The organism is Brevibacillus sp. HB1.4B (genome assembly GCF_013284285.1).
GTDB classification, from domain to species: Bacteria; Bacillota; Bacilli; order Brevibacillales; family Brevibacillaceae; genus Brevibacillus; species Brevibacillus porteri.
The window spans coordinates 115,343-173,013 of record NZ_JABSUT010000004.1 but is presented as its reverse complement, the minus strand read 5'-3'; the positions used below and the strand labels follow the sequence as shown (position 1 = coordinate 173,013).

Genomic DNA, 57,671 nt, shown 5'->3' with positions numbered 1-57,671 from the left:
TTGATCACCGCGAGCAATCTTTTCATCGGTTAACCTTCCTGCTCGCTCTGACTTCGGTACTCTTTAGCGGACATGCCTGCATACTTGCGAAAGCTGAAACTAAAGTAATTAGGATCGGTATATCCTACTTTCTCCGCGACTTCAAAGGACTTCAAATCGGTCGTCCGCAAAAGCTCCTTGGCTTTTTCCATGCGCAATGACAGGAGATAGGACACAAAGGTGGTTTTCGTCTCTTTCTTGAAAATACCGCTAAAATAACCGAGGCTGATGTGCAGATGATCGCACACCTTGTGGATGGATATGTCGGGAGAATGATAGTGCGTGTGGGTGTAGTCCAATGCCTGGGTGATCAATCTTCTGTACGTCGTTTGCCGTCCGCTTGCGATACTCGCCATGATGCGCTCACAAATTTCTGTAATCTGTACGCGTGCGTCCTCCATACCGGTAAAAGTCGTCATGACCTGCAACAGGTGGTATTGACCACCAAACAACTGGTCCATATCGACCTCGGCTCGATGGGCCGTCTTCAAAATCGTCGTCATAATCTCCAACAAAAAAATTCGATAATCGTCAATCGATATGGGTACACCCATCATTTGATCAAACATTTCATCGATTACGATCCGAAGCTCCGCACTCGTCCCCATTTTGATACACCGAACAAATTCATGCTCCCTTCTCTCATCGAGTCGTATCTGCTCACTCGCTTGCTTTTCCACGTCATTGATCACAATCATCCTGTTGCAGCCAAGGATGCTTTTGTAGTCGAGTGCCTGCCTGGCGTCCTCATACGAGTAAGGGAGTGCTGCTACATCTGTCACGACGTTGCCGATTCCGATGGTTACCGTGATGCTCATATATTTTTCAATCGTTCGCCTGATTTCATCTGCGATGTTTTGTGTTCGCACTTCAATTCGCTGCGTGTCGTCTGCCATTGTTTGCATGAGCAGCACGACCTGATCTTCATGGAGAAAAACGATACCTTCCTGCTTGCCTGCGTTCAGCTGCTCTTCTGCAATATTTTTCACAGCAAAAAGAAACAGCTGCTGCTCCTCCTGCTTGGGCTGGTCGACACAGATGATAGCCACGAGATATTCGGGACTCCTGAGCTCTATCCCGTATTCGCAGGCTTTTGAAAAAACATCGTGCTGGACTAGCTGACGACTCAGCAAAGATGATAAAAAAACCTCCCGCAAAACCGGCAAGCTTTTTCGATAACTATCGCGCAAAAGCTGAACGTTTTCCCGATGTGCCGCCTCTTCGTCCATCCGTCGCTTGACCTTGTCCAGCACTTCCATCAGCTCACTCGCAGAAAACGGCTTGAGCACATATTCATCAATTTGCAGCTTCACGGCCTTTTGTGCATACTCGAACTCATCAAACCCAGTCAGGATAATGATGCGAATGGCAGGATACTCGCGCCCGATGGACTCCGCCAGCTGAAGTCCGTTCATAAAGGGCATCTTGATGTCGGTTACGACGACGTCCGGTCGCAGCTTCTCAACCAGCTCCAATGCCTCTCTGCCGTTCTCTGCTTTGGCAACCACCTCGTATCCGTGGCTATGCCAGTCAATTTCTTGGCTAACCCCTTCTCTCACATCTTCTTCGTCATCTACCAATATCAGCTTATACATAGGCACCTCCCGCTGTTGTATTTGTACAACGGGAGGCGACTGTTTTCCTGCCAATGGAAGGTTATGGCGCTACCACGTCATATTCAGATCATCTGCATAGAACAGAATCGCTTTATGATAGGCCAAAATCGTAGGATCGCTTGAGGTTTCTGCGAGGTTTTTCAGGAGGAGATTCATGGCTTCGTGGTGCTTCCCGAGATTGTAATAGGCCATGGAAAGAAAAATCGGAAAGGAACGGTCCTCGGGAAACTGTTGCATCCCCTTCGCGAGCGTAGCTGCTGCCTGCTCGTATAGTCCCAGCACGCGATACGTACTGCCCAGACCCAGTAATGCCCCTTGCAGGTCGTCATCGACAGACAGTCCAAGCTCAATTGCTTTTTCGTAAAAGGGAACGGCTTCCTTCTCCAATCCGGCTGCGTCGTGGCACCACGCACATTGATAATGGGCGACAGGATCAGTCGGGGATTGGCTGACGAGCTGAAGGGCAAGCTGGATCGCTTCGTCCAGATGCCCTTCTTTTCGCAGTTGAATGATATTTTGGATCATCGGGTTCATGTGAGCACTTCCTTTGCCTGAGTATCTCTCTTCCCCCTAGCGTAACAGGGCAACTTGGCAAGGTGAAGACGTAATTTATGTGCCCTGCAAAGATTTTGCCCGCTCTCTTTCGCTTCTCCGTTGTCGGTACGCTCTCATCCACGACCAGCCCAAAATGAGAAACGGAACCAGAACCAACAGGATCAACAGAATGCCGTCCCAAAACTCCCACGAGTGAAGCGGAGCGTTCTTCATGTCGTCGCCGATGATCCAGATAAAATCGACCGCCATGCGCAGTTGATACTGGACAAAGAACCAGATTCCCCACACCGATCCAATCAAGTAGACCCAGCTATACCAGCGGATAACTCTTTTCTCATGGTCGGCTACGTACTCCCATTCCTCCTGCTCATCCTGCCTCAAGGAACGGAATTTCCCTTTTAGAAACAGACGTGTATTCACCATCAAATTGGAGCAATGGAACTTGGTTGCCAGCACGTAATACAAATCCGTCTGCATGAAAACCATGAACTGAAAGGCCAAAGCCATGAGCAGGATCACATTCAGCATACGAATGAATGCTTCCATGAAAGGCACAAGCGTCAGCCAGCCTTGATCATTGGCAAACAACAGAATGACACCGATTCCCATAAACATCGCATCCCAGGACATTCCCGCCAAAAACGCCCTGTATCTGCGCTGTGGCTCCACGAGAACAATATTGGACATATTCGTCTCTGCTACAGCAAAAACAAGTCGATGCCCCAGACCAATACGACTGCCGATTCCCAATGATCGGGCCGCCATTAAGTGGGCCATCTCATGGAAAAAGAGAAAAACCCAAGTGGCCACGAAAGAAACCACAACCGAAACCGTCACGGAAGAAGAAACAAAAATATCGGAATAGACCGGAATATACTTGCCCGTAAACACACAAATCAAAAGACCTGTGACAAATAAGAGACCGTATAATCCAAAGGCAACACGATTAAAGAAAAACTGACCCGTCTCCTGCTTGATCCAAGAGAAATGATCTACTACCGGTACTGGCTCGTTGACAACTTCTCCATCTGCCATGTACACAAATTGATAGGAAGCAATTAAATCCTGCGCAAAGTCAAGCACATCCACCGGTTCGCCCAACTGTTCTTCCATGATCGTCGCGACTTCATTGATGCTCTTCCCTTCATCCAGCATATCGATGATCTCGACACCAATGGCCGGAAGCACAATGAAATTGCTGATATCCGTTCGTCCAATGAGGATCTCTTCCTCGTTTTCCGCCCGACGCGCAAGCGGGTGCATCTTGAGAATGCTCTCTCCTGAGATGTTCACTTGACCGACACCTTCCTCTCTTACAGGAACGACTCCTTACTTTGCGAGCACTTCATTTCTCTTGATATGAAAAATCGGCTCCGTTCCGCTGCCGCCCCCGCAAGTTGGGCATTCGGCTTCATTTCGCTCCCACTCAAAAAACACGCTCTTTTCCAACGTGTTGAAATCAAAAATGATAAATTTGCCTGCCGATTGTACCGGAGCGATTCCTGTCAAATACCTGATTGCATCGGAAGCCATCATTCCCGTAATCATCATGGTGTTGGGGGCAATGGTGGCGGTAGGCAGAATAAAGTTGGTATCGAGCAGCCTTTGGATCAACTGCGGATAGTCCTCGATCTGTGTAGAACGATGCAAATGCATGCAGTCGATACAGCCTGTCTTGCCCGGTTCTACCATGAAGAACTGTCCTTCGATCAGGTTGAATCCCCCGGCAATGAACGGGATTTGCAGCTTGGTGCAGGCATGATTCACCCATCTCTGCAAAAAGAAAAAGGGCTGATCGGCTGCGAGCATCACGAGGTCACTTCCGGCAATAACCCGCTCCACGTCTTCGCCTGACTTGATTTGCAGCGTCTCCGTTTCAATCAATACCTCAGAATGAAGCCTTCCGATGAAATCACGTGCCGCTTCCACCTTCAGGCGACCAATATCATGCTCGTTAAAGACCATTTGTCTGTTCAAATTGCTGAGCTCTACTCTATCAAAATCCACGAGCTTGATATGCTGGATTCCCGCTCCTACCAGATTGACCAGTAGTGTAGAGCCAAAGGCACCCATTCCCAGGATCGTCACTTTTTTTCTACTTACTTGCTCCTGTAGCTCGCTTGGACTTTGATTGAGATCGGTAAACAAGGAGAAGTAGCGGATATTCGCTTTATATCTTTCCTTTTGTTCTGAAGTCAGAGCGGAAGCCTCTTCCTTCGCCTGATCCATCAGGAAGCCCAATCCACTCAGTGATTCCACTGCTTCCGATATTTCTTCATACGTAATTTCGGGGTAATCCACAACCAATAATGTATGTATTTCACCGATAGTACGAGTGCCATCCATCAGTCTGATCATCTTGCGGATGGACCCGTTCTCGTCTTCCAATTCGAAGGTATAGCCAGGAGCCTCTCCCAAGCGGATCATTTGCTCTGTCACTTCATAAACGGGATGTACTGGTTTAAATAAAGGACGACGTTCCATACAAAACACCTCCCAATAATGGGGTTCGCTAACCCGGCTCATTTTAGATAAAAAAAGGGAATAGCTCGTGTGCTATTCCCCCTCTTCTTAAGAGAATTAAGCTGCTACTGCAGTAGTGCGAACGCTTTCAACTTTTTTCGCTTGGATTTTCATGGATAGTTCCTCCTCTCTATGATCGAAAATTAAGACAAGTTCATTATATTTCATAAATTTACATAAATCTACAAATATTAGCAAAAAATTATATATTCTGGTAATATTCGACTATTTATTTCGTAAGCAATAGGATTTTCCTTCCATTTTCTATGAATATTCTCAGAATTCCTTCTTTCAGGGAAATATTTTTCATTCTTTTTGGAAAATACCCCTGATTTTGGGACGCTTTTATTTGGGGATTCGTAGTAATAGGATGTAATAGGGAAATGTAACCAAGGTCATTTTTGTTTGATCAAAAAAGGAGAAGCTGCGCAGCGAGCCTTTTTTGCTTAGGGGGAGCACAAATGGAGGAAGATCAAGTGATCATCGGGCGGGTCTTGAAAGGAAACAAAGACTCCTACTCCGAGATCATTTCCAGATACCACGGAAAAGTAAGTTCCATTCTTCGTAAAATGCTGGGACATACACCGGATGCACAAGATATCGTGCAGGAAATTTTCATCAAGACGTATTACCATTTACCAGAATATAAAACAAACTACGATTTTTCTGCATGGTTATACCGGATAGCAGCCAACCACTGTCTGGACGAGCTGCGCAAACGCAAGCGAAAGCAGCGGCTCACCGCAAGCGAAGAGATAGAACCAGTGGATAGCCATACGCCGGAGGTTGCCTTACTGAATAAGGAGGGTCAGCGCCTGTTGCGTCAAAGGATGATGTCCGTCGAAGAAAAGTATCGGATCGTCCTCGAAATGCGCTACTTCGAATCATTGAGTTGTGAGGAAATCAGCCATCGACTGTCCATTCCGTCGAGTACTGTGCGGACGCGCCTGTCTCGTGGGAAAGACAAGCTCAGGGAAGCAATCGGGCATACAGGGCAAGGGGGGGACTTTCATCTATGAAATGCTTAGATAAAGGACAGATTGCTTTGTATCTATACGACCTTCTGGAACCAGAAGAAGCCAAGGACATGTCCGCCCATTTGGAAGAATGCCGTCATTGCCAGCGTAAGTTGAAGCAGGAGCTGGATGAGCTGGAAGATCCGGAAGACTCACTGGCGACAGACGAGCCGTCCGAAGTTGTCATTCATGGCATCATGGCGAACCTTCCCCCTTACCCTATACACGTTCTGAAACGATCAGAGAGACAAAAATTACAAAATAAAATCAATTGGAAAAAAAGGAGTCTGGATATCGTGAAAAAAGCAACGATCGCCGTAGCAGGAATAGCAGCTGTCGTCTATTTTGGAACACTTACCTCCCCTTCTTTTGCAACTTATGTACATGGTTTGTATGCATCTACCATCAAACCTCAGCTGAAGCAGACGCAAGAGAGCAGCCTTTTTGAAACACTAACCTCCACAAACCTCCTCATCCAACGTGGCCTTCAAGAAGGCTATAACCAAAAAGTTGATCTGAAAGCTGTCGATAATGGAATGACCCTTGAAGTAAAAGAAGTCATGGCGGACTCAAGGGATGTCCGAATTCTTTTTACCATCAAGGATCAGAATGGAAAACCAATTAAGGATCTGTTCTCTCGTGTTTTGCAGGACGATGTTCCAACCTATGAATTGAAAATAACAGATAAGGATGGCAAGACGTATACAAATTACGATCAGGAATTTCAAAACGGGCATAATGATTTGATCTCAGTAAAAGGACAGAGCGAGCTCATTATGCTCAGCCGTCCCATCCAAACCTTTTTTAGTGATACGAGCGAGATTCCAGATGAATTGAACATCGAACTTGTGATCAAGGACGTCGAAGACCTTGACGGAAAATGGAAGGTTATCTTTCCAGTTGACATTTCCAAAGCGAAAAAAGACACAAAAATTGTTCCCATCCATAAACAATACACCGCTCCAAATGGCGAATTGATTGATCTCAAACAAGTCATGGTGACACCAGGCCAGATGGAACTCGTCATCGAGAGCACCTTGGCAGAGGATACCTCTCAGGATCTTACCTATGAAATAGTGGATGATACGGGAGCGGTGCTTGCGAAATGGAGCGAAATGGACAGAGGGAACAAGGAGAGGTACCCACAGCCATATTACAAAAATGTAGCCAGAAACTACGATGTCCGTATTGTCGATGACACACCTACAGGCAAAATCGTTAACTTTCTCACATTTCACTCCTTGCCAACGGATAAAGACCTGACCTTTAGAGTCGCAGCGACCTATCAAACAACTTCCGCAGACTTTGAGCAAAAGCTGTCCATTGATACTCTGAAAAACAAGTCTGTCACGACAGAGCATGATGGAAACGTGTTCACCTTCTCGAATTTTACTGTAAAAGAAGAAACGATTAGGAACGAGAAGAGAATGAGTGCAACGATGCAACTGGATGCAACCTTGGCACCAGGTGTTGCGGACGTAGATAAATTTGCAGCAGTAGATGAAAATGGCAATAAATACACTGGCTATTTCAAAGGCTCACTAACAAGAGATGCAAAAGGCAATATTGTCTTGAGCGGTCCACTCGATTTGGTGAAAGATCTGAAAGTGATCCCGAAAGAACTGACGATTGTCATTAAAGAACAATTGAAAGAAAACAAAGATGTCGACTGGAGCGCAACCCTTCCCTTGAAAAACTAAAGCAGACATGAAAAACCACCTCGCCCAATCATAAGTTGGGGAGGTGGTTTTTTAGTTGCTTGTTCTCTTAACGGCCTTCACAGTAGCTAATGCAGCAGCTAGATCGTCATAGATAACATTCCCTACGACAACCGTATCTGCAATCGCAGCCATTTCTGCCGCTTGCTCCGGGTTGCGAATCCCGCCACCATAAAAGAGGTGGGCTTCGCCCGCGCCTGCTTTGGTAGCCTTCACGATTGCCGGATCGCCGTATGTACCGCTGTACTCCATATAGACAATCGGCAAACGACATATGTTCGTCGCTACCTGTGCGTACGCTTTGGCCTGCGAGGCATCCGCAATCGGACGTGCTTTCGTCAGATGTGCTACGCCCGCGTCTGGATTGGCGATAATATATCCTTCTGTAATGATCTCATCCCAATGAATATAAGCGCCAAACGCTTGAAGCCCCGATACATGCGGAGCAAAAATCCAGTCTGGATCGCCAGCGTTCAGTACGAGCGGGATCAAGTACGAATCAAATCCCGGCACAACTGCATCCAGCGAGGAAATCTCCAAGACAGCCGGTACTGCGTAACGTCGCAATCGCGACATCAATTCGAGCGTATTGTCATAGGTCACACCGTACGTGCCGCCTACAATGATCGCATCTGTTCCGGACTCGCAAATCGCCTCCAAGGCCTCGTCATCGATTGTTTTATCCGGGTCTAGTTTAAATGTATGGCGCCAGCCACGATAGTCAATCAACGTTGCCTGCCTCCTAGCTATTTTCCGATCCGCTCAAGCGCCATCTGGTATCCGTCATTTCCATAGTTCAAACAGCGTTTGACACGGGAAATAGTCGCCGTACTTGCGCCGGTCTCTGCTTCAATCTGATTGTAAGTAAAGCCTTTGCGGAGCATTCTCGCTACTTCCAGGCGCTGTGCGAGCGACTGCATTTCGTTCACCGTGCACAAATCGTCAAAAAATTGATAGCACTCTTCCATCGTTTCCAGGGAAAGAACAGCTTCAAACAACTGTTCGAGCCCTTTTCCTTTTAATTTTTCCAATTGCATGTCTGTCACCTCTGTTATATAGTCCGTCTTTCGAACGGTTTCTCACTGTACAATTTTTAAGCACTAAAGCTTTAACAATTATCTTAGAAGAAACCGCCTTCATCCGCAAGCCCTAATCCTTACTGGAACTTGAGCGACTTCGACAGACCCGGTGAGGCCGACAATATCGCCACCCATGTATTTCCTGGCAAAAGCGGTGCCTCTTGCGTCAAAGCCGCGTCCTCATAGGCACGGATGACACCATTGCTGCGCTTCCATTTGACCTTGCGTGCTTTTCCTTGCTGGAATAAATAACCGTCCCCCGGCCCGATTACATCGACCGATAGACGCCCTTCTTTATCCAGCACGCGGTGTTTGGCGGAGATGACCAACAGATTGCTCGTGGACAACTGTTTCTTGTCGCTCAAGTCCAAATGCGGCTTGCCTGCCGTAAAGCGCATGTATTTCTTTTGCTCGGCATCATAGGTAAAAGCAGCTTTATTCAATGAGTGGAAGGTCAGATCTACCTGTGTTGCAGGCTCGCCTTCCTTGATCTCAGCGTCCTCCTTCAGGAAAGTGAAGTGAGGCACCTCTGCCGTTTGACGCATCCCTTTATCCTGCATCGCTTTTTCCAAGAGCTCTGGCTTGGTGTACAGGTTATGTGGCATTTTCCGGAATTTTTCTCGCCAAAAGTATTGACCGTTCGGAATTTCATCCAGATGGCTGTAGTCTTTTCTCGCCAAGGTTTCCAGCGCATCCGGACTGCCTCCTGCGTGCACGAGGACCGCATCAAAGCCGTTCCCGATCTGGATAAAATAAGGACGGATACTGCGGACAGGTCCAATTACTTCTGGTTTTTGGCTTTGGAATATCGCAAGAAAGCGGGTCATTTCCCCTTCTGACAATACCTCATAAATCATATCCGCTTTGTTGACGCCTGTTTGTGGACGGGCGGGCGGCGCGTTGTTGATCATTACCATGATCGGGCGTTTGCTTCCCAGGTTTTCGTGACTGCCAAGTCCTGTCATCGGTGCCTTATACGCATACTCGACGGGCTGATTCGTTTCCGGTGGCGTTTGCACAATCGGATCGGGTATCTGCGGACTAGGTTGGGTGTCCACCGGCTTTTGAGCGCAGGCCGTTGTTAAGAGCATGAAGGCTAGTACCATGAGAGACGATTTGACTGTTCGTTTCATATGAATCGCTCCTTTCCATCTCTCGTTGTCTTTTTTTCCCTGTTTCTTTTTCCAGAAGGATACAGGGGAATCCTGCTTCCACACGTTTTCCACGATTCTCATACGCCCGTGCCACACATCTTGTTTTTGGCTATGCTACAATAATGAAAAACAGATGCAAAGCGAGGCCACAATCTATGAATACCCCCTACCTCGTCTATCTGGTGGACGATGAAACAAACCTGTTGGAGTTGCTGCAATCGTATTTGCAAAGTGCCGGATTGCAGGTGAAAGCGTTTTCTAGTGGCAAGGACGTCTTGCCGTTACTTGATGAAGATACACAACCACATTTGTGGATATTGGACATCATGATGCCCGACATCGACGGCTATGAGCTCTTGCGTCTCATTCGTGAAAAATCAAATGTCCCGATCATCTTCATCTCCGCTCGCGATCAAGATGTCGATAAAATCATCGGACTGGAACTAGGCAGCGATGACTACTTGGCGAAGCCTTTTCTACCACGCGAACTGGTCATCCGTGCGAAAAAGCTGCTACAGCGCACCTATGAAAAGCCCGGTTCCACTGCTTCCTCTACCCAAACTTTCCAAGATTGGGTAACGGTTGATCCTTATATGATCTCAGAAAAAGGCAGACAAGTAAAAGAAGGAGACGAACTCATTGATTTAACCACAAAAGAATTCGAGCTCATCGTCTACCTTTTGCACAATCAAGGCTTGGCCTTGAATCGCGAGCAGATTCTGACCTCCATCTGGGGGGAAGACTACATCGGCTCAGACAGGGCTGTCGATGACTTGGTGAAGCGCATCCGCAAAAAAATGCCCAAGTTTCCATTGGAGACGGTCTATGGCTTCGGCTACCGAATGACACGTATATGAGCAAATTCCGACTGAAAAACCTGCCGATTTCCAGGCAAATCCTCATTTTGTTCATGATCCTGACAAGCGTCCTCGGGGTTGGCCTTGGCATCGGGTATCCACTGGCTGTCAAACAGTATCTGGTATCCAACACTTACACGCTCTTGGAAGAAGAGTTTTACACATTATCACAGCATATCTCCTTCAACGAGCATAATGAGCTGCTGCCTGTTCCGGCTGCGGCCCCTTACTTTTTACAGCTCTTGCTCCAACGTTATGAGTACTCATTTGATATGATCGTCTATGCTGAGAACGGACGAGAGCTGGGCAGCCGAAGCAATGGCCGCATTCCCTACGAGGATGCCAAGGAGTTGTTCCGACAAGCCGCCTCGTATCCAAGCAACAAGCTCCAGCATGGTTCGCTGGACCGTGGAGCCGAGAGCTATTTATTCGTCAGCAAAAAAATGGATTACCACGGCTTCCCCTACTACATGGTGCTGTTCTCCAAGGAGCAGGAGCTCAACCAGATCAACTCGATTTTGACACGTCAGTTTTTGTTCATATTTGGTCTGCTGCTGCTCGTAAGCTGGTTGTTGGCCGTGTGGTTTAGCGGGTATTTGAGCAGACCGCTGCGCACACTTGAAGAGCTGTGTAAAAAAATCGCTCGTCGTCAGTTCGATATCCCGCTTACGATGGATCGCGGAGATGAGATCGGACAGCTCGCCCGCTCATTCGATATGATGAAAAACCAACTGAAGGAATACGACGAGTCGCAGCAACATTTTGTCCAAAATATTTCCCATGAGCTCAAAACACCAATCATGGCGATTCAAGGATACACGCAAGGCCTCATCGAAGGCGTCTTCCAAGGCCCTCAGGCTGAAAAAGGGCTTTCCATCATCATGGAAGAGAGCAAGCGTCTCGAAAAGGTCGTCGGACAGCTCTTGTATATCACAAAGATCGAGTCTGTCTCTCAAATGATGCAAGTCGACCGCGTCGACCTGTCAGAGATGATGCACCTGTTGAAGCAGCGTCTTTCCGTGCTCAACCCGCAAATCGAGTGGGAGTTAAATCTGGCAGCCGACTTGATCGTGGAGGGAGACGGCGAGCAATTGAGCACTGCGTTCGTGAATATCATGGAAAATCAACTGCGTTACGCCAAAAGCCGACTTACCATCACAGGGAGACACGCAGGAAAAAGCGTCGTCGTCGCGATTTCCAATGATGGGCCACCCATTGAGGAGGCGCTGCTGCCGAATTTGTTCCAGCGTTTCCGCAAAGGAAAGTCGGGCAAGCATGGGCTTGGACTCGCGATTGCCCGTGCCGTCTTGGAAGCACATAAAGGGACGATCGATGCCCGCAACGATCCAGATGGACCTTGCTTTACGATGATCGTACCCGTTGAATTTAAAGGCCGATTGAACTGATAGGAGGGGACACTTGTCCTCTCTTTTTCTATTCTAAAGGAGAAATTCAATAAAAGCGTAGGAAGATACCGTGACAAAACCGAGCTTCTCATACACGTGTATCGCCGTGGGATTATCTGCAAAGACAACCAAATAGACATGATCAGACTTCTCCAAGCCAATCCGGGAAATATCTGAACTGATTTGCGTACCCAACCCCTTTTGCCGATGATGGACAGATGTGCCAATGTTCCCGATTTCGACGTAGGCTTCGTCATAGACATGAAAGCCGGCTACGGCCATTGGCTCTCCTCCTTCCGAAAAGAGCGCGATGTGTGGCATTTCTGATACTTCCTCCGCCCGAAAACTAATCATGCCAAGCTCTGCCGCCATATTCTCCACGATCTGTGCTTCAGATAACTCCAGTATTCGTGATTCTCCCACAGGTAAAAGCCGTTCTGGATCTGCTAGTTTCATCAACCGCATGGTACGTGTGGCGAGTATATTCGGAATCTGTACGCGCGTCAGACAAGGCTCTGCGAGTGCAATCACGCCCTTTTGTCCATCTGGCAGGCTGCCATCTAGCACTTCTTTCATATAGGAGAGCATCGGTTCCACCTCGTAATTTTCCTCCCCCTCGACCACATGGAGAGAAAATGCGTGAAACGGCATCCCTTTTAAGTAAGACCCGATGGCGGTTACTTCTCCTTGGACGCTGTCCGTTACGACGACGCTCCGAACCGTTCGCAAGTACATATTCCCGTATAAAATATACGAATCTTCTAACGAAATTTGTTCCAAAAGCTGGCGTTGTTCATGACCTGTTCGCAATTTTAGCAAAGAAATCACTCCTTCTACCGATTCCCTATTGACGTTGTCGTACTTCGCGGTTAACATGGTAAAAATTTCTCTATTAAAGAGGCAGTTCAAAAAATGGAAACCAACATCACCTAGGAGGAGAGAATCGTGGCTTATTATTACACAGAACCATCTCGGACGTTTAATGAGTTTTTGTTGTTGCCAAATCTCACCACAAAAGAATGCAATCCGAACAATGTGGACTTATCCACTCCGATTACCAAGTATAAAAAAGGTGAAAAGCCTGCCATCTCACTAAACATACCGTTCTCATCCGCAGTCATGCAAGCAGTTTCCGACCATCATATGGCGGTCGCATTGGCTAGATGTGGCGGTATTTCGTTTATTTTTGGCTCCCAGTCTATCGAGAGCCAGGCAACCATGGTTCGCAAAGCAAAAGGCTACAAGGCTGGTTTCGTCGTGAGCCGCTCCAACCTGACACCAAGCCATACGCTGAAAGACATTTTGGAATTGAAAGAGGCGTCAGGCCACTCCACCGTTGCCATCACGGAAGATGGTACGGCAAAAGGCAAGCTGCTCGGAATCGTAACGGGTCGCGATTATCGCATCAGCCGCGACTCTCAGGACAAGCTCGTCAGCGACATCATGACACCATTCTCGAAGCTGATCTATGGCAAATCTGGCATCTCGCTCTCCGAAGCCAACGACCTGATCTGGGAGCACAAGCTCAACTGCTTGCCAATCGTAGACGAAAATCAAAACCTCGACTTCCTCGTTTTCCGCAAGGACTACGATTCCCGCAAAAACAATCCGCTGTCCCTCTTGGACGCGAACAAGAGCTATATCGTAGGTGCCGGTATCAATACAAAGGACTACAAGGAGCGCGTCCCTGCATTGGTGGAAGCAGGCGTTGATATTCTGGTCATCGACTCCTCCGACGGCTTCAGCGAATGGCAGCGCGAGACGGTTCAATATGTAAAAGAAAACTTCAATGTTCCGATCGGTGCAGGTAACGTCGTCGATAAGGAAGGCTTCCGCTACCTCGTGGAATCGGGCGCAGATTTCATAAAAGTAGGAATTGGCGGCGGCTCCATCTGCATTACCCGCGAACAAAAAGGAATCGGACGCGGTCAAGCCTCCTCCCTGATTGAAGTGGCAGCAGCTCGCGACGAGTACTTCAAGGAAACAGGCATTTACGTTCCGCTCTGCTCCGACGGCGGAATCGTACATGACTACCACGTGACACTGGCTTTGGCTATGGGTGCAGACTTTGTCATGCTGGGACGTTACTTCGCTCGCTTCGACGAAAGCCCGACCAAAAAAGTGAAGATCGGCAACAACTTCGTGAAAGAATACTGGGGAGAAGGCTCCAACCGCGCTCGCAACTGGCAACGCTATGACACTGGCGGCAAAAGCAGTCTCGTCTTTGAGGAAGGCGTAGACTCCTATGTTCCATACGCGGGCACCCTGCGCGAAAACATAGACCGTACCTTGAGCAAAATCAAATCGACCATGTGCAATTGCGGGTCGCTCTCCATCTCAGAGCTTCAGCAAAAAGCACGAATCACCGTCATCTCGGCTACTAGCTTGGTAGAAGGCGGCGCACATGACGTTATCTTGAAAGAAAGCAGCATGGCTGCTGAGTAATACAATCGACGCGTAATCACAAAAAAACAGTCTGCGGCTCACAATGCTAGCAGACTGGTTTTTTTCTTAGGGCCCCCACACTCAGTAAGAGAACGGGCAAGAACAAACCGTACGTCAAGGAATAAGGCATCCAAATGTCCGAAACGAAAGAGTCAAAATACGGGCGGTTAGGCATCGTCGTCAATGCCAATACGATCATGATCATCCCCAGCGGAAGTGTCAAATGGCGGTAATCCCGCAGCCCCAGTGTATATGCGATTCCAATGTTCGTCGCATAATAGCAAATCGTAATTTTGACAAAGAGCGTAATAAACCAGATGACGGCCATCAACACTTCGATTCGCTCAAAAAAATTGCCGATACTGATTTTTTGCGCAAGTGTGTAGCTTGGGTAAGCGAGCAGTACGGTAATATCGGCACCCAAGACCAAGATAGCCACTGCGGTAATCATCGTCAGGAAGAAATTCGCAAAAAGGATGCCCAAGATATAAGCTTTGGCTGCACGCGCTGGCCGTTTGACCAAGGGAAACATCACGATCAGAATGACCGTTTCCAGCAAATAACCCACGTACCTGAAGTTCCCCCCGAAAACAGGAGCAAATCCATGCGCAAGCACAGGCTTCACATTTTCTATTTTGATCTGGGGGGAAATAAATGCGATCAAGATAAAAAAAAGCAACAGAAAATACGGAAACAACAGCTCACTCACTCGAGATAAGGCTTCTGCTCCACTGCGGACCCCCATGACGATGATCACCAGAAAAAGGACAAGAATAATTTCAATGGGGGTCTCCTGCATAATCTGCGTCGTGACAAAATCGCCAATCTCCATCAGCATGAGCGAAGCATCGATGAAAAAATAGCTGATGAACAACACAGCCACCGCTTTCCCCAGCCACTTCCCCAATATTTCCGCGCTGTACTGAAAGATCGACTTGTTCGGATACCGCATACTCAGCGAAACATACAGATAGGTTAAAAGAAAGCCTTCCCCCCACCCGATGAGGGCAGAGATCCAGGCATCTTGTTTGGCAGCGGTAGCAGTAAGGGATGGTACGTACAAAATCGCATCACCAATCCCAAAAAGCGCCACGAGTATCATGAATTGCCTTGCGCTAATATGGCCGTTGTCTAACAATTCCTCTCGCTCCCCCGCCTCGCTACTGGCTACTGCTTCATTCCACAGTTCCCAAAATGAAGTCGCTGAATGGTTTATAGACAAATGTGATCCAGTCCAACGGGTTCGGAATATTCGCCTCAAGCGATTCCGCTATGCCAAGCCCCGTCGCAACTACTAGCAATATGAAAAAAACCAGCATTTCCCTTTTCATCGCGTTCTTTCTCAGATAAGGCACCTCAAAGATGGCAATGAGTAGGCTGATCAGCAAAATCATCATGATGGTCCACATGCTGTGCAGTGCACCTACTTTTTTTGCAGGATTACTTTTACCATTTCCATGGATGGAAAAAGTTATGCTCTACTCCTTTTTCATGAAAGGAATAAACGAATTGCCCACTTTTCCTGTCCGCCTGAGCTTCACGTCTGTTTTGATTTTCACTTTCAGGTTGGAGAATTGTGAATCCCAATCTTCTTTCACCTTTTCCCACCCTTTGGGGTCATTTTGGTAGATCGACTGCCCAAATCCAAAAACATCTGATCGGTATTGTTTTTGTGCTTTATGGATGGCGCTTACGATTTTGTTTCTGATCTGCTTTTCTACGTCAGCTTCCAATTTGTATATGCTTTTGGAATCGGACAAATCGATACGGCACGCCACCTCGCCCACATTGCCTTCTGCGGAAATGCTCACCTCTACTTGTGGTTTTCCTTTTTCCACCTTGCCTTTCACAGTTGTTTTGTTTCGGATGATTTCAATGACAATTTTATTGTTTTTGGTACAAGGAATTTCTTCTACTGTACTGTCCACTCTGTCCGTGATGTAGCTGAATCCGATGCTTTCCTCTTCGTTAAACCACCCCAGTAGCTTGTCTTCTTTGAAGACACCGATTTCGTGATACCTTAGCAGCGTTGACTGGCTTTCTTTTTGGGAAGTACCACTAGAAGTCCCCGTATGTACCTTCCCTTTCAGATTAACGCCTACCAACACTGGCTCGATCCCTTCCCGTAGCAAATCCGCAATAAACTCATCCAATTGAATGGAGACAATTGATCCCCAAGCGCTCTCTGCCGTTTCCAAGCTTTTATAGAGCTTCGTCGCCGGGATTTTTTCCAGTGGATCGATCATGCTGAGAATCTGTAGTGCTGTAGCGTCCTTGGCCAGAATGACATAAAAATCGGGCCGGACCTCATGATCGCGAAATAACAAATCCAGCACTTCCTTTGTCCCTTCTTTTGCTATCTGCTCCCCCAAAACCAGCACCTGGATATGGGAAAAGTAAAGCCTTCTCGGCGTTACCGTTGTCATTTTCCGGATTCCCTCAAAAATGCTCGATGCCCGCATGCTGTAAGTCGCAACAGCTGATTGGCTCATCCCCCCGCTCTCCTTTGACGCTACCCCTCCCGGATTGACGATTTGGGTGGATATCACATACTCTCCATCAATATTATCGATACCCATTCCCATGACGATTGCCAAATCATTTAATTCCCTGCGGTTCCAGCAGCCTGTCAATAAAACGAGAAGAGCCAGGGCTAGAAGGAACACACCTTTTCGTTTCATGCCGTCTCCACCTCGGCTATCGATTTATCATCACATCGGCACGATACTTGCGCTATATTTTACTTTTTCGTTCTCTGACGCTGTTTTTCTGGCGCAAAAAATGGGGACGCGTATGCATCATCCAGATTGGCAGCCGAATCAGCGTATCCTTTTGATCGGATAGATTCACTGGTGCAAGCGGAGCCATATAGGGGACACCAAACGAACGCAGGGTGCACAGGTGAATGCACAAAGCAATCATCCCCACAAATACGCCGATCAGACCAAAGCTGGCGGCGAGTGCGATCACCCCGAACCGCAACAGCCGGATCGGAATGGACATAGAAAAGGAAGGGAAGACAAAGCTAGTGATCGCTGTAATGGAAACGACGATGACGGTAGCGGGTGAAACAAGCCCTGCCTGCACGGCAGCTTCCCCCAACACGAGTGCTCCCACGATGGAAATAGCTGACCCCACCGCCCTCGGCATTCGTACCCCCGCCTCTCGCAGCATTTCAAAGGTAAACTCCATCAACAGCGCCTCAATTGCTGCTGGGAAGGGCACGCCTTCACGTTGGGCTGCAATGCTCATGATCAGATTCGTCTGTAGCATTTCCTGATGGAAGGTCGTAACGGCGACATACAGGGATGGCGCGAGCAAAGCGATAAAGAAAGAGATAAGGCGCAAAATACGCAGAATCCCAAAATCCGCACGCATGTAGTAGTCCTCGGAGGACTGAAAGAATTGGACAAAGACAGCTGGGACCAACAAAACAATCGGTGTACCGTCCACCAGAATGGCGACACGCCCTTCCAACAGCCCGGCTGCCACCGAGTCGGGGCGCTCTGTATTGTAAATGGTCGGAAACGGCGTAAAGGTATGATCCTGAATCATTTCTTCGATGTTTCCGCTCTCCAAAATACCGTCAATCGTGATTTGCCCCAAGCGTTCTCGGACTTCTGTCACTACGCTTTCCTGCACGACTCCTTTTATATACATCATAGCGACTTTGGTCTGTGTCATGTCCCCGATCTGCATGGTCTCCAACCAAAGATTGCGATTATTGATCCGCCGGCGCACCAAAGCCGTATTGGTCCGGAGGTTTTCCGAAAACGCTTCTCTGGAACCCCGAACCACCGTTTGCACGGAAGTCTCCTGAACACCACGATCTTCCCACTGCTTCGTATTTGCGATAAATCCATACGAATACCCATCTACCAAAATAACGGTATCCCCCGTCAATATCGCATCATACAAATGGTCAAAGTCATAGACCTCTTCCACTCCACCGATCGTGAGCAAGAAGTCCTTCATCAGCATCAACGGATTGGCTTCTACGGGGAAGTCCTCTTTCCTGGCATGAAGCATGAGAGACTCCATGAAGCCGCTAATCATATTTTTGTCGACCAGACCCTCGGTGTATAAAATCCCCACCTGCATCTGATCGACAGCCTCCAAACGCACTTGGCGCGTCACAAGATCCGTGCTGTTGCCGAGCTCTCGCTTCACCTTTTCCAGATTTTCGTCCAACGAGTAAAGGAAGGGCGCAGCTTGTTTTTCTGTATGGATCATTTCAAATCACTCTTTTTCCAGTTCGGGATATGTTTACTATCCCTCATGGCTCTGGGGTCTATGCTGAACACAAAAAAGCCCCCTATTCTAGGAGGCTTCGGGACTGATCATATTATTCGACAACTGTCATCATTGTTACGGCAAACGATATACGGCAAATGGTTCCCCGTTTCGGTACGTGTCACTCAATCGGTCCAGCTCTGCCAAGGTCGCTGCATCCAGCGTCAAAGCTGCACTTTGCAAATTATCCGTTAGCTGTTCTACACGGGTCGCGCCCACGATCACCGAAGAGACAGCCGGCTTGTGCATGAGCCAAGCTAAGGACAGCACACTGGAGGATACACCAACCTCCGCCGCTACCTGACTGATTTTGCGTCCAAACTCCAGCTTGTCTTCACTCAGCAACCGCACGAATCGCGGCTCCTTGTCCGCCCGCGAACCAGCTGGGGCCTGTTCTGCGGAGGTATATTTGCCTGTTAAAATGCCGCCAGCAAGCGGGAAGTACGGAATGATCCCCACCCCCTGGTCCAGACAAAGCGGTACGAGTTCACGCTCCGGTGTCCGATCTGCCAGCGAGTAGCTGACCTGCGTCGATACGTAACGATTCAGCCCTTCCCGCTGACTGATGCCAATTGCCTTCATCAATTCCCAAGCCGCATAGTTGGAAGCCCCGATGTAACGCACTTTCCCAGATCGAACCATGTCATCTAGTGCGCGGAGTGTTTCTTCCAAAGGCGTCTCTGGATCAAACGTATGAATTTGATATAAGTCCACATAATCGGTGCGTAAACGCTTCAAGCTGTTCTCCAGCTCCAGCATCAGGTGGTAACGCGATGAGCCTCTCTGATTCGGTCCTTCGCCTTTTACCAGACCAGCCTTCGTCGCCAAAACGACCTCGTGCCGCTTTCCTTCTAGCGCCAGCCCGATGATTCGCTCCGATTCTGTTTGCGTGTAAATATTTGCCGTATCAATAAAAGTAATCCCGCTTTCGATTGCGGTATGAATGATGTTTACAGACGTTTGCTCATCCGCACGCCCTCCAAATGAGTTCGTGCCTAATCCCAATGCTGATACCTTCAATCCACTGCCACCGAGTCGGTAGTATTTCATATTGTGATCGACCTCTTTTCATAATAGGAGTGCTCTTCCATTATCTCCTATTTGGGTGGGGATTGAAAAATAAGATTAGGAAAGTTTATTTTTCGAAATATTCTGAATTTTTTTCATGGTTCTTGATACACACATTTGGGATACCTTTAAAAAATCTGCTGTTTGTGTCTGATTATAGCCTGCCATCCTTAATTGCAGGACTTGCCATTCTTTTGATGAGATTTGATTTTGCAGTTGCGCAAGCATTGCAGCAACATATAGCTTGTCCAACACATATTCTTCCACGTCTCGTCCTTCGTCCTTCAAGACATCCATAGCGGTGGCAGCTTCATTGCCCGAAGCGGATGCCTTCAGGTGTGGCTCCTGTAAATACTTCACAGGTCTCCCGACATCCAGCGCTTTTTTGATCTGTTCCACAGATTCCCCCAACAGTTCGGACAGTTCTTCCATTGTAGGGAGATATCCCAGGTCTGCTTCTATTTTACTTATCTGTTGGAGAATCGTTGTTGCCGTTCTAGTCGGCCGTACAATATGTCCGCTATCTCGAAAAAAGCAGTTGATCTCCCTCACAATTGTGATGACGGCAAAGGACGAAAACTTCACGCCTCTTGCTATATCAAATGCTTTGATGGCCTTGATGATTCCCATTCTCCCCAATTGCAAGATATCCGCTTTTTCCAAGCAATATTGCTTCACTAATGTCTCTGGCTTTCCGATATATTTGTGCACAGAATGCCAAATGAGATCTTCATTTGCGAGTATCACTTCACCCAGATACTCACTGTCTTCCTTGCAGCGGCGAATATTCTCCATGTTATACAAGGAGTATTGTTCTTTATCCTTGCCAACTCTTTGTTTTACGAACATGGCATGCTCACTCATAATACCTCCTCCCAGCCTATCTTCATGATTCTCTTAATAAGCCGTTCATTTTTTGGTAATGGGTCATGACTTTTGTATAGTAGCCATCGTGATAACGATTTCGGTCGACATTTCCCTCGCCTTGGTTATAGGCGATGATGCTTAAACGAAGGTTTCCATATTTCTTTTGCAAGAGATCCAAATACTTGATACCTGTTTGTAGATTGGTCACGGGATCAAACAAGTCATCAGGATGAACTCCCAGCCCGCTTCCTGTACGCGGCATGATTTGTAATAGTCCTCTAGCGCCCTTGCCAGAGATCGCGTCGTGCTGAAAACGGCTTTCCTGCCAGATCATCGCCATGATCAAAACCGGATCTATTTCGTATTGCTTGGATAATACAAAAATTGTTTCTGTATAAAGCTCGACTGTAGCAATATCCAGTCTCGGTGCAACCTGTGTGATTACGTTTGCAAGCTCCCTTTTTGTACGCAACTGCCTATCTGTGTCCCTGGCCATTTTCACCACAGGATGAATTTCCAACAGCCCCTTTTCCACGGCTGGCCCTACAACATTTGCGGGAATGAACACTGCGGCAACAATGCCGATTAGCTTTGTTAGCACGTAACTCGCTTTTTCAGATGTAGCTGATGGACTGCTTGCAGAATGTTTTTCTGCATACTTTCCACCCCGATTGCCGTATCCAGTGTATGTACCGATCGGCGCGAAGCATGGGCAAGGGAAAGATAGGCTTCCTGCACCTTTAGCAGCATGGCATTATTCGCATCTACTTCCGTTCGCAGAAAAAAGGTTGCATCGGGCCGCTTCGTCAAATCACTCATCGTGGCATACCAGGAAAGAGGAGTATCCTTCATATAGAAGTAGTAATAATTGGACAGTTCGTAATGATCAATGATGATGAAGTCGACGTTCTCCTTCGAAATCCGCGCCATCTCTCGTTGATAGTCCAGAAAATCCGCTTCAAATAGCTTTCCTACCGCTTTCTCATCCAGTTCAATTTCGCAGCGAAGCCACATGCCAATGACCGCTCCGATTGGGGTATCTAAACGCGGAAACGTTACTCTTTTCACTTTATATCCGAGGCCTCTCAAATTTTCTTCTAGCAACGCCGCTTGAGCTTCCTTCGCATTGGCGTCAATTCCTTCGAAAGCGACAATCATGGGCTGTCTCATGGCACTAGATCGTCTCCTCATTTGTCGAGATTTCCTCTGCTGCTTCACGAAGCTTTTTCTCTGCTTCAAGCTCAGCAGCCTGAGTAGCCAGATGGTCTGCTAGCATTTGCTCGAATTCTTCCTTTGTAATCTCATGTATCTCGGATTGGAGTAGGTTCACCGTGTATCCCATACCGTCGGTCAGTAAAAAGTTTGTGTAGGTCAATGGCTCCTCACGAAACTCCTGCTTTTCGTAATCGAAGGCAATGACTGCTTTTTCAATGCCCGCTACGCAACCGCCGAACCAAATATTGACCTCTTCTTCTCCACCCTCGGCTGTAGGTGTTGTATGCATATTGGTCGGAACGTGTACATATTTTCCAATGACCTGGTGGGAGAGCTCCTCTGTCAATTCCTCATTCATCTTTTTCAACAAAACTGCCATGCTGGATCATTCCTTTTCATCGATTATTTGTGTATGTCTACAGCTCACCGTACTGCTTCAAAATCGCCTTGATGATTTGACACACTCTTTCCTTGCTGATGTTGAATTTCTGACCAATTTCCTCATGGTAGTAGCCTTCACTTCTCATTTGGAGAATCAGCTTGTCTCGCGTGGACAGCTTCATATACTCCATGATGTCGATCATCATCTCTACTTCCTCATATCGAAACTCCTCACTCGGAGCAGCAATACGGCTGATCATCGTTTCCTCTTCATTCTCATCTCCACCAGAGACAAGAACTGCATTACTGTTTGTCAGGTTTTTTTGCGTGCCGGCTTTCCGCAAGCAGTCACGAATTTTATTGGTAATCACATGATCGACAAAGGTAGTCACTCTGGCTTTTTCCTGGTCGTAATCCTTCATCGTGCGATACACCTTTAAGAGAACCTCCTGAACGACATCATCATGGGTCATTCCAGCAAACGTCATCCCGGTCAGCTTGGCTTCACAGTTTTCTTTTGCCTTCTGCAAAAAATCATCGACTTTCCCTTCGAAAAATAACTCGTCCATTTGGTGAAGTTGATCTTTCATACTTCTCCCCTCCTCATGCTCCTATTCACAGTGGCTCTATCACACTAGGTAATTTGAGGAGGGTTTTAGCAACCAGTTTTCAAAATTTTTTTCGGACAAGTTTGCAAGGTACCAGCCGTGAATACTTTTCCATTCAAAATCTTCCATGAGGCGCACTGACGCTTGATGTACCATTGGCAATCGCGGCAAATGTCATGAACCACACAACGACAAGTCATCGGCACGACATCTTGTTCCTTTGCTGACATCACGATGTCATTGACTGTCATTTTCTTCTGGCAGACTTTTTCATAATCACATCCGTGACAGGCCATGCTACCCACCGATCCTGACGATCCCGATTCCTTTTAAGGACTCTGGGTTCACTTGAACATGCTCGCGAAAGAACTCTTCCAAAACGGCTATCGGGGTGTCTTGGGTCGACGTATATTTCATGACCTGCACCTGCTCTCCATCTGCCGAAAAACTAATCTGATATAACATGGTTTCTCCCCTCCTTTTGCCTCTTGTCGAATCTATACGAAGCGATTTGAGGTGAATTAAGCGGATTTTGAAAATAAAAAAAAACCAGCCGTTTATTCCAGCTGGTCCTCTACATATAATTCCTCTATCATTTCCTCTGTTATATTCATCTTTCCAAATTCCTGACAAACTTTTTGAAATCCAAACAGCAAGGAATCGTTTTCTGTGAAAACCTCGTTCAGATCCATTCCCACCATGCCAAACGCGTCACTAAGCTCCTCCCAGCCTTCGCGATCGATATCCTCTCCTAGCAGAAATTCAGCTAATGCAGAAATAATCACGACATACAATACAGCTTTTTTGGAATCTCTCATTCTTATCCCCTCACTTCTTTCTCGTTTGAGATAGAATAGACAGTTTCGAATGAGTTTTCTCTCTACAAAAAGAAAAAGCCCGCTTTTTTACGAGCTTACTTTACATCTGAGATTATTTTTTGAATCAAACTTTCATCAATCAAATGGCTGGCTACTGTCAATGCCTTTGCCATTCGTTCCTTATCTCCATCAAAAACCTCGTAAATGATTGTACGCACACTTTCTTCATTCAGTGTGTAGTTCTTGGCCATCGCCATAATCCCAACAACGGCTTCATGATCTTCGATCGCTTTCGTAGAAACTTTTTCCTTAGTCTGTTGAATGATGATTTGTATCCTATCACTTCGCAATGTTATGACCTCCTGGCTTTTTTACAACCGAATATGTATTCAAAGGGAGACATATTCCCCATCTGTCTAACCTATGAACGTAGAAGGAACCTATTTTGTTCCAAAAATTCTCAGCAAAAGGGGGTGAATCATTCATGGTTGTCGACCTCTATCATCATCTCTATGAATTACTTTCGACGGATAGCCAATTGCTCGCATTACTAGGAATTGCTCCAGATGACAAGGACTCCTTAACCAGGCAGATTATCAAACGAAGAAAGCTCGCCGCGCTATCTGATGTTGCGAAACCTCTCCTTTCCTTCTACGCAACTTCCGGAAAGCGCGACACCGTTAATCCCCTCCTTCTCACCAGCTTCTTCCGATTCGATGTGATCACGCCTGGTGATATCGAGCTGGCGCATCAAATCGCGAACCATCTTTTCCATCTCTTAGACGGCAAAAGCTTATCGATGAATGGAATAGAAGGTTTGGACACGTATGTCGTTTCCCAGCAGGAAACGGATTTGGGTCATTCCTCTGCGTACTGCTTCACACTGATCACGAAGTTTACTTTGCAAGTTTGTTAGACATTTCAAAACCCCGTCTATCCTATGACAAGCTGATCGAGGTTCCCTTTCCACACGATTCAGCAACAGCACCCAAATCCCCTATTTTGAAGGAGTGACTTTCATTGTCTAAAAAAATGATTATCAAAGGTGTCGGTCAATTTCTTGCCAAACGCGCTTCCAAGGATGGAAATGGCGTCGAAGTCATTACGCTTGGTAATATGCAGGACTTGAAAATTGACATGAATGTTGAAATGGAGGATATCTTCGGCGGCGATGGACTCTTCGCCATTGATACTCTCGTTAAATCGAAAAGCATTGAGATTACCGCAACGGATGCCAAATTTGATCTGGCCGCACTTGAGCTCATGATGGGCTCCAAGCTGCAAGAGCAAAAGAGCGACTATGTGTATGTGCTGGGTGAGCAGAAAGCAATCAAAGCTGGCAGCCTGGATCGATCTGCATCCACTGGCGACGCTGGTGTTTGTGAAGTTGACTTTGGCGGTACCCTCTTCAACGGCGGCGGATTTGCTGTTCGTCTGAAAAATAGCAATCGTCTTTTGAAACAAGTTAGCTTGAGCACGTCTGCTGCTCCAAAAGCTGACGAATTCATGGTGGATACTTTCAAAGATGGCAGTGAAGATAAAGCTCGTCTCATCTTCTCGCCTGCCCTGCTCAATGAAGATGTGGTCTTCAACTATCAGCGAACAGAAATCGTAGATGTAGTCGATATTTTGATGGATGAAGTGCCATTCCCTGTTCATGTCGTCCATCACGGCTCTTTCCTGCAAAAGGACGGAACCTATGCAGGTATTGAAACAGAGCTGTTCTCCTGCATGGCAAAAGGCAGCTTCTCGATCGATGCGGCACGCTCCACAGCCAGCACTTCCGCTATTTCCTTGTCCGTTATCGATCCAGAGCGAGCAGATGGCAAGCTAGGTAGTGTGAAACGCTTCGTATCTAACAAAAAAGTGTAAATCTTTCGAGGTTAAGCAGGCTGAGTGGAGAGCATCATGCTCTTCGCTCTTGCCTTGCTCTTTTAAAAAGGGAATAACTTACAACGAATCATAGCGAACGAAATCACATTCAGCAAGTGGATAAATTTTACTGATGATTTCTCGGATAGTACAAGGAGGGATTTTTCCATGCTAAACCACCAAGAAGATCTGGAAAAAAAACACGCAGAGATGATGAACCTGGAAGCTGTAGAGCGTATCAAAAAACAGCAGGAGGCTGATCTGGTAGAAGCTATTTTCTTTGAAGATGATAGTGAAATCATGCTGCGTGACGGCAAAACCTATCGGATTCCGCCTGTGACCTTAAAAGACGCCCGCATCCTGATGAAAAAGCTGGGAACCGTCCATATCGACGCGATTATCCTAAATTTTCTCCCCTATGAAAACAAGGAAGATGATTTATTCGATATCCTACTTCTAGGCTTTCGCAACTACCCTATGGTCACTCGCGAGTACTTGGATGAACATTGTGATTTGGAGACGGCCAAAAAGCTTATTAATATTCTCATTGGTCTAAACGGCTTAAAAAAGTAGAGAGTGGCGAGGGTGACAGTTCCGCGATTCGCGATATGGAATCTGGTGAGCCACTTGATTGGGGCGATCTATTTTTTCATCTCCATAAAGACTGTGGTTTGAAAAAATGGGATATTTGGGAGTACACCCTTCCCCAAGTAGCAGAGTTAATGAAGAGAGTGAATAAATACATTCAATTTGAGGTAGAGACACGCATGGGTTTTCCTTTCCTGAGAAGAAAGGGAACGAATTCTGCTGCCAGTTCTCCCCATGCATCTAGTTCGCAAGACTATCAGGAAATTTCCGAAGACGATATTGCCGTACTTGGCAAAGTGTTAGGTGGTCTATAACCCGTTTCTGTCTATTCTAAGACCAGAACGGGATTTTTCTTTTGAGGAAGGTGATATTCATGGAAACTCAACGCTTGACCGATGCCCTCCGCTCTATAACGAGTACTGCACGGGGTTCTGTAGAGCAGTCGGCATCTCCATTTCGTGCCCAACAAGCTACCCCATTTTTTCAAGCAATGCATCAACAACTGTATGAATTGCGCCAGATGATACGCGACATTGAGTCGAAGCCGCTCAGCTTTTCTCGTAAGTACGAGTCTCAGCCCGTTTCCCATGCTGCTCCTACTTCCCGGCTATCCGTAAGTACAGGAGAAGTCATTTCTCCGTTCCGCTTTGCTACTTTTCCTGATGCTCCTGTTAAAAGAACGGAAAAGTCCTACGGCACAAGAAGCACCCGCCATTCACAAGCATGGGAAGAAGCTGCCGTAGATATGTTACGAAACATGATGAGTAACGGCCTTCACACGCTGATCACCTCGATGGATATCGAAAATTGGGAGTCAGCGAAATCTTTGAACCGTATGATTAAGAAGGCAGAGCGTAATTTTTTGTTCAAAGACACAAACATGATGGATTTGGCGCAGGCACGTGTTTCTGGACGAACGACGGATCAAAAACAAGTGGAAGAAGAAGCACTTGGTTTGCGCGAATACTTGCGATCGGGAGTCAAACAAGACCTGCGGGATATCGCGCTAACACATGCCGTCAGCCTTGAAGAAGTAACCAGAGCTTACTATACGTCTTCTCGCCAATCCAATGACCCGCATGTAACTGTAGCTGATATTCGGGAGAAAGCAGCTCTATTACCAGATGACCCTCTTGCTCCCCAAACCCAGATGCAATCCATCTGGCAAGCAGCATCCCTTGAAGCATTCGATCTTTTTAAAAATCAGCCCGGTAGCTTTCCCACGCTTTTGGTCCACTTGCTTCAGCGCATGAGAGAAAGCCAGAGCCAATTATCGCTCGCTGTGCGCCTGTTGAAAAATGCTGCGGATCAATACGGAGGAAAAGCTGCCTACGTCAAAGCTCAGCGCAATCTTCATGAAGGAAGTGAGCAGCGAAGACAAGAGCGTGTTACCGCCCTGCTTGGTCAATCCTCTTCACCCTTTACGCAAGAAGCACTGGAGATCCAATCCTGGCAATTGCAAAATCTGTCTTCCTATCAGGCTAGCCGCACTCGATTGATTCGCAACAGGTTGGAACAGAAAAGGGTACAAGAGCTGTATCCGTACAATGACAAATTGTTAAAAGCACTGATTGCAGAAGAGAAAAAGCTGCTGAAACAGTTGCATCTGCTCTGGCTGAAGATGCGCGATGTAGAGCGTCAGGCACATTTGCTCACCAGCCGAACCCTTTTGGTCCAGCGCGCATTCGGTGGATTGCAAAGCACGATTACCGCCTTGATTCCTTCCGTCTCCTCGCTGGACGAGAGACTGCGTGCTCTATCTGATACGTCCGTTGCTACTGATGAGCAAATCCAGAACATGACCAGTGACTTAAAACAGCAGGAAAAACAGCTCCAGAAAACACGGGAAGCCTTGAAGGAATTGACAGAAGCACTGTCCACGGCTATACCCAAACCTCCGACTGCCGCAGCGGGTCCTCAGGCTGCTTCCTCAGCTCCAGCCGCCAGCAGTTCATCCTCCACGTCTAGCAAACTCGCCCCTGTTGCTGCTGCTCTCCTTTTTGAGGAGTTCTCAGGTGATCTCAAGACGAAGATACGGGAAAAGCTCAAAAAGAAGGAGGACAAGAAAGAATCGGACGATACGGCGGACGATAAGGATGAGTCAAGCTCCACGCCGGATATCCCAACGAGAGGGAGCGCAGACAGAGATCCAACGCCTCCCAATAATAATCCAGGCCCAAGCGAACCACTATGGCGAAAAGGATTAAAAAAAGCCGGGACATTGCTAAAAGGTTTTGCTCTCGCACGCGTTGCCATGACAGCGGCAGAATTTTTGGATGGTTTAAACACAGATTGGCTGCAACCTATGTTTATGTCCGATACCCAGCAACAAAGCAGAGTGTTGGAAAATCAAAAAAGCCTCGTGGGCAAAATCACGAATATTGACAAAATGCCTCCTGGTTTAAAGCATCTTTTTTTTGTAGATACCGCCATTACAGGTATTTCAGATGGTTTGATCAACTTAATGGGTGGCACTACTCCTTCATTTGGCGATTACTATAACGCTTTCGAAGCTGCTTATAAATACGATGGCAAAGACCTCAAAGAAGAGTTAAATAAAACCTTCCAGCCAGACAGCAAGGAATCTCAACTCGAATTCGATAAATATAAAGCTGCGTACAAAAATAAAGAAGAAAAAGACAAGAACTCAATGCTTATAGATATCGATGACAGCGGCTCCAAGCTGGACAATACCCCAATTACTTCATGGGAAGAGGTCAAAACACTCGACCTTGGCAAAGAAGTGGTTGGTCATCACCTGGAAAGCCTCTCTCTAGAGGAAGGCAAGTTAAGATCCGAATTAGAGAGAACGCAGGCTACTCTTAAAAATCAAGGTAAATCCGATGATTCTCCAGAAATGCTGAAAGCTTATGATGATTACTACAGTGGTATTAATACGAAACGGAATGAACACTTAGCCTTTTTCGAAGAGGTATTCGCTAAAATTCCTAAGGGTACAGCTGCCTCTGACGTAGTAGACTCAGTAATCGCTGATATAAAGGCTTCTATCGCACAAAATAACCTCGATAAAAACAACCATACCTCCGGCACAAAAATTAATTCCGTGAAGGACAAGCTGAGCTCTGAGCTGGAAAGTAAAGAACTTCAATATTCGATCGACAGAAACAAAGCAATCTTGGCAGGCCACAGCGCAAATTCTGAAGTAGTAAAGAAGCTTGATGAAGAATATTTACGCAGTATCAATGAGACTTTCGAAGCGACGAGTTCTGAATTGGATCGCCTTTTGTCCGGGAACCAAATGAATGAGACATTCAAGAAAGACATCGAGAACTTAAAAAAAGGCCTCGAAAAAGCCAAATACGACAATCTCGTATCTCTGCACATGTCCAAGCAGCCCACCAAAGGAACCTTCAACATGCCCGACGGCTTGCAGCCACTGACCTACTGGGGCATGCAAACGGCCAATGGAACACACAGCACCTACGACTTTACCTATGGCGGCGACAGCAATGTGAACATTACCATTGCCAACATGAGCGGAACGGAAGCTGACCTACAGCGCATCGGCTCGACCGTCAGCGAAGCCGTTCGCAGTACACAAGCAAGCCTTTCCACCGAATTAAGCCAACAAGTCCGCTCCGGCATCGCCACGAGCTACACGAGATTGTAAGGAGGTACAACGATGACCCAACAATACGCCTTTGGCACTGCTAATCAGCGCTACAAAAAAAAGCTGTTCCTTGATACTGGCTTTGAGTTTATCGAAGTAAACGCCCGACTCATCGAGCCCTATTCTCCGCCAAGCCCCCAGCCTTCTTTGCGCGAAATCAAAATCATTAACGCTCCCTCGCACATCCACCACTCCGGTTTTAGCAGCTACCAGTGTTCATTGACCTTACTTTTTCCAGACAAGGAATCGTATAACCAATACTTGAGCTACGCAGGCTGGACCCACAAATTTTACGATGAAAAGGGAAGCATTTTTCTCGGAAGCGCAGAATCTATTACCCCCCAAGTCCTTGAGGCAGGACGGCGCTACAGCGTAACCGTCGATCTGATCCTCATCAAAAAAGACTCGATCGAACGCGAATCACGTTTCCGGTTTCAAGATATTGAAGGGCATTGGGCGCAGAAAAACATCGAGGAAATGGCCGATCTTGGGCTCATCACGGTTATTACCCGAGATGGGAAGCCTGTCATTTACTTCCGCCCCAATGATTTTGTGACACGCGCCGAATTTATTGCCTTTTTAAATCGGACAAGGCGACTGGTAGAACGGATGATCCGGGAATAGCTGAGGCAGTTAAAACGTTTCTGTCTACTCTATATAGGAGGTGATGAAAATGATCAGCTGGGCTGATGTGAATGAAAAAGACTGGTTTTTTAATGAAGTAATGGAGGCCAGCAATTATTTGATGGCTGACGGAGAACCGTTCATTCAAGGGATTGCTTATGGCTCCTTTGAAAGCAACGCTCCTTACTTGTATGAGGAACAGAAGGGTTCCACTGGGCAAAAGGTATTTACACTCACTGCCAAATTGACACCGAGTGCAGATAACCCTCTCTTTGTCTATATTGACGGCACGCAAACCCTTTTCAAAGAAATTCGGCCGAATCAAACAGACCCGAACAAAACGGACATCGAGCTGTATTACGCTCCTTCTGCCAACTCGATTGTCGCTTTTTCCAGCTTCGGCAAGCCTGCCTTGGACCGTTTTGGCAAACCGATTCCCCCCAATTCCTCTTCCTTTGCTTACCCGAACAAACGCCTCGATAACGGAGACACCTATTTCTACAATCCGTTCAGTCGCCAATTCAATGAGTATTTGTACGCATATGGACGCTCCTTTAAGCGAATTGATGTGCCTGAAGAAGAATGGAAATCGACACCTGCCCAAGAGCTCGCCAAAAAATATATCGGACTCAAGCAAGACGTCTACATGGTTAGCCCTGCTCCCGGAGCCACGATTTATCTTCCCTACAATCTAAACGGCGTACAGTTGCGCTTCATCTACAACAGCTACGAAAACGGCGCTCTGTTTATGCGAGGCGGATATTTTTCGGTGAAAAGCCCTGGCGTTTGGAGAAATGATCGCTTCTTTCCCAACGCCTACATTAATCGGGCAGAGGCTTTTCTGCTCATTGACCGGCTTCGGCGCTCTTTTTACCAACGCTTTACGGATTCACAGCCCCCCACACAGCGGCTAGATGAATCCCACACGGCATACGAAGGGCAACGTGTTTTCCGCCTAAACGGTACCTATCCCGCGGGTAAAAAGCTGCTTGCCGTCAAAGTAGATGGAAAAGTGGTGAATAGTTCCGACTATCAAGAATTTGATGATCATACGGTACTGTTCAACATGCCGCTTGAGGCGGGCAAAAACGTTCATTTCCTCTATGTCAAAGAGACGAGCACCCGCTTTGAAGATGTCGGGCGCGAAAAGTATATGTACAACAGCAACACCGGGGAAAAAATTGCGCTAAACGGCGGGATGACGGGCAGCAATCCTTCATGGTGGGCACCATCCGTCCTTTCTATGGAAGACGAGCGATTTGGCAACGGTGATTACCTGGTCGAAGGCATTTCGATCAACAATTTCGCCGATGGAGCAGCTGTCGTTAACCATATGTACGAGGTATCGTCATCCAATGCGGAAGAGAAAGAAAAATGGTTCATGCCTTACTCGTTGCTCACCCGGGCACAGGCCGTCTCTTTTTTGAATCGCTTTCGAAAATGGTCCCTGGAACGGTTTAAATAGGAGGTGCTTTCATGCAAACGATGTCCAATGAGCTGCGCAGAATTCTCTCCGAAAGACTCAAACTAGGAGAATTATCGAAGCCCGCGTGCCGTGTCGAGATAGATCGACTCATCTTCGTGCCGGGCCGTACCGAAGAACTCGATTTCATTATGAGTGATCGGCGGGAAGAGAAAACATTGACCCGCACCATCATTCAAGATGGTTCAGGGGACGGGGGAACTGCTCTCTCCAAGATTCCCTTTGTCTTTCCTGTCGAGGGCAAAAGCATCCGAGATATTACCGCCTATATGGGCGACAATCGCAAGCACCAAGGGATCGATATTGCTTGTCCGGTCGGTACGCCTATCAAAGCTGCCTGGGCTGGCCAAGTAAAAAAAGTGACCGTGTCTGAAAAATATACGAGCTTTGGCTTTCGCGTAGAAATTCAGCATGCGGATGGCATGTGGACCCGTTACGCCCATATGAGCGAAATCCACGTCAAAACAGGGGATTATGTCACGCAAGGCACTATTATCGGAAAAAGCGGCAATACAGGAGACGTCCGCTCTGCAGGTGTTACGAACATGGGCACCTATGACGATCCCAATTCCCCCCGCTCCAAAGGAAGAGGAGCTCATCTGCACTTTGAAGTCTGGAACGGACAAGCCGTCATCGATCCGTTTCCTTATATGAATGGCTCGAAGCATCTGTTCGCTGCCTCTTCCAATAACGGCGCAGGAGTCACTACCGATGCCACCTATGTTGGAACGCCAGGAGCAACTCTTTTTGACGAACGGTTTACCAATAATACGTGGCACACAAAATCTGTCTACAAAGTAGACGAGCTGACCAAAAAACTATCCATGATCGAGAGAAGCTCGACTGAGCATAGCAACCTCACCTTTACCTTTGATCCCAAAGGGTACAAGACCGTCTTCCCATCCCCTACCGTTACGACAGGTATGAATCTCAAGCTGACCTCCGTTCACCCCGGCATTTTTAGCATGGGTTTCTCTACCAACTTCGGTGAAGGTGCCGGCGAGCTGCGCGTTTTTTTCAATGGAAAAATGCAAGTCAAGGTCATCAAATTCTCCGGGACAGAAAACGTAGAGATTCGTGATATCCCCTTTCCCAATGGCGAAATGGAAATCCGTATCGAGCTGTTCTGGAACGGGAAACAGGTCAATCGTTTTTCCCTCCAATACATTCAGATCAAGGAATTACAAGGGCGACCTGATCTGTACGGGAACAAAGACAAAGTGGACCCGACTGTGCAGCAGGAGTTTTTTGAGGAAAGGGAAATTACGAGCACCTTCATGCCTGGTCAGCCGCGAAAAGTATCGCTCCAGGTCGGAAAGTTCGTCTATATGGACACCCTTACCCTCGACAATATTAACCACATCGAAATGGACGACCAATATGAAATGGAATCATGTGAGGCACGCATCACAATCTCAAACCCTGGCGGCTACTACAGTCCGGACTATAATCCGTTTTACTTTCCCGAAACCTACAAGGAAACGCCTTGGTCTTATTTTGTGAATGGATTCCATGTCGGTGTTCTCTCCGAAAATACTCCTGTCCGGATCTACATGGGTTATGGTCTGAATTTGATGCGGGTATTTACGGGGCTGATCGACAAGCTCGATCTGAATGGCGAGGAATCGACCATGACCATTTACTGCCGCGATATGTACAAGAAGATTTTGAACAAGGTCATTACCGAAGACAAGCAGTATCCCTCAGACGTCGGGCATTCTGCCGCACATGATACTAACGTTTTTTCCTCAATGGCTCGCCGGGACAAAATCATCTCGATAGCCAAAAAGCAGGCCAAGCAGCAGGGCCCAGAGCTCGATTATAAATTTCTGCTAGCCATTGCAGAGCACGAAACCAAAATGGGGACGCTGGGGAAAGGTCTTCCTCCAGGAGACTTCATTCTCGGATATGGATGCTATACCGGAGAAAAATGTGACCCGCAATACCAAGGGCTCGAACGACAGCTCTATCGCGGAGCCGTCCGCTATCGGGAAGCCATGGCGAGCAAAGGCTGGCGCTTTCAATCTGTCGACGATGTCAAATATTTTTGGCAAGGAGGCGACAAGGGCGCTTATCAATGGGCGAGCGATACGAACTGGTATAACAGCGTGTGGCAAATCTATCAAAAATTCCGCTCAAGCACGGAGTTTGATGCGATTCCAGAGTGGGAGAGTACCGCACCTGTCCCAACCGAACCAACTGCCAAAGCTGCCTACCTCAAATCCGCCATCGTACAAGACTTGATCGCTTATGCAGGAATGTACGGCTGGCGCAGTAATCCGCAAGACATTTTCTACCCCTATGCCATTGTACAAGAGACGAGCTATACCCACGTGACGCAGGCGACAGGCAAAGTTTTCAAAGCTGTACCGGATAAAGAAGGCGAATTCGTTGAAGTCGATCCCGAATCCACTTTGACCCCAAAAGGTTGGAAAAATCCTTTTGTTGAGCCACCCGGACGCAAATTCGAATCGTATCAATACAAAGTCGGAGAAGCCATCGCGGAAATTATGAAAGAGACGCCTTTCCGTTCCTATTGCGACCGTTACGGTACGTATCGCCTGGAAGAGATTGATATGAATCGGCCGATTGTGGCTACTTTTACAGAGCATGACAATTTGATCACGATTCATAAGACCATCGATTTTTCACGTGGCAAAAGCCATCTTGTCATTTTGGATGAAGAAAATAAGGTTGGTCATTTCGTAGACACGGAAATTTTGATGGAGCTGAAGGGCGAGGTACGTACAGGCGTTAGATCCGTTCCTTTTGCCAAAACCGACGAGCTGAAGAGGCTAGCTGCCCAGCGAACGTTTTTTGATTTGAAACGCTTGTGCCGTACGCTGCAAATTTCCATTCCCGGCAACCCTGCCTTGGATGTCCTCGATCGCATTTACATTATCGACTCCAATACAACCACCCGCGAAGCGTATACCATCAAAGGAATCCGCACGATGTTTGATGCGCAGAACGGCTATATGCAAATCCTCGATTTATTTTGGAGCAACAACGAGGGGGCGATTGTGTAATGGCCGGGATTGCTAATGATTATTTAATTTACCCGATCCTCGATCTGATCCGTGATGAAGTGCACCGTACTACGACAGTCGCGGCAGACCCGTTCGCAGAGGAACCCTCTGTTCGTCTGATCCGGGAGCATCCTCTCGATCCGGAAAAGGTCACGGGCGCCAAGCTATTCTACGAGTCTGGCTACATGCTGGACATCTCCCTCACGTTTGGCTCTACCGACACTACCACCTTCCCCCTTGAAGTCGATCAGCTCCATCCAGACTGGGAGTACTATTCTCTTTGGCGCTTGACCTCAGTAACCACTGCGGGATACGCACCTGACGGAAAAACGGTAGGATCTTACCTGATCCGTCTACTCTATGATACGAGGGGCCTCTTAACTGGCACCGATGTCCTTCGTATAGAGAAAGAGAGGTGAGTACTAGTGGGCTTCTCCGTTGCTTATTCGGGCGGGGGCGTAATCGACAAGGTACGAGAGCTCCCCTACCCACACTTTTCCAAATTTACCGAGCCCTTCATTCGCGGACGCATGATTGATGTGACCGCGTCCAAGCAAGTCTTTTCCGATACCTATGCCCTTCCCTATCCGACAGAATTTTTATCTGTGGCGTTTGCTACCAATAATTATTGCGTCGGCGATTACTGGGAGCTGAGTCTGGACGGCGTGAAGGTCTGTGAAACGATTTATACCAAAGAGCTCCCGGAGTCCGTCTCGATGGGAAATAGCTTTGGGATCGTCTATCCGTTGAAGCCAAATGCGCAGATCCGCTTTGACTTCCACAACATTTCAGGTACGGAAAAGAAAGTTTGGTACAATGTGAAATTTTTACGCAAGAAACTGTAAAGGAGGCGTATGGATGCCTAGTAAACAAGTAGCTTGGATCGAGGGCGAGGTCACAGCCGATTTGCTCATCAACAAGCTGGCTGATGAAATCGTCAACGCCAAAATCCCGGATACGAAGAACCGATGGGAAAAGGTGTTTGAAGTCAATGAAGACAAGTGGGTTACGTATCAGAAGACGACTGTTGGGAATACGCAAGGGACGTACAAGCATACGGATGGGAAGACTTATCAGGTTTATGTGTTGCCGGATGTGCGGGAGTTACGAGGCAATGGAGGGACTCTGCTCGTTGATGACAATGGTTATATCTTTGAAACGATTAATACAGAAAATGTGAAATCAAGTAAAAAAATTCAGGTGAAAGAGTTTGTCTATAAAAATGATGCAGGGAACGATGTCACCCTTCCTGTTCCCGGTCTACTGGTGGTCAATGTCGATGATACCGACCCTGCCAACACTGTCGGTAAGAAATGCTATGTGGTACAACAGGGCAAGTATGAGCTGGATGGGGTAACTTTTACCCCTGGAAAAGAGTGGGATGAGTATAAACTCATTACACAAATGCCCTCTGATTGGAACGATCTTCTTTCAAAAGGGCAATGGTCGGTATTTTACTACTCTTGGGAATGGACCTATGTCCGTCCTACCCTCTACAAATTCGGAATGGTCAAATACATTGCCAACCCTGTCCATCACTACGACCGAACTGTCGTCCTAAAAGCCGTTCCTGACGTACCTTCAGGCCAAACCCCTAACGACTATTTTGTCATGCTAAAACATCCTATTAATCAATACAACTACTTGGATGTGTCCTACGGCAAAGGCTTCAAAGGTAAAAACCCAGTTGGCAAATCTGCCGATACCTACCTGCTAGCCTGCGATAATAGTAACGTTATTCCCGGTAAAGTACCTGTCGTCATCGATCAAAAACAGGCTGAACTCCAGTACAACAAATGGAATGATCCCGATGATACCGACAAATACACTCCACCTCACGAAGCATGGGCACTCGATTACGATGACAAAGTAGAAATCAAAAGCCCTTCCTCCCACTTTTTCTATGGTGCCGACTCTGTCGTCTCCTGGGTACCAAACAAGAAGCGTCGCCCAGACTACTGGGTCGAATACAATCTCTCCATCAGTAATGATCGTGTAGCAATCGTAATTGAGGGTGACCCTTCACCTGATATGGATGCCTACTACAGCAGCTTTGCTTATATCGGAAAAACCATTCCTTTTGCTGACTATGACCACAAAGGTAATTTTGGAATTACTGTCGGCATGGGTGATTTGACAAAGGAAAAATCAGGCTTCCTTCCAGCCGACATCAAGCAGGACACCAATCCTAACTATTCGGGCTGGGGACGCTATACCTCCAACGGCATGTACTCCTTCTCCATGCTGCAAACCCGAAGCTCCGTCTACTTCCAGGCGTACTACCCCGCCTTCATTACTCAGCTCCCCAAATACGATGGAGTGGGCACGCTCCCTCCTGAGCTGTCCAAGATGGTACTCGAAGCAAACGGCTTCCAAAGCTCGAAATGGACGAAGAAATATCATGCATCACCGATCTATCTGGTACACCAGTTCGAAGGCTATCGGGGCTACCTCGACAGTGTCGTAGCAATCGAGGACCATAATCTGATCAACAAGGACGAGCTCGTCGTAGATACAGAGGAACTAAAAGATCCGAAAAACCCCGCTGCCGGAACTTGGACAGAGGTATACAAGTTCTTCCGAATCAATACCCCTGTCAACTTCTTCAAGTACTCCCCCAACCCTACGGATTGCACCATCGCCATCTTAAAAGAAGTATATTAAAGGAGGAATTTCACATGGCCAATTTTAAATACATTGAAAAAATCACCACTTCTAAAGAGCTCCTGGATACGATTAAATCTGAATTCGAACAACTTACTAACTATACCTTTAACCCAGCTGCCGGAGAGACACAAGAAAAATCAACCTGGACAGTCATGACCGATCTCACCAAAAAAGATACCGCTTCTGGCAAAACCTCCGAGCTGGTCTTAAAGGGTAACTCCAACATCAACAACGTGTCCAAAGATTTTTATGTCAAATTCGTCAATCCAGGCTTCACCAACCCGAAGGAACACAGCTCCTTGACGGTTCAAGTATTGGCAGACTACAATTCCACAGCCAAAACCTTCGCGACAGAAGGACATCCAGTCAATTTTGAATGGGCTGACGAGAAATTCGTCGTGAATGGCAAACCGACAGATCGTACGATTGATAAACCTGTCTACCTGTACATGAACGTGATGAACAATCGCCTTTCACTCGTAGCTGTTGGTGATCCGGCTGTTCACTTTGAAGATTATCGTAAGAGCTTCCTGTACGTAGGCGCACTCAAGCCATTCAAGTACAACATGGATGACGTAGTTGGAAACATCATGCTGACAGCCGGAGCTGTCGCTACTGAGCCTGCTGCTCCGATCGCCCCACACGATTATGGTCAATACACTTCTTTTGGCAACAACACCTTGCAAATGCTGGCGACAAAATCGGGTATTCGCTTCCAAAAGCACTACCCTGCCTTCATTACCCAAGCTCCACAGCCGGGCAAGGCATATAAGGATGGTCCTCTAGGCGATACTGGATTGCTGCTGGAGCCTCAAGGCTTTAACGCATCTGCTTGGACACGCCGTTACCATTTGAGCCCGATTTATGTCGTGCACGGATATGATGGATACCGCGGCAGCTTGGATGCATGCATTGCTGTTTCGAAAAACAACATTCTCCACTTGGATGAATTGATCATCGATGTCGATCCGAGCGACACGACTAAGAAACACAAGCAGGAAGTATACCGCTATTTCGACCACAATACTGAGCAGAACTTCATGAACTACTCCGCCAACGTAAAAATGGGGGTCGCATTCCTGAAGGAAGTTCGCTACTAAAAGAAATCCCTCTAAAACCGTATAGCTAGCAAAAGGGGGAAACTAGAACGCATCTCTGGTGTTCCCCCTTCTTTTTGGGAGGTGAACCATTTGACCGGGATTTCTTCTCTAGCAGCCTATCAATTCAGACTTGCAGACCACTACGCTTCTATTCGCAACTATATAGGAAACGTAACTTTCACGACTTCGCCCTCCCGTAAGTATTCCTTCGTCTATATTCCCTACGGACAAAGTGCCAGTATGGTCATGCTGGATTATTTGCTCGCGAATCGGAAATCATTTGCTGCTGATCTTCAAGACTCTTTGCAGGATATGATCCGGAATGATACCAGCATGGCCAATCCCATGGAACTGGTCGTGGTATCCGATCGCTCGCCGCTTAAAGAAAGCTTGCTTCAGGACGATGCCTTGGATGCTGACCGGATCATCAAGCAGCCATTACAAGTTATTCGTCGCGTTCATTTATCAGATCGGATCAAAACAGCAGGAATGGCAAAGCTCAATCCAGCCCAAATGTCCGTGCGCGTAAATAAGGATGAGCTGTATATTGATTTGCCACCAGCTGGAGCGAACCGTACCTTTTCCGCAGAAGCTGATCTTATGAAAGATCATTACAAGGCAACACGGACTGAGCGATTCGCCGGGAAAAAGATAGATGAATGGTTCACGGGAGAGCGTACTTCCACGTTTGATTTATTCGTCAACACGGAAAGAAGCTTAGCTGAGCGGAAGTTTTGGGCGTTGCTCTTTTTGCAGTTAGAAAGAGAATACGCGACTAGATCGATTGCTCACAACCTCACTGTTGAAAACGCTATTCCCCTATCCATCCGCGACAATAAACATGCCATGTTTACGGATTGGTCCCGTTCCATTGGCGAGCGTCAATTTGCCTTCCAGATGACCCGACACTTCGTGCAAGCCTTTCACCGGATTAAAACAAAGTCGACGAAGGTGCTTCGCGACATGGACTGGGCTTATCTCAAAGCCCGTCAGTATGACGCCTTGCTGCACTTCCTTCACCGTGCAAGCAGGATCGCTACGCAAGATTTAGCTATCCATACGGCTTCCACAGGCACCCGAACCATACACCAAGGTGGTTCTATTTTACAGAAGCACGACTGGGGTTATCGAGATTTCACGCGCCTTCTCTCCCTTGATTCCTTTTCACCAACAGCTTTCCGTCCGTACCAAAATGATTTGTTCATCATTAGCTCTCAACTCCATGCTTTTCGTCCCTATCAATCACCAGGCACACTCATGACACAATATACAATCGGTAATCGAGACGCGGCTTCGGACTTAGCTATTTTTATGTCACAACTTACTGGCACACGTTCGATTCAAACAGATGCATCGATCTTGAGCTATCTCGAACAAGCTTTTCGACGCAACAGTCCTCAACTGTTTATCCCCAATCCTCTCATTCATTCTCAGCGCGAAAAAGCCAGTAAGCTCTGGATTCCCCAGCACCTCGAACTTGGAAAGAAACATCTTTCTCGCCCCACTTCGATTATCAGGGATGACGTTCGCGCAGATCGCCAGCTCACACATGCTACTCATCTTTGGGAAAAGGAACGCGCCATCGATCTTAGCGGGGGCAAAGCACCTAAGCCATCTTTTTATCAGGATGAGGATGACATTTTCGCCCTCTTGGAAAATGTACGCCCAAGTCTCCTGGCTGAAGATATGGTCTTCGCGACCATCTTACGGTTACTGCCCGCTCATCTTTTGGAGGATATCCTCGCCTCTAAAGAATTTCCTTCCCACCTGATGGACGACATGATTTTTGCCTCCCGCCTTACAGACGGTCAAAGCATTTTGGAAGCACTCATGGAATGGGCACTGACCAACAAGACTTTCGAGGCTTATGTGGATGAAGAATTTTTGGAGGGTGTGCGTACGCGGGTTCAGGCATTGATCGAATCCGAAGTCATCTTCAGTAAGACGTTGCAAGAAAAGGCAGGGATTCTTTCCTTTGAGACATGGGAGTCCACTCGCCCAAACGAGGTTATCTCGCATCTTGAAGAGGACAGAGTTTTAGGGAAACGGGAAGTCTTGCTCTCTTCCACGGTCGCAGAAGAAGGAATCGCCAGCCAATTAGAAGCGGCTCCTGCATCTATAGCAGAAACACTCGTTGGCGAAGATGTATTCCGTCCAGCCGAGCTGCAAATTGAGCATCCTTTTGGTTACATGGAACCCGATCCGTCCGTTTTGTTTGACGAGCATACTGCCCGTAAATCCGCTCACGCCAGCGATCTTGACGAATTGCCGGTCACCGCACTGCTGCGCAGCAGAATCACGGAATTGTGCAGCGGCTATCTCTTCGCAACCTCCCCGCATGAACGAGCCAGTTACCTCGTCGATTTATACGATGTGGCAGAAAAAAGCGCCCGCGATGGAGAACTGCAGGACGATGAATGGCGTAAGTATGCCAAGCTCGCGCTGGAACAAACGGTATTGCATGAGCAACTGATTGCCTATCAACCAGAAGCAGCAGCTCATTTGATCGAATCCATCCTCAGCTACAAGCAACCAGATCAAGCTGTTATGAACGCGGATTGGATAGCCAACAACCAAGAGCGTGCTACCTCACTTCTCACCCAAATCATGGGTAAAAAAGAACTCGCAGATGCCGTCATCCTGGAATACTTCGCTGGCCAATTGGATCGCGGAAAAGGTTATATCGAACAACCATTGATTTCGGTCCGCGACTACAAGAATGCCTGGGCAGATCGTATAGAAGAAATAGGACAAGGTTTGGTCTACGACTACTCCAACGATGTACTCGAAGCTGAACACGATCCCGAGCATTGGTCAGGTGGTTTTTCTGTTCCAGAAGCATACGATCCCCACGATCCATTCAATGCGTACTACCCATGGACGACAGATAGGAACGCACTCGCGATGGGGCAAGACAACTGGACTCGTTTTGGTTCTGGTACATGGGAGCATAATCGCGACCAAGGCACATTTACCCACACAAAAGGCTCTAGTGGCATGAGCGGCTACATTCGAAATGACTTTACCTATACAGACTATCAGTTTGAGGTCGATTTCAAAGTCGATGAGCCCGCAGATGGAGACAGCGCTGGTATCGTGTTCAAATATCACAACGACCAGAACTACTGGATGTTCGTCGTCAGTGATGGAAGCGCCAGCGGAATGCCGCGACCCATGCAGCTTTTCAAAGTAGAGAATGGCAGCTCAACCATGTACTCTACCCCGATGAACCCGTTTGCCTGGGAAAAAGAGAAATGGTATACGCTGCGTGTTTGGGTAACGGGTAACCGCATCCGCGTCTGGGTAGATCATAACCTGCAATACGACTTTACCGATTAGAGGTGATCATTTTGGGTCATACGTTTGGCATTTTTTCTAAATCAGTGGGCAACGTCACATTCGGAAAAATGCGCTCCTCATTGGTAGAGGGCGCATTCCACCCGAATCATCCGGACAATCCGGACAGCCCCAATCGTCCTCGCGCAGAGGATCGTTACGCTGGATATCAGAATCCGCTGCTAGGTGATCCCGGCAAGGGTCAGATTGGTCGTTGGCAAACGGTCAATCTCGACTCTCTCGAAAGTATGATCGACCAGATGATGGAGCAATTTGTTCGGGACAAAAATTGGTACGCCAAGGTTCGTTGCCGCGAAGCGCTGTGGAACATGTACCGTCGTCTGGAATGGTGGGTCAATCAGCAAATCGATCCGCAAAAAAACGACTACCAGCGCGCCTTGCTCATGGTACGAGATTGCATTTACAAAATCCTGAAAAACGCCGAACAGCCAGATGGAACTCACCAAAATGTTTCGCTGCCAGTCTGCCCGGCTCCATACTATCATCACTTCAGCGGCTACTACCTCAATCATTACGATGCCATCGATAAAGAAGTCCCGACCTTCGATATGCGGACTCTCCCACTGTCGGACAAGTTTCACGGCCTTTTCCGTTACGTATCCTCGACAGAAGATCAGGAATGGAAGATGGTTCACTCTGTCGGCACCAATGAGATGGCGGGGAGTGAAAACATCATGAAGCTGGATGTGACCACTCTCAAGCACGGCAACTCTAGCAAGGTGACTTTTCAATGGCGCTTTAAAAAGCAAGGCTTCATTCGTTTCAAGTACATGGCTAGCACCTCTCCTGGCGATGGGTTGCTGTTTTTTATTAACAACAATCAGGTCGGCGGGGAATGGAATCAGAACAGCAGCTGGCAGGAGGCGAAATTTAACGTCAAGCCAGGGCAGACGTACAAGTTTGACTGGTTTGTGCGTCGGATGAGTGATCGGCGGTTTGGGAAAAACGCGGTTTATGTCAAGGATGTGGAGTGCGTCGAGGTGGTGCAGAGCCTGGATGAGCAGACACCGCCGGATGTGGATACGTTGGGGGATGCGGCTTATGACATTCCAGGGTGGGAATGGATTACGTTTTCAGATAAGAGCATTATCACCACTTATTTTTCAGGAATTAACGATATGCTTTCAAGGAAAGTTCAAAGGGTTATCGACGCTGAATGCGCTGGAGATTTCAGTTTTCAATACGAAATGGGAGTGGATAACCCGCCATATACGGATGAATCGTCATTATTTTTCGATGAAGAATTTGTTTCTCTTACCCAGTCCGGAGAAGGGGGACGAGGAAGTACCGCTGTCTCTCACCATGGATGGCAATGGTCATTGGATGGACGATCATCCTCCACACAAGAAGATTCTGCTGTCATTTCTTATGACGTTGAAATTGGTGACAACTGTTCCGTTGATTTAACGGGGGATGTCCAACTTATCTGTCCACCGCTGGAGATTGATCACTACGAAGAACGAACTACCACTGTTACTGATCCGATTAACTTTTCCTTCACCGGAGAAAATCGCTGGGAATGGGAGACGATCCCTGGACTTGGCAGCGGAATTTATATGAAGGACCCAATCGTTTCAGGAAATGGAGATGCCACCTATACTTTTGACCTGGAGGCTGATGGGTGGATTGAGTTTAGCTTTACCACTGGTTTACGTGATACAGAAAGACTCCTCGTCATTATCAATGACGTGCAACAACTAGAAGCAACAGGTGATGAATGGGAGAAAAATGTACAGCTTCCTTTAACAAAAGGCCGTAATACCGTTATTTTTCGAATTCAAGATGACCTGACAGAAGAACCCCTTGAGGAAACTTATCCTGGTGAATTCTCTTATCGCTCGTCAAGTGGCAAACATAAAACACCAATGGGCAGCTACATTGATGTAGACCGGGAATGGAAGACAGACAGAAACTCTAGTTACACAAAAAAGGATCGTGCAGAAAATGTGTACGATATCTTTCTGAATCCTGGTTCATCCTTTGAATTTTCGGAAGAACTGGAGCTAAAAAGTCTTGTTGATGAATCGAAAGAGGACGAATATGAAGTGATATTTTCTGAAGACTTCAATAATCGGGATAAATACGCACGTGAAATTCGTGTTGATGACAATTGGGAATGGGAAGATATCGTTACTCGTTATCATGGGGAAGGTCACGGGGGAGACGGCGTACTCAAGGTTGAGAATAAAGACGGTACCCGGAACCGCCTTTATGTCGAGAATATAGATTTGGATGAACCGGGATTCGTAAAGTTTGAATATGGCGGTTCCTTTTCAGACTACGAGTATCTCAGTCTATATAGTAACAATCGGTTAATTTGGTCTGAAAACAAAAGCTCGAGTGATCCTCTTGGTCATACGGTAGTAGTTCCACTTAGCCGAGGAAAACAAACGTTAAAGTGGGTTTTTGAAGATTGCGATAAAGTCGAAGTTGAAGACCCTGATTCTGGATACAAGCCTCCAACGAAACCCGCTCCTTCTACAGGTGGGGAGCAATGCTATCCGGCTGGAACATACACTCATCCAGCTATATACGGCCCTGGATCTAAGCCACCTCATAAGACACATCTGAAATTTGACTGGGGCTATCAATATGATCCTTCAGAACCTGTTAAAGTATACTATGATGCTTCTGGTTCTGTCCCCATTGCTCATGGCACTTATAGAGATGATTTTACAATTAGACGATTTATAGATAATTCATCCATCACAAAAGCGATATATTCAGAACAATTGGAGATATATTCCGGTAAAGGCTTCGATGTTCCTAATGCATTCGATGTGCCTGTTGAATGGATATTCCGCCCTATTCCTGACGCTCCTAACAAGACACCGATACACTATGAAAATTCCTATGTTTTAACGTCTGAACAGGTTACAAATAAAAGCTATCCATATGTTTATTGGTATGCTGTCTTTGATAGCGTAGGTAATGAACGTTTAACAGTTGAGTTCGACTATCAATACTATTGTTATGAAATAGATAATCGACAAGGAAATAAAAATGGGAGACAAGTCTCTACACTAAGAATTGCTAGTAACGCAGCAGTGGCAGAATACAAGCGTGAAACCAATTCTCACATATACGCAACACGTAGAGGTATTAGATGGAGTACCCCATCAATCCCTCGCACAGGTAATAAAATGATGAATGTAGGGAAACTACAGAATCCCTATAAAATAAAAGATTGGAGCGGTTCAAAACCCCACAGCTCCCAAGAATTTTACTGTAACAAACCAGGCACCTACTGCATCGCCTTTGAATTTCAATCTTTTTTAGGAAAGAGTTCAAAGGTTGGCAAAGATAATATTCCATATTATATCGCAATCCGTAATCTCAAACTCCAATCCAATAAACAGCGTAAATTTAGTAATGACTTTGATAACACACAAGTCCAATTAACCGTAACTGATTTATCTAATCGTACAATTATCGATAGCGAGCTCCTAACTACAGAAGGTAAAGGATGGGTAGAAAAATCAATAAAATATGAACTTCCTCTAAACTCACACTATCGAATTGATTACACGTTATTAAAAGGATTAAGTCATAGAGGAGGAAAAGATGACAACGGCGGTTGCTTTCTGTTAAAAAATGGAACCGTTCAAGAAATTTGGAAAAGTTATTGTAAAGATAAACTTGGTTCTATTTATCCAAAAGACAACTCGCCATATGAACCTAATCTCCCCCCTCCAACTCAAGTAATCATACCCGACGACTCCTGGTGTTGGATCGATACAATCGAGATCAGGCAAAGTAAAAAATCAAAACCATGCCGTGATGCCTATGTCCGCGTAAGAATTTACGACGAAGACAATGGAAATATCATATCCGAAGAGAAATACTCGGATTTTGATGATGTACAAACAATCAAAGCTGCTATTACCAATGATTCTGATGAAGGTAAAAATTATTCTATCCGAATCAAATTCTATACAGATTGTGATGCCGAAGCGAGATTAAGTAATGGAGAGTATACCTTTCACGACAAGCTCCCTCTCCCTAAATCATCGGCGTTTGTCTACAATTTCGAGACGACAGCAAACGTCCCGATATGGATGGGCGGATGCAACGGCAGCAATATTCAGGTAAACATCTACGATCAAGCAGGCAACAAACTTCAAAATACTACTGTTAATCTCTCCGGAAACTACGACTTCACCCTCGAAAACCTATCCAAACCTTCTGTATCCAAAGTACGTGTCGAAATTAAGACAGAACAAAAAGGCGAAATAAGTGAGTGGACCGGCAAAAGCTATTTGACTACGTTCAAGCTCCGAAATTTCAAAGCAACGGAAAATTGGACAATTGTCCCCTCTCCTTTTAATAGCCAATTGGACTTTTTCATTGATGGAGTTCTCCGAGGCAGCTATACAGATGCTGGTGGAGCCCCTGTGTTTCAAGTAGATAGAGGAAGACATACTTTCACCTGGGTATTTACAGCGAAAGGCACATCGGAAGTTTGGGATTACTGCAATATCGACTACATCAAACTAACCAACTGGATCTGCGACAAGGTCCTCGTCACCCCCTACTGCGATCCCGGCAGCGGGGACAAATGCGTCGAAGCATTGATCAAATGCTTGCTGGCGATCTGGAAACAACGCCCTGAAGCATGTGTGATTGGCAAACGAATATGGCTATTTACGTAAAGGAGGTACTTCTATGAGTGTGGTTTCTCTACGTAAATCGGGGTTTCTCTTCGAGGATTCTTTCGATTCTCTTACCCTCGATTCCAAGTGGAACATGACACCAAATGATTCTTCAAGGTGGTCGCTAACTGACGCACCAGGCTCGCTCCGTTTAAAAGGCGGAGCTGAGCCACTTCAACTCTTTTTAGACACACTTACCCCCGTGAAACAATTCGTCCTCGATATGAAAAATTCATACAATCCGAAAGCTTCTGGAAGCACAGGTGGATTGACTGTTTTCATCAACCACAACGACTTTTTCCACGTCGAAGAATATTATGATGCACCACAAGGCACCACGAAAACCTTCCCCTGGCTTCGGTTGGTACGCAACTACAATACCTACACCGCTTATTGGTCCGAGGACGGAACCATCTGGAACATCATCGGCTCGGAGGAATTCAATCGCCTTGCTCCCAAAATCGGTATGTTTCTCAACAGCAGCGCTACAGACGACTATCTGGACATGGAACACGTCCGCGTTTTCTCCCTCCCCACTCTCACAGTCTCAAACCTCTCCCCCGGCACCCGCGTGGAGTTGCTCGATTCCACAGGAGCCGCTGTCGACTCCAAAACGTGTCGGACAAGCCAAACATCCATTCAATTTGATATGACCCAGCGTCCTATTCCTTTCACTGGCTCTCTCCGTTTTGCGGAAGCAGACGGAAAAACAACCATTAGCTCCAGCGACCAGATGGAATTGTGGGGCGGAGACGAATACGCTTTTTCCCCCTCCCCCACCCTCTTTTTTATCGATGGAGAAGGAAAGGAAGTCCACCTGCAAGACAACACAGAGGAGTTTCTCGGTCATATGCTCCAAGGCCAGTACAAAGAAGTGAAAATAATCGCCCGAAATACGATGCATCACGGAACTTTTACAGGTATCCAAGGCATTCTCACCTCCTATGCAGGTACGGATCAGTACAAACGGCTTGTAGATGTCGCCACAGACAAAAACGGTGTGCCCGGCGCGTGGGGCGATTCCTTCACCCTGCCAGATACTGCGGCAGGAAATGAACAAGTTTTCTGGACGCGGATTTCCCGAGAAACCGATCCATCCCTTATAGATAAAACGACGCATGTCCATTTCGGTCTCAATTTGTCCGCCGTTTATACCAAATAAATCGAAAAGGAGCTGAACGTATGTCGGTCAGAATCACCCGCACAGGCAACGAAGTCGTCCTGGATCATAATGAGTTGGCCAATAAAGGAAAACGTACCCATGCCGAAATCGACTCCTACCTCCATGAGCTGGATGATGCCAGAGAAGATAAACCGAGCTTAAAGGATAAATTCCGTGAGCTAAAAGACAAAGACGATGAACAGGATCGTCAGCTTGATGCCGTGAAAAGTGATGTTTCTACCTTTCAAGCGCGGCTGAATACGTTATCGTCAACGGTCAGTGCGGCAGAAGCAAAAAATCAGACGCAAGATCTCCGTCTTTCGCAAGTCGAACAAAAAAACGCCCAGCAAGACCAAGCCATTCTAAAGCTGCAAAGCGATGTCTCCTCTAACCCCAACGCCGAGGTGGTCGCTGCACGCCGGGATCGGGATGGAAGAACTTTTCCTAGTCTGAAAGCTCGGTTGGATGACATGCAGGGGAAGATTGGTACGGGGGGTAGCGGGGGAAATAATGGAGGAGCCTCAAGCAGCTCCTTTGATTTGCAGACCCCAATCAATATTTTACTGAATACCTTTCGTGATGCGGAAACACATAACAGATCGGCCTATCGTCAAAACAACATGTATGTAGATGTATTTAGCGATTCCTCAGGAATTGATACCGAAAAGTCATCTTCTTTTGGGATTATAAATGGTACTGTCTTCCCCGGACTTCACGATACAAACATCATCATGTCCAGTCCTACTGAACCTGCCCCTTATCACGTAACCTCGTCTAGTGAAACGTCTGGTTACCCCGGGTGGATGGGAATCAACGGAAATTTAACTGATTCCTATTATTCAGATGGAGCGACTCCTCCGGCAGAAGGTCATTGGTGGCAAATTGACTTTTTCGTCCCCAAAATAATTACTAAGCTCGCAATACGAGCTATTGGAATCTCAGCTGGACAGTACGGTCTAGCCACGTTTACTCTGCAAGGTTCACAAGACAATACGGATTGGACAGATTTATACACAGGATCTCATGCAAACACAGGTTCAGAGTTAGAACACAGCTTTACTAATACCTCTGCATACCGCTATTACCGCCTGGCTAAGCTTCGCAGTTATCGTAGTGCAAACCCCGTAATTTATACCGGTTGGCACGAGATTAAATTCTATGAAATTATTGACGCGGTTACGCTCGTAACTAAAGCAGTTAATGTTGGCCGCTCTCCAAACAAGATTATTACGACTGCGGAATATACTGACACGGTCACCTTCGATCTGACCCTTGATGGAACAACTTGGGTAAAAAACATCGATTTAAACAAGTTACTCGATACCTCTTCACTAAAAGGTACAAACCTCCAATTACGAGCTAACATTCCAGCTACAGGCAGTTTAAAATCTTTAGGAGTTACTTGGTATGACGATAGCATGCTTATTGAGATGCCAGGTAAAGAAGGAGGAGGCCGGGATCAAAGCAGTACCAAACCGTTAGTAGACGTCGTGGCAGCTACTAATATTTTGCGTAATGCTTATCGCACTTTGGAATGTACGAATCAGGGAGCGTCGGTTCGGCATAATTTGTATGCAGACGCTTTTGTAAATTCATCTGGGGTCGATGAATCTAAGTCAGAAGCATTTCAAATACGAAATGGAAAGTTTATCAAAGCTGCTGGAGTACCTTTCAACTGGAAGGATCTAGGTGTGCAAACCGCTTCATCTACTGGAGATTGGTATAATAGTAGCACCGGTTTTAGACCTTACAAATCAAATAGTACTTCCCCAACCTATGCCGTTGAAAAAATCGCAGACGATAATGCTATTGCAACACCAGGTGGATATACCGATTACTGGCTTCATAATAGTACAAATGCTGACTTATTCATGAAATGGGGAACACCTGTAGAAATATATAAAATCATTCTTTGGATGAATGGTAGTTTAGGACAAAACGGACACGATTACTGCGATCATCAAATTTCTGTCAAAAATCCATCAACAGGTAAATGGGAAGCAGTTACCCCAAGGATTAATCTCGCTTCTAAAACAGATAAAGGAGTACATGGTGACGGTTCATGGCACTACCCCATCGAGCTAGACTATCTCATTAATGAAGTCAAAGTAACTGTCTGGAATAAAAGCTCATATATGACCGTCACTGAGGTACAAATCCTGCAAGCATCTGATAAAAATCCCGTCATGGTTTCCAATCCGATCACATTGGCAAAGGCCCCGACCCATCTTTTATTGGATGCAGAGTATGAGGGTAACGCCAGCATTGATTTGTCATTCGATGGAGGAACCACGTTCACAACTGGTTTTCCTTTGAATCAGTTGGTGGACTTAAGCACTTTCCTACCAGGTAATTCTCTTGTCATTCGAGCCAACCTTAGTGATAAAGCAGTCCTCAACAGCATTGGTTGCATTTGGTATGACAAAGACACGCTCCCCACCTATACAGATACGGTAGGTGGAAGTTCTGGAGGAAAAGACTCCGGTAATAGCGATACCAAAGTAGAGGTAGATCCTTCCCTTGGCTCTATCCTTTTATACGATACCATCGGCCTCATCACAGCCAATTTCCGAGCTGCCGAAGCTCTCAATCTCCCCAAATACACCGCTAAAAATTTAGTCATTGACTCATTTATAGACGACTCGGGCATTGATAAAACAAGATCTTCTGGCTTCATCGTTGAACATGGTGAAGTCAAACGCATGGGACATAACGCAGTTAAAGGCAAGACTTACTACCTAAATCCTATCCCAACAAAAAATTATCCAGATAATACACCATACTCAAAACTAACTGATGGTAAAGCCGGAAAAGACGGCTCATCTGCCGATTATCTTGATGGCTCTTGGATTAGTCAGTTAGGGATTCCTGGATCGATTTCTACGGTAGACTTTGAACTTACTGTTCCAGAAATAATTAATCGTGTCAAAGCCATGTTTTGTGAGTATCAGGTATCTGGAATTTTCTATCCTCCCGAGCTATACGTCTATGGATCGGATGACAACAGCAATTGGACTCTGCTTTTTCATGAGCCAACTGGTCTAAGTGGCAATGGTATTAGAAAATGGGTTGACTTTACCTTCACGAACTCTACCCCATATCGATACTACCGCGTAGGCTATTCTATTGGCGGTACGGGAGAGAACCAAAAACATTTATTTGTCAATGAGATAGAGTTGTACTCTACTGGTCCCACCACTCTATATACCAACGTGGAATCCCTTCCTGTAGAACCTAAGAAAATGATTGTTATAGCTGAACACCAAGGGCAAGTCACCTACGATTTATCTATGAACGGCGGAAATACCTGGTTGAACAACATTACTCTCGACAAGTTTTTGGAGGTAACTGGTGGGAAAGAAGTTTGCATTCGTGCCAATCTCTCCACAGGGTCAACTCTATCATCATTAGGTTATGGATGGTTCGATGATTCAGTCGAATTCATCAAGGTCACACCTGGAAATGGCAACACCGGATCAACCGGGTTAATCCAAATTAATAAATTCGGAGTTATAGCCTCCCCTAACACACCTGAAGAAGTGAACATAACAATCCCCTACAATTCTGACTACAAGCTACCTCCTATTGAAGTTTTAAAATTTGCCCCTGGTGAACAGAATTACACTCGGGAAGTAGCAGCCTTTTCTAGTAACGAGGCATCTAACTTTAATCATGACAAATACATGGCGTTAGATGGTACATTACGGCTTAAAACCGACTACTCAATTGAATTGACAGAAGACGCAATGCTTCCATCTGGTAATAGTGTGTATTCGCTAACCCTTGATGTGAATCAATTTTTGAGTATAGAGAAAATCAAGGTGAATTGAATATGTCTCTGATTAGAGAGCAATTTAGCATTAAGAAAAGTTCAATGAATTGTTGAGGTGACAAAAATGCCAATTCCAGCAACAACCGGACAATTAAGAACAAAAATTTCAGATATGCAGATCGGTGACTATGTGAAGTGTTGGTACTCCTTTCATAGAACTAGTGGAAGCTTATCTGATAGTCCAGCAGGGATATTAGTTGGGTTAGGGACAGATACATTCTCTACGGCTGAAGAAAAGCCAGTAACAGGAGAGTCCACTACTAGCAACTCCAAATTATTTTATTTTGTGAAAGTTGCCAAAGGATTGCTGATCGCTGATAGGGTGTGTCAACACTCCATCTCTTGGGATGCCCTGAATACAGGGAAGGTGATACAAGGGAATCCCTATTCGTTTAGTACAAGCTCGAATATCTCACAAGGCTATGCTTCGAGTGAGAATATTTCAGGTACACTCCGATCTCTCTCAGGTGGAGTAGCTTATGCAGATGCAAATGAAAATAAAACCTTAGATGCCAGATTGAGCAATGGAACATGCTTTCCTGTGAACAACGAATATGATAAGTACTTAATGGGATTTCCTCAAAGCATGGTAAAAGATGGATATACAGTAGATGATGTATTTCATTACAAAGTACGTTTTACAACTACGCAAGATACCACTATGACAGGTTCTCGTATATCAAGTACAGGAACTATTGAAGTTCAAGACAATACTTGGCGAGTTGGAAGGGGAAGTGAGGATAATTTCTTAATATGGAAAGGTTTAGGGATGGGTAAAACATCAATTGCTTATGCGAGTACAGGTTTTCGTCCAGTATTTGAATATAGGGAGGTGTAATACATGGCTACAATTGGAGATCAATTAGCTGTACCAGAGGCAGGATGGAAGCGGTATGATAACACTTATCCGTCTATTGCATATAATGGAACATGGGCGAAAAGAACAGGATATGCAGGTAGTTATGAATTAACAGATACCTACACTTCAACAGCAGGAGACACGGCAACGTTTGACTTTGTAGGAACAAAAATCCGTATCATATCTTTTTTCTGGAACAACTTCACGGCAGATGCGAAGATCACGATTGATGGGGTCGCACATACATTTAGTGAAAGAAGTGCTTCCAATACTTCACAAGTCATCGTATTTGAAAAAATGGGATTGTCTGAAGGTAAGCACCGTGTTGAGCTGAAATTGAATTCTGGGACAGATTATCTTGGAATTGATTCAATTGATATTGATGATACAGGGTCTATTGAATTTCCTATCGGCGTTCAATTAACTGCACCAGCTCCAGGTTGGAAAAGGTATGACGACGGTAATCCATCTATAAAATACTTGGGAACTTTCGTAAGAGAATCAAATCAAAGCTTTTATGGTGGAGCCTCCAACTATGCAACAAGTGCAGACTTTAAGATAAAATTTAATTTTATTGGCACTAGAATCAGAATAATAGGTAACATGTACCAAAACAAATTCCCTAATGTTCCAATAACGATTGATGGTGTCACTGAAACATTCAGTCAGTATGGGGATTTAAAGTTTCAAGCTTTACAGTACGAAAAAATAGGGTTAGAGAATAAAATGCATACTGTAGAGATTACAGTTCCTTCCTATGCAGGAAGGATTGGTTTTGACCCAAATAACGTGAACGTGAAGAACATACAGATTGATGCCGTTGATATTGATGCTAATGGTAGGATTCTCCACCCTGATGAAGTAGTAGATGTTAAAGATTTAACAGTAGGAAAACGTATTCGTTTGAACTACTTGGCACCTGCTGGTACGTTTGGAACCATATCGATCGGAAAGGAAATGTCAGGACTTCTTCCCAATGCTCCTGCAACAAGTGCAAATGGTGATGGGTATTTCATCATGTACGGTACAAATCACAAAGGTGATAAGTTGCTGATGGCTGACCGCAATATCCAGATCATTTCATGGGATGCCTTAAATACAGCAGGAATTGCAAGCGGAAGCGGGCTGTCAATAAAAAGCCTGCACACCATTCCAGGATTGTCTGGGTATTCTTCTGCCGTGTGTAACGTTTCTGCTTCAACAGAGTATGACACAGCAAGTTATCAGGCATGGAAGGCTTTTGATGGATCAGAGACTACGTACTGGACAAGTACTGCTGCTACTGAAAGAACAGAAGAGATGTTAAAGATCGAGTATTCAACGCCAACAATCATTACTTCGTATGATCTATATGCTATATACAGTCCGAAAAAATGGGTCTTCGAAGCTTCTAATGACGGAACTTCATGGGATATCTTGCATAATGGAAATGAAGTATCAAGCTGGCACGGTCTTAAAAAGACCTTCTCATTCAATAATGATAAAGCTTACACACAATATCGGATCAGAGTATCAGAACGTTTTGTGTGGAACGGACATTATTATGTCGGCTTTTATACTGCCCAATTATTCACATCCTCTGATAGAGAAATAACATTGCGACTGCCGACAGGTGGAGTAAATGCATCGGATAAAGACAACGAATGGGATAAGTACATGACCGATGACCAGATCTGGAATAATGTAAATCACGGTTCATGGACCAGTACAACTGATCAATCCAATTCAAAGGCCCGCGTAATTCGAGGTTATAACGGTCTCAAAAACTGGACATCTGGATCAACAGATCTTACAACTCCAGGCCGAGGGTTCCGTCCTGTTCTCCTGATTGAGTCAATAAACAATAGATTCCTCGTACAAGACGGTTCAGACGTGAAAACGTACACTTCTTCCGGCTGGGAAACCGTTGGTACTACTCCCCCCACAGATGAAATGTTTCTAAATAAAGGCATGCTTGATCTCAGTGCATGCGCCCCATACTTGAAAGATTTAAAAGACACATCCAACCTCAAAATCCTTGTTTCGAAACCTAAAAAAGAACCAACAGTCGCTCATCTCACTGGAGTTCCTGTACCAAGAATCGTGAAAATGAAAAATGATACTAGCTTTCTTGGCGTAGCTAAAATCAACTCTTTAACCTTATCAGGTACAGAGAAAGGCGTTTTAAGAGTCGCAATAAGTACGGACAGTGGAACAACATGGGAAGCAAAACAAAAAAATGGCTCGTGGACAACAGTTGATGTAAATAACCCCATTGATTTCAAAGCAAAAGCAATGACAATAGACGATTTCAATCTCATCCAAGAATGGGACGAGAAGCTAGGCCAAGCAAGAAACTTGCGATGCGCCTTCTACTTCGAACAGTCATCATCCACTGATGAAACAAGTCTAGACTCATTGACCATGAATGTCGATTTACTAGATTCCTGGGACATGTCGATGCCCGGAGTCGATTACAAATACGGGTATAATCGAAATACCAATCTCCGAGTCTTTTTACTCTCAGATGGAGATTACAAGATAAACGTAGGCACTGGCGGTAGCAATGGCTCCACGATCACAGAAGTAGATGGAGGCACATTCTAATGACACTGCCAATCAAATTCAAACGAGGTCTAAAAAATAATCTCCCTTCCGCTGCAGCGGCGGGAGAACCTCTTTTCACCACAGATACCAAAGAATTATTTATCGGAACGGGTGACGGGATCACAGCAATTGGAACCGATCCAACTCTGGCAGAAAGAGTGGGCCAACTAGAGAAATATCGTAGTTCCGTATCTCGGACCTATACGGAAACATTTACTTCACCAAAAGTTGACATTGAGAAAACAACTGCATGGTATTCAACCACCGGTGTACGTACCTCTAAAATTCCCTCCATTACCGAGAATTTCACAGATTTGAGCGCTGTTGATCAATTCAATTCTTACGGCGTTAACTTCGACATTGAAAACGGATTGGTAAGACTGAGCAACACCCTTGAAGGAGTCATAGTGTCTTCTTCTCTCCCAGTAGCAGGAGTTGATAAGCTAACTTTTCAATCAGACTATTTACTTCCTAACGCATTAGGCGTCATCTCTACCAAAAAAGTAACCGGGGAGATGGCGTCAAAATTATCTCACCTAGAACCCACCATTTTAGTTGATCGGTTAAACAGGACTTGGGTTATCAGTTCTGTCGACCGTGAAGGAATTTATGCGGTTGTAACCAATTCAGATGATTCAGTTGCCTTTGAAGGGTATTTGCATTCGTACAGAGGAACTGGCTACGTTGTAGCCCCAAGCATTATGAATGCAGTAGTTGACCATAACAACAATGTATGGATAGCAGCAGCCATAACTAGCATGCCTGGGTTAATTCTTTCTATTAAGCCTGATTTTCAATCCTTTTTAAATCCCATTTCTGTAAGAGGTAACAACAGCATATATTCCTACCCTCCATTTTTAAAGCTCCATGTCGATAAAAACAACCGAATCTGGTACTCTTGGAGTTATTCTAGTTCCTTTTATTACGGATGCGTTACTTCAGATGGTACCTTTTTCATCCCTACTACTTCCCAAACTTTCAACCCATCTACGGGATTTGACAATGCTGTAATTGTAGAAGATCGTATGAAAGGGTATATATGTTTTATAATTCGAGGATATTCTAATAACACTCTAAGAGCTCTTCGTGTTAACTATGATGGAACAAACCAAACCCCCTACAATTTGATCGGTAAGGCCTCAGGTAAATGGTTAGACGCAACCCACGATGAATCAACAGGTATTACGACCATCTTAAGTGTTGATAACAATGCCCCTGTTGTACATCGCCTAAATTTGTCAACGGGATCATCCACCACACTCCCCTTGACAGGTTTCATGACCGTTGATCATTCTTTACCGATTGAATTTGTGTTACAAGACAATATCATGCGGGTTATTTATCATCAACAAACGGTTGGCTCTACTCGTCTTATCTCTATTGATCTTGCTACTTTATCTATTGTGGAACCGGACACACTGATCCAAAGCGGGACCAATACAACACGAGTGTCTGGCTGTATTGACGGAAATGGTCGATTGACGATTGTCATGAATACGTCCGAGTATTCAAGTAATTATAGTTTGATAAAAATGTTACGCTACGATACAGTACCTACCTCCATTGCTTTTCAAATTTCACCAGATGATACCTCTTGGTTTCCAATTACACTCGGAGAGGAAATCACCTTCCCCACTAAAACAGACGCGTTGAAAATAAAAATAAAAATGCAGTCACCAAATCCAGGAATTTCTTCTTTACTCAGAAACTACCGTATTGCACTAGGAGGAACGGCAGGAGAAATCACACAAACCTATACTTCCTCATCCCTGCCAGCCGTTACCCCTATTGCATTTGTCACACTAACTGCCAATCAAGCTCTCCATGGCGGAGAAATTCTCTGGGAGGTGAGTAACAATGGGGGCGGGTCATGGCAATCTGCTGAGCTGGGTCAAGAGATTGAATTTGCCAATCCAATCAACAGCGATCTTCGAGTCCGTGCGATTCTCCATTCCCCCTCAAGCGAAACAAGTACACCTTCTATCCGAGATTTCACTGTAACAAGTTCCAACCTGTTATTAAATCCCGCTATCACAGACCCCAATCTCCCCCAACGCGTTATTGATCTCGAAACCAATCTGTTAAAAACAAACTTCCAACTCATCACGTACATGAACGCCGCCAAGTATGGATTGAAAAATATGGTCATCGATACCTTCACCGATCTTTCTGGAGTAGATATCACAAACAGCCAAGCTGTTTACGATCATGTGCGAAAAAAATTCATTACTGGAATTGTAGATATCGTACCGCCCATGACTGCTAACGACACCCCAGCCCCTTTTATTGTGAGTGCAGACAGTGTTACTGGTGGAGCTGTGTTTCATTTGTTTGACCGCAGCTTAGCAAGTGGCTGGAGCACAACTGCAGGTGGACATCATTGGATCAAAATCTTTCTGGATAATCCCGCTCAGATTATCGATCGATATCTTTTATCTGGAGGCGCAAATTACGCTCCTACTACCTGGCAATTGCAAGGTTCCAATAATAATACGACTTGGGATACGCTCCATTCTGTTTCCGGCTATGTTTGGACTCGATATGAAGGCAATGAATTTACTATTCCTACTG

At 46.1% G+C, this 57,671-nt stretch carries 48 protein-coding genes (2 of these 48 running past the window's edge); 24 read left to right on the top strand and 24 right to left on the bottom strand.

Annotated features, from left to right (window positions below; genetic code table 11):
• From HP398_RS11460 to HP398_RS11440, 5 genes are all read right to left on the bottom strand, one after another.
• Nucleotides 1-26: the 5' portion of a cache domain-containing sensor histidine kinase gene (locus HP398_RS11460; protein WP_173622616.1), read on the bottom strand. It extends 1,738 nt beyond the left edge of the window; the window shows 26 of its 1,764 coding nt (coding positions 1-26); its start codon is at nt 24-26; the stop codon falls past the left edge of the window.
• Between the two features lie 3 nt (nt 27-29).
• Nucleotides 30-1,634: a response regulator gene (locus HP398_RS11455; RefSeq protein WP_173622615.1), complete on the bottom strand. Its 1,605-nt coding sequence runs from the start codon at nt 1,632-1,634 to the stop codon at nt 30-32.
• 69 nt (nt 1,635-1,703) lie between these two features.
• Entirely contained in the window at nt 1,704-2,189 is a 486-nt protein-coding gene (locus HP398_RS11450; RefSeq protein ID WP_173622614.1) for a tetratricopeptide repeat protein, read from the bottom strand.
• 75 nt (nt 2,190-2,264) lie between these two features.
• The gene (locus HP398_RS11445) at nt 2,265-3,503 is read right to left on the bottom strand and encodes a PqqD family protein (RefSeq protein ID WP_173622613.1); all 1,239 of its coding nucleotides are present in this window, start codon (nt 3,501-3,503) and stop codon (nt 2,265-2,267) included.
• Between the two features lie 36 nt (nt 3,504-3,539).
• Complete coding sequence (locus HP398_RS11440; protein ID WP_017249782.1) at nt 3,540-4,694, bottom strand: HesA/MoeB/ThiF family protein; 1,155 nt, start codon at nt 4,692-4,694, stop codon at nt 3,540-3,542.
• Nucleotides 4,695-5,194: 500 nt separating this feature from the next.
• Here HP398_RS11440 and HP398_RS11435 point away from each other — a divergent pair, with 500 nt between their 5' ends.
• Both HP398_RS11435 and HP398_RS11430 read left to right on the top strand, forming a co-directional pair.
• Nucleotides 5,195-5,752: an RNA polymerase sigma factor gene (locus HP398_RS11435; RefSeq protein WP_173622612.1), complete on the top strand. Its 558-nt coding sequence runs from the start codon at nt 5,195-5,197 to the stop codon at nt 5,750-5,752.
• Nucleotides 5,749-7,449, top strand: a complete 1,701-nt coding sequence (locus HP398_RS11430) for a DUF4179 domain-containing protein (RefSeq protein WP_173622611.1) — start codon at nt 5,749-5,751, stop codon at nt 7,447-7,449. The genes HP398_RS11435 and HP398_RS11430 overlap by 4 nt, the downstream gene beginning before the upstream one ends.
• Nucleotides 7,450-7,500: 51 nt before the next feature.
• On the opposite strand, the gene pcrB is transcribed toward HP398_RS11430, so the two are convergent.
• The 3 genes from pcrB to HP398_RS11415 form a co-directional block, all read right to left on the bottom strand.
• Nucleotides 7,501-8,196 carry a heptaprenylglyceryl phosphate synthase gene (pcrB, locus tag HP398_RS11425; protein ID WP_017249779.1) on the bottom strand — a complete coding sequence of 232 codons (696 nt, stop codon included), beginning with the start codon at nt 8,194-8,196 and terminating at the stop codon, nt 7,501-7,503.
• A gap of 17 nt (nt 8,197-8,213) precedes the next feature.
• Complete coding sequence (locus HP398_RS11420; protein WP_007717484.1) at nt 8,214-8,504, bottom strand: YerC/YecD family TrpR-related protein; 291 nt, start codon at nt 8,502-8,504, stop codon at nt 8,214-8,216.
• Nucleotides 8,505-8,623: 119 nt separating this feature from the next.
• Nucleotides 8,624-9,679, bottom strand: a complete 1,056-nt coding sequence (locus HP398_RS11415) for a DUF3048 domain-containing protein (RefSeq protein ID WP_173622610.1) — start codon at nt 9,677-9,679, stop codon at nt 8,624-8,626.
• Between the two features lie 176 nt (nt 9,680-9,855).
• On the opposite strand from HP398_RS11415, the gene HP398_RS11410 reads away from it, so the two are divergent.
• Together HP398_RS11410 and HP398_RS11405 are read left to right on the top strand one after the other, a co-directional pair.
• The gene (locus HP398_RS11410; protein WP_173622609.1) at nt 9,856-10,557 is read left to right on the top strand and encodes a response regulator transcription factor; all 702 of its coding nucleotides are present in this window, start codon (nt 9,856-9,858) and stop codon (nt 10,555-10,557) included.
• A complete protein-coding gene (locus tag HP398_RS11405) occupies nt 10,554-11,963 on the top strand; it encodes a sensor histidine kinase (protein WP_106835819.1) in 1,410 nt (469 codons plus the stop codon). Before HP398_RS11410 ends, HP398_RS11405 begins: the two co-directional genes overlap by 4 nt.
• Before the next feature lie 33 nt (nt 11,964-11,996).
• Here HP398_RS11405 and HP398_RS11400 read toward each other — a convergent pair whose 3' ends face one another.
• Nucleotides 11,997-12,791 carry a GNAT family N-acetyltransferase gene (locus HP398_RS11400; RefSeq protein WP_371736741.1) on the bottom strand — a complete coding sequence of 265 codons (795 nt, stop codon included), beginning with the start codon at nt 12,789-12,791 and terminating at the stop codon, nt 11,997-11,999.
• A gap of 117 nt (nt 12,792-12,908) precedes the next feature.
• Here HP398_RS11400 and HP398_RS11395 point away from each other — a divergent pair, with 117 nt between their 5' ends.
• Entirely contained in the window at nt 12,909-14,408 is a 1,500-nt protein-coding gene (locus tag HP398_RS11395) for an IMP dehydrogenase (protein ID WP_017249774.1), read from the top strand.
• Nucleotides 14,409-14,454: 46 nt separating this feature from the next.
• Here HP398_RS11395 and HP398_RS11390 read toward each other — a convergent pair whose 3' ends face one another.
• The 14 genes from HP398_RS11390 to HP398_RS11325 form a co-directional block, all read right to left on the bottom strand.
• Nucleotides 14,455-15,546 carry a GerAB/ArcD/ProY family transporter gene (locus HP398_RS11390; RefSeq protein WP_017249773.1) on the bottom strand — a complete coding sequence of 364 codons (1,092 nt, stop codon included), beginning with the start codon at nt 15,544-15,546 and terminating at the stop codon, nt 14,455-14,457.
• Between the two features lie 37 nt (nt 15,547-15,583).
• Entirely contained in the window at nt 15,584-15,817 is a 234-nt protein-coding gene (locus tag HP398_RS11385; RefSeq protein WP_173622607.1) for a hypothetical protein, read from the bottom strand.
• A 69-nt stretch (nt 15,818-15,886) separates the two neighbouring features.
• On the bottom strand, nt 15,887-17,089 hold the full coding sequence (locus HP398_RS11380; protein ID WP_173622606.1) for a Ger(x)C family spore germination protein: 1,203 nt from the start codon (nt 17,087-17,089) through the stop codon (nt 15,887-15,889).
• A 52-nt stretch (nt 17,090-17,141) separates the two neighbouring features.
• Nucleotides 17,142-18,641: a spore germination protein gene (locus HP398_RS11375; RefSeq protein ID WP_173622605.1), complete on the bottom strand. Its 1,500-nt coding sequence runs from the start codon at nt 18,639-18,641 to the stop codon at nt 17,142-17,144.
• A 135-nt stretch (nt 18,642-18,776) separates the two neighbouring features.
• Nucleotides 18,777-19,751 carry an aldo/keto reductase gene (locus HP398_RS11370; RefSeq protein ID WP_017249769.1) on the bottom strand — a complete coding sequence of 325 codons (975 nt, stop codon included), beginning with the start codon at nt 19,749-19,751 and terminating at the stop codon, nt 18,777-18,779.
• Between the two features lie 75 nt (nt 19,752-19,826).
• Complete coding sequence (locus tag HP398_RS11365) at nt 19,827-20,633, bottom strand: sigma-70 family RNA polymerase sigma factor (protein WP_017249768.1); 807 nt, start codon at nt 20,631-20,633, stop codon at nt 19,827-19,829.
• Between the two features lie 22 nt (nt 20,634-20,655).
• The gene (locus tag HP398_RS30915) at nt 20,656-21,237 is read right to left on the bottom strand and encodes a lytic transglycosylase domain-containing protein (RefSeq protein ID WP_017249767.1); all 582 of its coding nucleotides are present in this window, start codon (nt 21,235-21,237) and stop codon (nt 20,656-20,658) included.
• A complete protein-coding gene (locus HP398_RS11355) occupies nt 21,231-21,806 on the bottom strand; it encodes a dTMP kinase (RefSeq protein ID WP_173622604.1) in 576 nt (191 codons plus the stop codon). The genes HP398_RS30915 and HP398_RS11355 overlap by 7 nt, the downstream gene beginning before the upstream one ends.
• Nucleotides 21,807-21,810: 4 nt before the next feature.
• Nucleotides 21,811-22,230, bottom strand: a complete 420-nt coding sequence (locus HP398_RS11350; protein WP_173622603.1) for a hypothetical protein — start codon at nt 22,228-22,230, stop codon at nt 21,811-21,813.
• 37 nt (nt 22,231-22,267) lie between these two features.
• A complete protein-coding gene (locus HP398_RS11345) occupies nt 22,268-22,822 on the bottom strand; it encodes a sigma-70 family RNA polymerase sigma factor (RefSeq protein WP_017249764.1) in 555 nt (184 codons plus the stop codon).
• Nucleotides 22,823-22,887: 65 nt separating this feature from the next.
• Nucleotides 22,888-23,136, bottom strand: coding sequence for a hypothetical protein (locus tag HP398_RS11340; protein ID WP_017249763.1), 249 nt, complete (start codon nt 23,134-23,136; stop codon nt 22,888-22,890).
• Nucleotide 23,137: 1 nt separating this feature from the next.
• Nucleotides 23,138-23,305, bottom strand: coding sequence for a hypothetical protein (locus HP398_RS11335; protein ID WP_017249762.1), 168 nt, complete (start codon nt 23,303-23,305; stop codon nt 23,138-23,140).
• Between the two features lie 92 nt (nt 23,306-23,397).
• Entirely contained in the window at nt 23,398-23,658 is a 261-nt protein-coding gene (locus HP398_RS11330; protein WP_017249761.1) for a hypothetical protein, read from the bottom strand.
• Nucleotides 23,659-23,753: 95 nt separating this feature from the next.
• Nucleotides 23,754-24,008: a hypothetical protein gene (locus tag HP398_RS11325; RefSeq protein ID WP_173622602.1), complete on the bottom strand. Its 255-nt coding sequence runs from the start codon at nt 24,006-24,008 to the stop codon at nt 23,754-23,756.
• A gap of 134 nt (nt 24,009-24,142) precedes the next feature.
• Between HP398_RS11325 and HP398_RS11320 the strand changes: the two genes are divergently transcribed.
• The 13 genes from HP398_RS11320 (at nt 24,143) to HP398_RS11260 (ending at nt 41,991) form a co-directional block, all read left to right on the top strand.
• A complete protein-coding gene (locus HP398_RS11320; protein WP_173622601.1) occupies nt 24,143-24,574 on the top strand; it encodes a hypothetical protein in 432 nt (143 codons plus the stop codon).
• A gap of 104 nt (nt 24,575-24,678) precedes the next feature.
• Complete coding sequence (locus HP398_RS11315; RefSeq protein WP_017249758.1) at nt 24,679-25,530, top strand: hypothetical protein; 852 nt, start codon at nt 24,679-24,681, stop codon at nt 25,528-25,530.
• A gap of 168 nt (nt 25,531-25,698) precedes the next feature.
• A complete protein-coding gene (locus tag HP398_RS11310; protein ID WP_173622600.1) occupies nt 25,699-26,103 on the top strand; it encodes a hypothetical protein in 405 nt (134 codons plus the stop codon).
• Between the two features lie 35 nt (nt 26,104-26,138).
• The gene (locus HP398_RS11305; RefSeq protein WP_017249756.1) at nt 26,139-26,432 is read left to right on the top strand and encodes a hypothetical protein; all 294 of its coding nucleotides are present in this window, start codon (nt 26,139-26,141) and stop codon (nt 26,430-26,432) included.
• Nucleotides 26,433-26,491: 59 nt separating this feature from the next.
• A complete protein-coding gene (locus HP398_RS11300) occupies nt 26,492-29,749 on the top strand; it encodes a hypothetical protein (protein ID WP_173622599.1) in 3,258 nt (1,085 codons plus the stop codon).
• 12 nt (nt 29,750-29,761) lie between these two features.
• Entirely contained in the window at nt 29,762-30,373 is a 612-nt protein-coding gene (locus HP398_RS11295; protein ID WP_017249754.1) for an S-layer homology domain-containing protein, read from the top strand.
• Nucleotides 30,374-30,422: 49 nt separating this feature from the next.
• Entirely contained in the window at nt 30,423-31,838 is a 1,416-nt protein-coding gene (locus tag HP398_RS11290) for a hypothetical protein (RefSeq protein WP_173622598.1), read from the top strand.
• 11 nt (nt 31,839-31,849) lie between these two features.
• Nucleotides 31,850-34,885: a M23 family metallopeptidase gene (locus HP398_RS11285; RefSeq protein WP_017249752.1), complete on the top strand. Its 3,036-nt coding sequence runs from the start codon at nt 31,850-31,852 to the stop codon at nt 34,883-34,885.
• Nucleotides 34,885-35,304 (top strand): hypothetical protein, encoded by a 420-nt coding sequence (locus HP398_RS11280; protein WP_017249751.1) that lies wholly within the window; start codon nt 34,885-34,887, stop codon nt 35,302-35,304. Before HP398_RS11285 ends, HP398_RS11280 begins: the two co-directional genes overlap by 1 nt.
• 6 nt (nt 35,305-35,310) lie before the next feature.
• On the top strand, nt 35,311-35,730 hold the full coding sequence (locus HP398_RS11275) for a hypothetical protein (RefSeq protein ID WP_017249750.1): 420 nt from the start codon (nt 35,311-35,313) through the stop codon (nt 35,728-35,730).
• Nucleotides 35,731-35,743: 13 nt separating this feature from the next.
• Nucleotides 35,744-37,549 (top strand): hypothetical protein, encoded by a 1,806-nt coding sequence (locus HP398_RS11270; RefSeq protein WP_017249749.1) that lies wholly within the window; start codon nt 35,744-35,746, stop codon nt 37,547-37,549.
• A 14-nt stretch (nt 37,550-37,563) separates the two neighbouring features.
• Nucleotides 37,564-38,652, top strand: a complete 1,089-nt coding sequence (locus tag HP398_RS11265; protein WP_173622597.1) for a hypothetical protein — start codon at nt 37,564-37,566, stop codon at nt 38,650-38,652.
• Nucleotides 38,653-38,733: 81 nt separating this feature from the next.
• Nucleotides 38,734-41,991 carry a 3-keto-alpha-glucoside-1,2-lyase-like domain-containing protein gene (locus HP398_RS11260; protein WP_371736733.1) on the top strand — a complete coding sequence of 1,086 codons (3,258 nt, stop codon included), beginning with the start codon at nt 38,734-38,736 and terminating at the stop codon, nt 41,989-41,991.
• A 179-nt stretch (nt 41,992-42,170) separates the two neighbouring features.
• Here HP398_RS11260 and HP398_RS30910 read toward each other — a convergent pair whose 3' ends face one another.
• Nucleotides 42,171-42,740, bottom strand: coding sequence for a hypothetical protein (locus tag HP398_RS30910; protein ID WP_254476042.1), 570 nt, complete (start codon nt 42,738-42,740; stop codon nt 42,171-42,173).
• Here HP398_RS30910 and HP398_RS11255 point away from each other — a divergent pair.
• The 6 genes from HP398_RS11255 to HP398_RS11230 all read left to right on the top strand — a co-directional run.
• On the top strand, nt 42,684-46,661 hold the full coding sequence (locus HP398_RS11255; RefSeq protein ID WP_254476040.1) for a hypothetical protein: 3,978 nt from the start codon (nt 42,684-42,686) through the stop codon (nt 46,659-46,661). The genes HP398_RS30910 and HP398_RS11255 overlap by 57 nt on opposite strands.
• Before the next feature lie 13 nt (nt 46,662-46,674).
• Nucleotides 46,675-47,823, top strand: coding sequence for a beta-xylosidase family glycoside hydrolase (locus HP398_RS11250; RefSeq protein ID WP_173622595.1), 1,149 nt, complete (start codon nt 46,675-46,677; stop codon nt 47,821-47,823).
• 20 nt (nt 47,824-47,843) lie between these two features.
• Nucleotides 47,844-51,653 carry a galactose-binding domain-containing protein gene (locus HP398_RS11245; protein ID WP_254476038.1) on the top strand — a complete coding sequence of 1,270 codons (3,810 nt, stop codon included), beginning with the start codon at nt 47,844-47,846 and terminating at the stop codon, nt 51,651-51,653.
• Between the two features lie 66 nt (nt 51,654-51,719).
• Entirely contained in the window at nt 51,720-52,493 is a 774-nt protein-coding gene (locus HP398_RS11240; protein ID WP_173622594.1) for a hypothetical protein, read from the top strand.
• Between the two features lie 3 nt (nt 52,494-52,496).
• On the top strand, nt 52,497-55,100 hold the full coding sequence (locus tag HP398_RS11235; protein ID WP_173622593.1) for a discoidin/SUN/FTP domain-containing protein: 2,604 nt from the start codon (nt 52,497-52,499) through the stop codon (nt 55,098-55,100).
• Nucleotides 55,100-57,671 carry the 5' portion of a hyaluronate lyase N-terminal domain-containing protein gene (locus tag HP398_RS11230; protein ID WP_173622592.1) on the top strand. Its footprint extends 356 nt past the window's final position, so only the first 2,572 of its 2,928 coding nucleotides appear in the window; it begins with the start codon at nt 55,100-55,102; its stop codon lies beyond the right edge, outside the window. Before HP398_RS11235 ends, HP398_RS11230 begins: the two co-directional genes overlap by 1 nt.

Bases quoted from the DNA above. Each gene is read 5' to 3' on its own strand.
- HP398_RS11370 (WP_017249769.1), bottom strand. From the start codon at position 19,751: ATGAAATACTACCGACTCGGTGGCAGTGGATTGAAGGTATCAGCATTG.
- HP398_RS11405 (WP_106835819.1), top strand. From the start codon at position 10,554: ATGAGCAAATTCCGACTGAAAAACCTGCCGATTTCCAGGCAAATCCTC.
- HP398_RS11340 (WP_017249763.1), bottom strand. From the start codon at position 23,136: ATGGCCTGTCACGGATGTGATTATGAAAAAGTCTGCCAGAAGAAAATG.
- HP398_RS11365 (WP_017249768.1), bottom strand. From the start codon at position 20,633: ATGAGTGAGCATGCCATGTTCGTAAAACAAAGAGTTGGCAAGGATAAA.
- HP398_RS11290 (WP_173622598.1), top strand. From the start codon at position 30,423: ATGATCAGCTGGGCTGATGTGAATGAAAAAGACTGGTTTTTTAATGAA.
- HP398_RS11245 (WP_254476038.1), top strand. From the start codon at position 47,844: ATGTCGGTCAGAATCACCCGCACAGGCAACGAAGTCGTCCTGGATCAT.
- HP398_RS11420 (WP_007717484.1), bottom strand. From the start codon at position 8,504: ATGCAATTGGAAAAATTAAAAGGAAAAGGGCTCGAACAGTTGTTTGAA.
- HP398_RS11435 (WP_173622612.1), top strand. From the start codon at position 5,195: ATGGAGGAAGATCAAGTGATCATCGGGCGGGTCTTGAAAGGAAACAAA.
- HP398_RS11285 (WP_017249752.1), top strand. From the start codon at position 31,850: ATGCAAACGATGTCCAATGAGCTGCGCAGAATTCTCTCCGAAAGACTC.
- HP398_RS11320 (WP_173622601.1), top strand. From the start codon at position 24,143: ATGGTTGTCGACCTCTATCATCATCTCTATGAATTACTTTCGACGGAT.
- HP398_RS11385 (WP_173622607.1), bottom strand. From the start codon at position 15,817: ATGTGGACCATCATGATGATTTTGCTGATCAGCCTACTCATTGCCATC.
- HP398_RS11455 (WP_173622615.1), bottom strand. From the start codon at position 1,634: ATGTATAAGCTGATATTGGTAGATGACGAAGAAGATGTGAGAGAAGGG.
- HP398_RS11430 (WP_173622611.1), top strand. From the start codon at position 5,749: ATGAAATGCTTAGATAAAGGACAGATTGCTTTGTATCTATACGACCTT.
- HP398_RS11280 (WP_017249751.1), top strand. From the start codon at position 34,885: ATGGCCGGGATTGCTAATGATTATTTAATTTACCCGATCCTCGATCTG.
- HP398_RS11410 (WP_173622609.1), top strand. From the start codon at position 9,856: ATGAATACCCCCTACCTCGTCTATCTGGTGGACGATGAAACAAACCTG.
- HP398_RS11305 (WP_017249756.1), top strand. From the start codon at position 26,139: ATGGAATCTGGTGAGCCACTTGATTGGGGCGATCTATTTTTTCATCTC.
- HP398_RS11265 (WP_173622597.1), top strand. From the start codon at position 37,564: ATGGCCAATTTTAAATACATTGAAAAAATCACCACTTCTAAAGAGCTC.
- HP398_RS11330 (WP_017249761.1), bottom strand. From the start codon at position 23,658: ATGAGAGATTCCAAAAAAGCTGTATTGTATGTCGTGATTATTTCTGCA.
- HP398_RS11255 (WP_254476040.1), top strand. From the start codon at position 42,684: ATGAAGCTGGATGTGACCACTCTCAAGCACGGCAACTCTAGCAAGGTG.
- HP398_RS11270 (WP_017249749.1), top strand. From the start codon at position 35,744: ATGCCTAGTAAACAAGTAGCTTGGATCGAGGGCGAGGTCACAGCCGAT.
- HP398_RS11300 (WP_173622599.1), top strand. From the start codon at position 26,492: ATGGAAACTCAACGCTTGACCGATGCCCTCCGCTCTATAACGAGTACT.
- HP398_RS11335 (WP_017249762.1), bottom strand. From the start codon at position 23,305: ATGTTATATCAGATTAGTTTTTCGGCAGATGGAGAGCAGGTGCAGGTC.
- HP398_RS11440 (WP_017249782.1), bottom strand. From the start codon at position 4,694: ATGGAACGTCGTCCTTTATTTAAACCAGTACATCCCGTTTATGAAGTG.
- HP398_RS11375 (WP_173622605.1), bottom strand. From the start codon at position 18,641: ATGATCCATACAGAAAAACAAGCTGCGCCCTTCCTTTACTCGTTGGAC.
- HP398_RS11250 (WP_173622595.1), top strand. From the start codon at position 46,675: ATGAGTGTGGTTTCTCTACGTAAATCGGGGTTTCTCTTCGAGGATTCT.
- HP398_RS11235 (WP_173622593.1), top strand. From the start codon at position 52,497: ATGGCTACAATTGGAGATCAATTAGCTGTACCAGAGGCAGGATGGAAG.
- HP398_RS11310 (WP_173622600.1), top strand. From the start codon at position 25,699: ATGCTAAACCACCAAGAAGATCTGGAAAAAAAACACGCAGAGATGATG.
- HP398_RS11450 (WP_173622614.1), bottom strand. From the start codon at position 2,189: ATGAACCCGATGATCCAAAATATCATTCAACTGCGAAAAGAAGGGCAT.
- HP398_RS11355 (WP_173622604.1), bottom strand. From the start codon at position 21,806: ATGAGACAGCCCATGATTGTCGCTTTCGAAGGAATTGACGCCAATGCG.
- HP398_RS11240 (WP_173622594.1), top strand. From the start codon at position 51,720: ATGCCAATTCCAGCAACAACCGGACAATTAAGAACAAAAATTTCAGAT.
- HP398_RS11350 (WP_173622603.1), bottom strand. From the start codon at position 22,230: ATGGCAGTTTTGTTGAAAAAGATGAATGAGGAATTGACAGAGGAGCTC.
- HP398_RS11345 (WP_017249764.1), bottom strand. From the start codon at position 22,822: ATGAAAGATCAACTTCACCAAATGGACGAGTTATTTTTCGAAGGGAAA.
- HP398_RS11295 (WP_017249754.1), top strand. From the start codon at position 29,762: ATGACCCAACAATACGCCTTTGGCACTGCTAATCAGCGCTACAAAAAA.
- HP398_RS11415 (WP_173622610.1), bottom strand. From the start codon at position 9,679: ATGAAACGAACAGTCAAATCGTCTCTCATGGTACTAGCCTTCATGCTC.
- HP398_RS11380 (WP_173622606.1), bottom strand. From the start codon at position 17,089: ATGAAACGAAAAGGTGTGTTCCTTCTAGCCCTGGCTCTTCTCGTTTTA.